The sequence below is a fragment of the Micromonospora sp. NPDC005172 genome (assembly GCF_040608555.1).
Lineage (GTDB): Bacteria > Actinomycetota > Actinomycetes > Mycobacteriales > Micromonosporaceae > Micromonospora.
Map to the genome: position 1 here is coordinate 1 of NZ_JBEXIL010000004.1, position 54,760 is coordinate 54,760.

A 54,760-nucleotide genomic window follows, 5' to 3' on the forward strand; every position below is an offset into this window, starting at 1 on the left:
CCGAAGACACGGGCGTCGTCCGGCGCCTCCGTGTCCGACAGGCGTCGGGTCTGGGGCCGCCTCGGCTGCACCCACTGCCAGGCCAGGTTGCTGTTGGCGTCGCCCAGTTCGGTGCGTACGCGGGGCATCGCGGTGGGCCGGTTGTCCCGGATCCAGGCCACCAGGTGCTCGCGGACGAGGCACCGCAGGTCCCAGAGGCTGCCCGCGTCTGCGGCGCTGACCAGCGCCCGCAGTTTCACCACCCCGCCGGTGGCATCGGTGACCTGCAGGACACAGACCCGGCCGTCCCACAGCTCGGTGCCCTCGACCAGCCGGCGCAGCTCCTCCCGCATGGTCTGCACCGGCACCGCCCAGTCGACGTCGAACTCGGCGGTGCCGAGCACGGCCGCCTCGGTCCGGGTCCAGTTCTGGAACGGCTTGCTGGTGAAGTACGAGGTGGGCAGGATCAGCCGCCGGTCGTCCCAGATCTGGACCACCACGTAGCTGAGGGTCAGCTCCTCGACCCGACCCCACTCCCCCTCGACGACCACCACGTCGTCCAGGCGGACCGCGTCGCTGAAGGCGAGTTGCAGGCCGGCGAAGACGTTGCCGAGCAGGCTCTGGGCGGCCAGCGCGGCCACCACGCCGACGACTCCGGCGGAGGTCAGCACGCCGGCGCCGATGCCCCGCACGCTCGGGAACGTCATCAGCATCACGCCGACGGTCAGGATGACGATCACCGCGATGGTCAGCCGACGCAGCATCACCACCTGGGTACGCACCCGCCGGGCGTGCCGGTTGTTGGGCACGTCGACCCGGAACCGGGCGAGCGCGGTGTCCTCGACGACGATCAGCAGCGCCGCCACCAGCCAGGCTGTGCTGGCGATGACGCAGAGCACCAGCAGGTGCAGCAGTAGCCGCCGCCAGCTCTGGCCGACGGCGTACCCGGTGGTGAAGCGGGCGGCGAACTGCACCGCGAGGACCGTGGCGGCGACCTGGAACGGGCGGTGGGCGTGGTCGGTCAACTCGGTCATCAACAGGGACCGGCGGCCGAACCGTCGGGTGAGCCGGTGGATGACCTCTACCAGGAAGAGGGCGACCGCCGCCGCGGCGAGCGCGGCGACGGTCGTTTCGAGATAGCTCTGCACGAGTGTGGCGCTTCCCTTCGGCCGAGACGCGGGTACTTCGGGCAAAAGCCCAAGAATGCCCGACGTTCTCGGTATCGACCAGCTCAGACCTTGCGGTACCGGGACTGGAGGAAGCAGTAGACGCCGAAGGCGGCGATGCCGAGGGCGACCAGGGTCAGCAGGATCGAGCCGTACGACTGCTCGCGCAGCGTGTGCAGGGCGGCGTCCAGACCGCGGGCCTTCTCCGGGTCGTACTTCACCGCGGCCACGATGACCAGCAGGCCGGCGATGGCGTACGCGACGCCCTTGGCGACGTAGCCGGCGACGCCGAGGCGGCGGGCCAGCGTGCGGGTCTTCGGGCTCATCTCGCCGGTCTTGAGGTGCTTCTCGAACGTCTTGCGGATGCCGTAGATGACCAGGCCGATGCCGATCGCCGCGACCACCAGGCCGGCCAGGCCGACCAGCCAGCGGCCACCGGTGGAGGTCATCAGCTTGCCGCTCAGCGCCTCCTGCTTGTCGGCGCTGTTCGACCCGGCGTCCTTGAACACCTTGAAGGCGGTCCAGGCGAAGTAGAGGTAGACGATGGTCCGGCCGGCCGAGGCCAGCCGCTCCATGACGCGCTCCTTGCCGCGCTCGGCACGGTGCCCGACCGCCGCTTCGAGGCCCTGCCAGATCGCCATGGCGAGCAGGCCGACCGCGACGGCGATGACGAGGAACTTACCGAGGGGCTGTGCGGAGAGGGTACGCAGCGCGCCGGACTGGTCGCCGTCGTCGGACGACGTGCCGAACGCGATCTGCAACGCCAACCAGGCGAAGAGGAGGTGGACGATGCCGTAGCCGATGAAGCCGGCCCGGGCGAGAAGTTCCAGCCACCGGCTGTCCGCCGTTCGGGAGGCGGTGGCTTCGGCGCTACGGGTGAGTGACATGGCGTCACAATCTCCGATTACGAAGATTCCCAAACGTCGGCCACCGCCGCCCGCCTGGTCAGTTGCCCGGGTTGCGGGAGACGCGGATCTTGACCTGCTGGTCGGTGACGCTGTCGACGGTGACCGCGAAGCCACCGGCCTCGGTGGCCTGCTGGCCGGTGGTGAGGGTGAGCTGCTCGCCGGCGACCTCGACGGTCACCTGGTCGCCCTCGGCGCCGACCAGCTTGGCCTCGACGCCCAGGATGGTGGCGCTCGCCTCGACACCCCGCTCGAAGGTGACCGTGCAGGCGTCCAGCCCGCAGTCGGTGGAGGCGCCCTGGGAGCTGCAACCGGCGAGCACGGCGAGGCCGAGCGCCACGGCGGCGGCGAGGCCGGCGGCGCGACGGACGGGGGGCAGGGGGATGGTGGCGGGTCGGTTCGTCACCCCGCCAAGGGTACGAGACGTTTGCGACGCCGAGGCGGGGGGCGAGCGCGGCGGGCACCCGGGCTAGGGTCCGGGCATGGCCTTCGACATCGCCCGTACCCGGGCCGCCTATCCCGCCCTGACCGAGGGCTTCGTCCACTTCGACGGGGCCGGGGGCACCCAGACCGCGGCCGGCGTGATCGACGCGGTCGCCGACGCCATGCGCGCGGCTGTCGGCAACCGCAGCGCCGCCTTCACGCCGGGCCGTCGCTCGCTGGAGATGGTCGCCGCGGCCCGTCAGGCGGTCGCCGACCTGCTCGGGGCCGAGCCGGACGGTGTGGTGCTCGGTCCGAGCGCGACCGCGTTGACGTACACCCTGGCCCGTACCCTCGGCGCGACCTGGCGGCCCGGGGACGAGGTGGTGGTGTCCCGGCTCGACCACGACGCCAACGTGCGCCCGTGGGTGCAGGCCGCCGAGGCGGCCGGCGCGACGGTGCGCTGGGCCGAGTTCGACAGGCACACCGGCGACCTGCCCAGCGGCCAGTACGCCGATCTGGTCGGCGAGCGGACCCGGCTGGTCGCGGTGACCGCCGGCAGCAACGCCGTCGGCACCGTGCCGGACGTGCCGGCGATCGCCAAGATCGCGCACTCGGTCGGGGCGCTGGTCTGCGTCGACGGGGTGCACTCGGTGCCGCACGGGCCGACCGACCTGGCGTCCCTCGGCGCCGACGTGCTGGTCACCAGCGCCTACAAGTGGTCCGGGCCGCACCTGGCCGCGATGGTCGCCGACCCGTCCCGGTGGGGAGCGCTGCGCCCGGCGAAGCTGGTGCCGTCCTCCGACGCGGTGCCGGACCGTTTCGAGTACGGCACCCCGAGCTTCCCGCTGCTGGCCGGAGTGACCGCCGCGGTGGATCACCTCGCCGCTCTGGACCCGGACGCGACAGGTGACCGCCGGGCGCGACTGCGGGCCGGACTCGCCGCGGCGCAGGCGCACGAGGAGGCGCTGCTGGACCGGCTGCTCGCCGGTCTCGCCGAGCGTCCCGCCGTCACGGTCTACGGCTCACCGGCCCGGCGCTGCCCGACGGTCTCGTTCCGGGTCGCCGGGCTGACGCCGATTGCGACCCAGCAGGCGCTGGGTGACGCCGGCTTCTGTCTCTCGGCCGGCGACTACTACGCCTACGAGTACTTCCAGACGATGGGTCTGCGCGACAGCGGCGGGGCGGTGCGGGCCAGCATCTACCACTACAACACGGCAGACGAGGTGGACCGGTTGCTCGCCGAACTCGACGTGGTGGCCGCCGGAGCAGGGACAATGGCCCGGTGAGCACCCTCGTCGAGGACAATCCCGCCAAGAACCGCTTCGAGATCCTGGTCGACGACGCGTTCGCCGGCTTCACCGCGTACGTGCCGCGGGGGAGGGACGTGCTGGTCTTCACGCACACCCAGGTGGACCCGGGTTTCCAGGGCAAGGGCGTCGGGGGCGCGCTGATCCGCGCCACCCTCGACCAGGTGCGGGCCCGGGGCGGCCGGGTGGTGCCGCAGTGCCCGTTCGTGGCGGCCTTCATCGACAAGCACCCCGAGTACGCCGACCTGGTCGCCGAGCAGCCGTAACCCGGGCGGTCGGTGTCAGCGGGTCCGGCCGGTCAGCACCTCGGCGGCGGCCTGCCCGCTGGCCCGGGTGGCACCGTGGGTGGCCAGGTGCACCGCCCCGACGACCAGCTCGGGCACGCCCATCTCGACCACGACCGCGTCCGGCCGGGTGACGAGCGCCCGCCGCACGGCCGCGCGCATCCAGTCGTGCCGGTGCAGGTCACGGACCACCAGCACCAGTGGGCGGTCCCCGGCGGCGGTGCCCGGGTCGGCGGGCACCTCGGGCTCGGCGTGACGGACGGTCGTCGTGCCGGGCAGCAGTCCGCCCAGCGGTTCCGCGAGGCCCCACGGGGTTTCCGCGCCGATGGCGATGTTGCGGGGCGGCTCGAACTCGACGACGTACGCGGCGCGGGTCAGCGGCAACGCGACAGGCGCGTCCGGTCCGGTGGTGACCCGTACGGCCCGGCGGGCGGCGACCAGCCCGACGTCGGTGGCCCGGTGGGTGCGGCTCGCGCGGGCGGCGCGGGCGGCAACCGTCCAGGCGGCGAGCTGGCCGACCCGCTTGGCGGCCTCGGCGAGGCGTTCCTCGGGCAGCTCGCCGGAGACGACGGCGGCCACGATGGCGTCGCGCAGTTCCCGGGCGGCCTCCTCGTCGGCCCGCTCGCCACCGACGCAGATCGCGTCGGCGCCGGCGGCGAGCGCTCGCACGGCAGCCCCGGCGAAGCCGTACCGGTCGGCGACCGCGCGCATCTCCACCGCGTCGGTCACCACCACGCCGGAGAAGCCCAACTCGTCCCGGAGCAGCCCGCCCAGGATGCGCTGACTCAGGGTGGCCGGCAGCTCCGCGTCGAGCGCGGGCACCAGCAGGTGACCGGTCATGACCGCCTGTGCGCCGGCCGCCACGGCGGCGCGGAAGGGAGCCAGCTCACAGGCGTCCAGGCGGGCCCGGTCGGCGGTGATGCGCGGCAGGTCGTGGTGGGAGTCGACGCGGGTGTCGCCGTGCCCGGGGAAGTGCTTGGCGCAGGCGGCCACGCCGGCGCCCTGCAGGCCACGGATCCAGGCGGCGGTGTGCCGCGCGACCAGGGCCGGGTCGGCCCCGAACGAGCGGACGCCGATCACCGGGTTGGCCGGGTTGGAGTTGACGTCGGCGTCCGGCGCGTAGTCGAGGGTCACGCCGGCCGCCGCCAGCTCGACGCCGAGGTCGAGGGCGACCGCCTCGGTCAGCTCCGGGTCGTCGACCGCCCCGAGGGCGAAGTTGCCCGGCCGGGAGCTGCCCCGGGCCGACTCGATCCGGGTGACGTCGCCGGCCTCCTCGTCGATCGCCACGATGACGTCCGGCCGCTCGGCGCGCAGCGTCGCGGTCAGCGCCGCCACCTGGGCGGTGTCCACGACGTTGCGGGCGAACAGCACCACCGAGCCGAGCCCCTCGCCGAGCCAGCGGCACACCCAGGGCGGCGGCGTGGTGCCGACGAACCCGGGTTGCAGGACGGCGGCGGCAAGCGTCGGAAGGTGCTCGGCGGGCGCGGTCACGCCGCCGCCTCGCAACGCTCGACGTCGATCGCCGGCGTGTTGACGCCGACCCGCTGGTTGCGCTCGCTCATGCGGCCCCCGTACCCCATCTCTCGCGCGCCCTCGGCGCACCGCCATCGGCAGGCGGTGCTGCCATGGTCACACCGAGCGATTCAATAGTCAATAAACCTTACAGTTGCCCGGTGGCACCGTTCCCGGGGAGAGTGCGGGGATGGACACCGCCCTGCTGGCCGACGCCACGAGCCCGGCCGACATCCCCGGCGTACGCCTGCTCGGCCTGGTGGTGGGCGCCCTGCTGCTGCTCGCCGCGATCCGGGCCATGTTCGGCCGACGCTGACCGATCGGGCCCCGGCCGATCGGTGTGGCCGACCGCGACCGGGGTACGGCTTCCTCCATCAGCAGGTCCGCGCGCCGAAGGGGAAGCGATGAAGATCGGATACTTTCTGTCCAGTGAGGAGTACACGCCGGCCGAGTTGCTGGCGCAGGCCCGCGGCGCCGAGGCGGCCGGCTTCGAGGCCCTCTGGATCTCCGACCACTACCACCCGTGGGTCGACGCGCAGGGGCAGAGCCCCTTCGTCTGGTCGATGATCGGTGCGCTCAGCCAGGTCTGCTCCCTCCCGGTGACCACGGCGGTGACCTGCCCGACCGTGCGGATCCACCCGGCGGTGATCGCCCAGGCGGCGGCGACCAGCGCGGTGCTGCACGGCGGCCGGTTCGTGCTCGGCGTCGGCACCGGCGAGGCGCTCAACGAGCACATCTTCGGCGACGCCTGGCCGTCCGCCGACGTCCGCCTGGAGATGCTCGACGAGGCCGTCGAGGTCATGCGCGAGCTGTGGCGGGGTGACTTCGTCAACCACCACGGCAAGCACTACACCGTGGAGCACGCCCGGATCTACACGCTGCCCGAGACGCCGCCGTCGATCTACGTCTCCGGGTTCGGGCCCAAGGCCATCGACCTGGCGGCCCGCATCGGCGACGGCTACGTGAGCACCATGCCCGACGGCGAGATGGTCCGCCGCTTCCGGGAGAACGGCGGCGGCGACAAGCCGTGCCAGGGCGGCTTCAAGGCGGCGTACGCGGCCAGCGAGGACGAGGGCGCGCGGCTCGCGTACGAGCGCTGGCCCAACGCCGGGGTGCCGGGCGAGCTGTCCCAGGTGCTGCCCTCGCCGCGCCACTTCGAGCAGGCCTCCGAGCTGGTCACGCAGGACATGGTGCGGGAGGCGTTCGTCTGCGGCAACAGCGCCGACGCGCACCTCGACATGATCGACCAGTACGCCAAGGCCGGCTTCGACGAGGTGTACGTGGCCAACACCGGCCCGCACTTCCAGGGCCTCTTCGACCTCTACCAGCGCGAGGTCCTGCCCCGCCTGAAATGAACCGGAGCACGCCGGGCCCATGATCGTGCGAATGTGTTTCGGTGGTCATGGGCCCGGGTACCTCCGGCCCTCGATGAAACTGTCCACGCACTCGATGACGTTGCGCCGTGCAGCGAAGAGCCTCTTCGGCTGGAAAGCTCTGCGGCCCAACCAGCTCGCCGCCATGCGCGCGGTGATGAAGCGACACGACGCGCTGGTGGTCCTGCCCACCGGTGCCGGCAAGTCGGCGATCTACCAGATCCCGGCCAGCCTCATCCCCGGCCCGACCGTGGTGATCTCCCCGCTGCTGGCTCTCCAGCAGGACCAGATCGCGGCCCTCAACGAGCGCCAACGCCCGGAGCTGCGGGCCGTACGGATCAGCTCGAACGAGTCGGCAGCCCAGCAGGCCGAGGCGATCGCCGAGATCCAGGCCGGCCGGGCCGAGTTCCTCTTCATCACCCCGGAGCAGTTGAGCAACCCGGACCGGATGGCCGAGGTCGCCGCGTTGAAGCCGGCGCTGGTGGCGATCGACGAGGCGCACTGCATCTCCGCCTGGGGGCACGACTTCCGGCCCGACTACCTGGCGCTGGGCCACCTCATCGAGGGCATCGGTCGACCTCCGGTGGTCGCGCTGACCGCCACCGCCTCCCCGCCGGTCCGCGACGACATCATCGCCCGGTTGCGACTGCGCGACCCCGAAGTGGTGGTCTCCGGGCTGGACCGGCCCAACCTCTTCCTGGAGGTGGCGCACTGCCCCACCGAGGACTACCGGTGGCGGCGGCTGATCGCGCTGCTGCGCGACGAGGAACGACCGGGAATCATCTACGTGCCGACCCGGCGCTCGGCCGAGGAGCTGGCCGAGCGGTTGACCACTGCGGGATTCCCGGCGCAGTACTACCACGGTGGGATGCCGAACGGCGCGCGCAACGAACTGCACGAGGCGTTCCTCGCCGACGAGGTGCCCATCATGGTGGCCACCTCGGCGTTCGGGATGGGCATCGACAAGCCGAACATCGCGTGGGTGGTGCACACGGCGCTGCCCGACTCGCCGGACAGCTACTTCCAGGAGATCGGCCGGGCCGGACGGGACGGGCAACCGGCCCGGGTGCTGCTGCTCTGGCGGGCCGAGGACGTGGGCCTGCAACGGTTCTTCAGCGGTGGCCTGCCGGACGAGAACGAGCTGCGGGAGCTGGCCGCGCTGCTGCGCCGCAAGCCGGCCACGAAGACCGAGCTGCGGGAGGTCACCGGCCTGGGGCCGCGCAAGCTGGGCCAGTACCTGTCGCTGTTGGAGCAGGTGGGCGCCGCCGAACCCCGCGCCCGCCAGCGTATCGGCGCTTCCCGCTACTCCCCCGCACCGGTCGACGCGGCAGCGGCGGCCCTGGCGGAGGCGGAGCGCCAGCAGACGGTGACCCGTTCGCGTACCGACATGATGCGCGCCTTCGCCGAGACCACCGCCTGTCGGGGGCAGACCCTGCTGGCCTACTTCGGCGAGCAGATGACCGAGGTCTGCGCCCACTGCGACAACTGCCACCGGGGCACCAGCGTCGCCGACCAGGGCGCCGTCGGGCCGTTCCCGGTGCACAGCCAGGTGCGGCACGGCGAGTGGGGGCGGGGCCTCGTGCTCAGCTACGAGGACGACAAGATGACGGTCCTCTTCGACGAGGTCGGCTACAAGACGCTGTCGGTACGCGTGGTGTCCGAGCAGGGCCTGCTGACCCTGGACTAGCCTGACCCGGGCACCGGCACGGGGCCCGGTGGATCGACCAGACAGAGTATCGATTGACCACACAGAGCAGGGCGGAAGGGGCGTTGCCGTGATCGAGCAGCCGGCGTACACCGGTTTCGGTTTCTCCGACGGGGAGTGGGGGCTGCTGGTCGGCCTGCCGCAGTCGGTGCTGACCGCGGCGAGCGCCGCCGAGTCCGACGGCACCCGCCGGACCATGGCGGAGAACGCGGCCGGGTTGGAGACCATCGGCGCGGGCCGGGAGTCGGCCAGCCCGCTGGTCGCCGCCGTGGCCGGCGAGATCGTGACCCAGGTCGGCGACCCCGAGGCCGGCGAGGAGCTGCCGGTCATCGCGCCCGCCGACCCGCAGGCGTACATCGACGACGTGCTGGTGCGGGCCGGTGAGGCGTCCGCGTTGCTGGCTGCCCGCGTCGACGAGGGCGAGGCCGGGGCGTACAAGCACTGGCTCGTGAAGATCGCGGACCAGGTGGTCGGCGCGGCGTCCAGCGGCGGTCTGCTGGGCATCGGCGGCGAGTCGATCAGCGACTCGGAGCGGCGGTTCCGCGACCGGCTCGCCCACGTGCTCAACGACTGACGGAAGCGACGTCCGGCGACGGCATGCCGGTCGGCTCGGCGGCGAGTGCCGCGGGGTCGGCCGGTCGGACGCCGCGCAGCGTCAGCAGCGCGGTCGCCGCGCCCAGGACCATCGCCACCATGGCGGCGACCGCGGCGAGGTGCAGCCCGTCGGTGAAGGCGAACCGGGCGGCGTGCAGTACGGCGTCGCCCACCTGTTCCGGCAGTCCCCGCGTCACGGCGAGCGCGCCGCCCAGCGTCTCGCCGGCCGCGTCGCGGGCATCGCTCGGCAACCCGGCCGGCAGTTCGTCGAGGACACCGCGGCGGTAGATCGCCGCGCCCACGCTGCCCAGGATGGCCATTCCCAGCGCGCCGCCCAGCTCGCTGCTGGACTCGGTCAACGCGGAGGCGACACCGGCCTGCTCCGGCGGCGCCGCGCCGAGCACCAGCTCGGTGACGAGCGACATCACCATCACGAGGCCGCCCGCGTACACGCTGGCGCCGAGCAGCAGCAGCCAGAGCGGCGTCTCGGGCGTGACGCGGGTCAGCACCGCGAAGCCGAGCACGGCGATCACGAAGCCCGCGGCGATCAGGTACGCCCGCTCGACGCGCTGGGCGAGCGCGGCGGCCGCCGGGGCGACGCCGCCCACCGCCAGCGACGGTACGAGGCTCCACAGTGCCGCCCGCAGCGGGCTCAGCCCGAGAACCAACTGCAGATGTTGGGTGGTGAAGATGGCGAACCCGACGAGGGCGAACATCGCGAGCAGGTTGACCGCGAGCGACCCAGCGAAGCCGTGGCGGCAGAACAGCGCCAGGTCGATCATCGGGTACGCCCGGGTCCGCTGCCGGTGCAGGAAGAGCGCCCCGACGAGCAGCCCGGCGACGACGGCCAGCACCCGCGTCGCGCTGACGCCGTCGCGGGCCATCTCCTTGATGCCGTAGATCATCGGCAACAGGGTGCCGAGCGACAGCGCCGCGCTGACCAGGTCGAACCGCCCGCGCGCCGGGTTGCGGAACTCGGGCACCAGGACCGGGGCGAGCAGGAGCAGCAGCAGCATCGCCGGGATGTTGATCAGGAAGATGGAGCCCCACCAGAAGTGCTCCAGCAGCACGCCACTGAGCACCGGGCCGATGGCGATGCCGCCGGTGAGCGTGGCGGTCCAGATGCCGATCGCGGTGCCCCGCTGCTTGGCGTCGTGGAACATGTTGCGCACCAGGGCGAGCGTGGACGGCATCAGGGTGGCCCCGCCGACGCCGAGGACGGCGCGCGCGGCGATCAGGGTCTCGGCGCTGTGGGCGTACGCGGCCAGCAGAGAGGCCGCCCCGAACGCGGTCGCGCCGAGCAGCAGGAGCCGACGGCGGCCGATCCGGTCACCCAGGGCACCCATGGTGATCAGCAGCCCGGCCAGCACGAAGCCGTAGATGTCGAAGATCCAGAGTTGCTGGGTGGCGCTGGGCCGCAGCTCCTCGCTGATGAACGGGACGGCGAAGTAGAGCACCGACACGTCCATCGACACCAGGAGCAGCGGCAGCATCAGCACCGCGAATCCGATCCATTCCCGCCGGCCCGCGCGGGGTGCCGGTGCGGTCGTCACTGTCATGGAGACTCCTTCTGCGTATGTCGTACGCTTTAATGCGTAGACCATACGCAGAACTAGGATGGCGGGGCAAGGAGGAAATGTGGCGAAGACGAAAGACGACAGCGGCCCGGCGCTTCCGCCGGCCATCGAGAGCGCCTGGGGGCTGCGGGAGCGGCCACCCAAGGGCCCCCGGCCGGGCCTCACCGTGCCCGCCATCGTCGACGCGGCCGTCCGGGTCGCCGACGCCGACGGCCTGGCGGCCGTGTCGATGAGCCGGGTGGCCAAGGAGTTGGGCGCGGCCACCATGGCTCTCTACCGACACGTCGGCTCCAAGGACGACCTGCTGACGCTGATGGTGGACGCCGGCTACGGCCCCTCACCCGGCCCGGCGGCGCCGGAGGACGACTGGCGCGCCAACCTGACCCGCTGGGCCTGGGCCGAACACGATGTCCTGCGACAGCGCCCCTGGCTGCTACACGTACCGATCGCCGGGCCGCCGATCACACCCCAGCAACTCGGCTGGATGGAGGACGGGTTGGGCTGCCTCGATGGCACTCCCCTGCCCGAGAGCGAGAAGATGTCGATCCTCCTGCTGGTCACCGGGTACGTCCGCAACGAGGCGATGCTCGTCAACCAGCTCGCCGAGGGCAGCCGGGCCGCTGGCGTCGAGCCGGGCGAGCTGATGCCGGCGTACGGCGCGATGCTGGCGCGTCTGATCGACCCGGTCCGCTTCCCGGCGCTGACCCGGGTGCTCGGCGCCGGCGTCCTCGACCAGGACGACCCTCCGGACGACGAGTTCACGTTCGGTCTGGACCGGATCCTCGACGGCGTCGAGGCCCTGATCGCCCGCCGGACGGCGTGAGGGGGCGCGGATGCTAGCCAGGAACACCATCGACACCACCGTCCTGCCGCCCGCTGAGCGGTTCGGGATGTGGCTGGACCTGGTGGCGCGCACGTCCGTGCCGTTGCGGATGGAGTCCCCGTACGCCGACGACTTCGCCGCCCAGGCCGAGTTCATCGACCTCGGCGCGATCCAACTGGTCAGGTACCAGTACCCCTCACTCGATGCCACCCGCAAGCTGATCCGACAGTCGGACCCGGAGCTGTACATACTCGCCTTCACCACCAGCGGGGTCGGCACGTCCAGCCAGGACGGTCGGCGCAGCGACATCCTGGCCGGCGAGTTCACCTTCTACGACGCCTCGCGCCCGCACGACGTCTGCCACCACGCGAGCGAGCCGGGACGGACCCAGGCCACCTCGATCACGACGGTGATCCCGCACTCCGCGCTTCCGTTGCCGCCGAAGCGGATGGCCGCGCTCTACGGCGGCCGGATGTCCGGTAGCGAAGGGCTCGGGGCGCTGCTGGCGCAGTTCCTGATCCAGGTGACCGGGCACCCCGAGCAGTACCAGGCCGCCGATGCCAGCCGGCTCGGCGCGGTGGGGCTCGACCTGGCCACCACCCTGCTCGGCCGCAACCTGGTCGCCGAGGACGCCGTGCCGACCGAGGTCCGCCGCCGGGCGCTGGTCACCCAGGTGCAGGCGTACGTCCACCGCCACCTGGGCGACCCCACGCTCGGCCCGCAGATCGTCGCGGACGCCCACCACATCTCGCTGCGGACGCTGCACCGCCTGTTCGAGGCCGAGAACACCACGGTCGCGACGTACATCCGCGACCTTCGACTCGCCCGGTGCCGGCGGGACCTCACCGACCCGACACTGCGCACCCAGCCCGTGCAGGTCATCGCCGCACGGTGGGGGTTCGGCGACAAGGCCCACTTCAGTCGGGTGTTCAAGGCCGCGTACGGGGTGAGCCCGCAGGCGTTTCGCGACGGCGAGCCAGGTGCGGCGCAGGACGTCAACCGCTTGGCATCCGAAGTCAACTCCTCTTCGGCAGACTGACGGTCGACGCGGCAGAGGCGGCGCCCGCGCACCCGGGCCCGCATCGGTCGCGAACGGGGGCCGTGGCGAGGCGCCCGCCGCAGTACGCGGCGGGCGGCCGCCCGGTGCCGCCCCCGGCCGAGGCTCCGGCCCCGTCGCTTCCCCCCCAGGATCGTCGGCGGGGCCGGTCAGGCCTTCTCGAGCAGCTCCAACACGACCCGCTCGACCTCCTCGCGGGGGGCGTCCGCGTCGATCGGCACCACGACCCCGTCCTGGTAGAGATCGACGACCCGCGGGTCCACGTAGGACGTCCGCGCCACCGTTGGTGTGTTGCCCAGCAGCTCCGCCACCGCGCGCATCACCCCCGCCACCGCCCTGCGCCGAGCGGTGACCGAGCGGGCCGGGTCGGCGGCGGCCAGCTCGGCCGCCGCGAGCACGGTGGCGTGCCAGGTGCGGAAGTCCTTGGCGGTCATCTCGCCGCCACTGGCGTCGCGCAGGTAGCCGTTGACCTCGTCGCTGCGCACGTCCCGCCACTGGAGGCCGTCCCAGTAGCCGAACAGCCGGTCCGCCGTGCGGCGACGACGGCGCAGGTTGACCAGCACCTCACACAGCTGCGGGTCCTCGATCCGGCGTACCTGCTCGATGCCGCCCTTCGCGGGGAACTCGAAGACCACGCAGCCGCCCCGGGTCCGCGCGTGCTCCGGGCGCAGGGTGGACACCCCGAACGTCGGGTCGTCGCCGGCCGCGTACTGGTCGCTGCCGACCCGGAACATCCCCATGTCGAGCAGGCGGGCCACGGTGGCCAGCACCCGGTCACGAGACAGCCCCCGGCTGCCCAGGTCCTGCCCCACCCGCTCACGCAGCACCGGCAGCCGTCGGGCCACCTCCAGCATGTGGTCGAACTTCGCCGCGTCCTGCTTCTCCCGCCACACCGGGTGGTACAGGTACTGCCTGCGCCCGGCCGCGTCGATACCGATCGCCTGGATGTGGCCGTTCGAGTGCGGCGCGATCCACACGTCCTGCCAGGCAGGAGGGATCACGAGGTCGTTCAACCGCGCCCGGGTGGCCGGATCACGCACGACGGCACCATTCGGGTCGACGAAGGTCCAGCCCTTACCGCGCCGGCGTCGCCCGTAACCGGGCCGACCCGGATCGCTACGCCGCAACCGCACCGGAGACCCGCACCACCCTCTCCACCTCGTCCACGGCGGCCAGTACCTCGTCGAGAGGCAGAGCCGTCAGTGTCGGGTGGCTTCCTACCCCGTCCCACCTGGGCCAATCCCCCTCGCCAACCCAGAGGGCCCGGTGTTGGGGCCGGTCCGGTGGAGGCCCCCACGCCGCCGGGGGCACCGGCCCGAAGAGCACCACCGACGCGGTCCCGTACGCGGTGGCCAGGTGCGCCACACCGGTGTCACCGCTGACCACCAGCCGGGCGTCGGCGACCAGCGCGGCCAACGCGCCGAGGTCGGTCCGGCCCGCCAGTACGGCTGCCGGCGGCAGACCGGCCGCCTCGGCCACCCGTCCGGCCAGCGCGCGTTCGTCGGCCGAGCCGGTGACCAGCACCCGGTGCCCCCGCTCGCGCAGCGCCCGGGCCAGCGCCGCGAACCGGTCGGCGGGCCACCGCTTGGCGGGAACGTTGCTGCCCGGATGCAGCAGGGTCGCGCCGACCGGCAGGCCAACCGGCTCGGGTCGGCGCAGCCCCAGGTCGCGGCGGTCGGTGGGGATGTCGTACCAGGACAGCAGCCGACACCAGCGGTCCACCTCGTGCTCGTCGTCGGCCCAGCGCGGGCCGTCGTCGAACCCGGCGGCGGCGTTGGCGAAGGCGAGGAGCCGCCCGGGACGGGCGGCGGCCAGCAGCCGGTGTGACTCCGGCCCGCGCCCGTGCAGGTTCACCGCGACCTCCGGGGCGCGGCCCGGCCGGACCGGCGCGTCCAGCCCGGCGGTGTCCACCAGCCGGTCGACCCCACCGACCAGGTCGACGAGCGGGGCCAGGCCGGCCGGCGCGGCGAGCGCCAGCTCCCGATCGGGGTACGCCGCCCGCAGCGCCCGCAGCGCGGGCACCGCGGTGACCAGGTCGCCGACGCCGAGGGCGCGCAGCACGAGGATCACGGGTACGACGTCTCCTGCTCGGCGCACACGACCATCTCGCGGACGGCGCAGCCGGGCGGCTGCTGGAGCGCGAACATGACCGCCGCGGCCGTGTCGACGGGGTCGTTGAGGATGGCGTCCGGTCCCGGCTTGTACTGCGGGTCACGTTCGTCGAAGAAGGCGGTGCGCATCCCGCCCGGGATGAGCAGGGTGACGCCGACCTGACCGGCGAGTTCGGCGGCCAGCGCACGGGTGAACCCGACGACGCCGAACTTCGCCGCGCAGTACGCGGTGGCGTCGCCGACCGCCTTGACGCCCAGAGTGGAGGCGACCGTGACGATGCGCCCCGCGGAGGCTTGCAGGAACGGCAGCGCGGCCCGGATCACCGCGGCCGTGGCCAACAGGTCCACGGTGACGATCCGGTCCCAGGTCTCCCCCGGCACGTCGGCGAGGCGACCCGGCACGTCCATGCCGGCGGCCGTGACCACCGCGTCCAGGCCACCGGCCTGCTCGGCGAGGTGCCGGGTGGCCGCCTCGGCGGCGCGGGTGTCGGCGAGATCGCACTCGGTCCAGTCCACGCCGTCGGCCGGCGGCTGCCGGTCGAGCACGAGCGGGCGGCCACCGGAGGCGGCCACCGCCGCGACCACCGCCGCGCCGAGTCCGCTGGCGCCGCCGGTGACCAGGACGGCGGGTCCGGCGTCGGGTCGCGTGGCGGTCATCGGGTCCGCTCCGGCATCGACGTGACCTCGGTGGTGACGCCTACCGGTGGCGGCTCACCGCCCGCGCCGACGGCCTGCCCGGCGGCGGAACGCGCGATGAGGTCGCTGGTGGAGCGACCGTCCAGGTACGGCACCACCACCGTGTTCCCGCCCCACCGGCGCAGCACCTCCGCCTCGGGCAGCGTGGCCGCGTCGCCGACACCGCTCGCGTAGTCGCCGCCCTTGACCCAGACGTCGGGGCGTACCCAGGACAGCACCGCCTCGGGCGTCGGCTCGTCGAAGACGAGGACGGCGTCGACGCAGCTCAGGGCCGCCAGCAGCCGGGCGCGGTCGCCCTCGGGCAGCACCGGCCGCTGTGGCCCCTTCAACCCGGCGACGCTGTCGTCGGAGTTCACGCAGACGATCAGGCAGTCGCCGAGCTGCCGGGCGGCCTGCAACGTCGCCACGTGCCCGGCGTGCAGCAGGTCGAAGCAACCTCCGGTGGCCACCACCGTGCCGCCGGCGCCCCGTACCTCGGCGAGGAGCGCGGCGACCGCCGCCACACCCACCCGCTCGCCGCCGAGCTGGCTCGTGCCCCAGCGCGAGCCGCGCGGGCCTGCCTCGGCACGCGCGCCGACCGCCCGTTCGGGGGCCGGCAAGGCCGTGGCCACTCCCCCACCCGCCACGTACGCGGACGCCTCGGCGACCGCCGCCTGCACCGCCTCGGAGACGAGCGCGCCCTGTGCCAGTGCGAGACCGGCGGCCGCGGCGAACCGGTCACCCGCCCCACAGGTGTCGCCCTCGGCGCTGCCCGCGGTGGGCACCACCAGCGGCGTCGATCCGGCGTGGCAGAGCAACGCGCCGTCCCCGCCCAGCGTCACCGCAACCGCACCCGCCCGCCACCGTCGACGCAGCCCCTGCGCGCCCTGGGATGCGGTGGCGAGCCGGGACGCGCCGGGCACCGTCGGGACCAGCTCGCGTACCTCCGACTCGTTCGGGGTGACGAGGTGCACGCCGGGCACCGCCGCCGGCCCGCGCGGGTGCGGGTCCCAGACGACCGGCGCACGGGTGGCGGCCAGCGCGGCGCGCAGCGCGGGCTGCCGGGCCACCCCCCGGCCGTAGTCGCTGACCAGCACCGCCGACGCGGCGGCGAGCACCCGCAGCACCTCGTCCGAGGGCTGGCCCGGTTCACCGGAGGCACCGCCCCGGTCGTGGCGCAGCAGCACCCGGCCCCGGGCCCGCAGTCGGATCTTCTCCGGCGTCGCGCCGGAGAGAGCCAGCGGATACACCCGCACGCCGGCGGCGGCGAGCAGCGCGCTGAGCCGCGCGCCCCCGGCGTCGTCGGCGAGCGCGGTGACCAGCACCACGTCGGCCCCCTGCGACGCCGCGAAGACCGCCGCCAGGCCGGCCCCACCGGGCCGGTCGACGGCCGAGGTCTCGTCGAGCACCGGCACCGGGGAGTCCGGGCAGAGGCGGTTCACCAACCCCTCCACGTCCCGGTCGAGCAGAGTGTCCCCGACGACCACCACGGGTCCCCTCACGCTTTCCTCCTCATCCTCACGCGTCGATCTGCTGTGCGGCCGGGCCGTCGAGCACCACCTCGACCCCGGTGCGTACCGGCTCGGACGCGAGCCGACCGGCCGTCGCGGGCTCGGCGGCGGCCAGCGCCACGGGCAGTTCCTTCTCGAGGTACTCGCAGATCAGATGACTGGTGACGAGATGCAGCTCCTGGACGACCTGCGTGTCGGCCGACGACACGGTGAGCGCCTCGTCGCAGGCGTCCGCGAGGGGGTTGGGCGCGGGTCCGGTGAGCGCCCAGGTGGTCAGGCCGGCGTCGTGCGCGGCGTGCGCGGCGGTGATCAGGTTGTCGCTGGCGCCGCTGGTGCTGAGCAGCAGCAGCACGTCGCCGGGTCGGCCGTGGGCCCGCACCTGACGGGCGTAGACGTCGGCGTAGCCGTAGTCGTTGGCGATGGCCGTCACGGCGCTGGTCTCGGCGTGCAGGGCGATCGCCGACAGCGGTTGGCGGTCGTCGTGCAGCTTGCCCACCAGCTCGGCCGTGAGGTGCTGGGCCTCGGCGGCGCTGCCGCCGTTGCCGGCGACCAGCAGCCGTCCGCCGCCGGCCAGCCGGTGCGCCAGGAGAGCGCCCCAACGCGCCAACTGCGGCTCACACCGGCGGTACGGGCCCAGTGCCGCGGCGAGGTTGGTCAGGTGCTCCTCGAGCGGGCTGACCGCCGGCATCAGGCCACCACCCGGGTCGGCCGGCGTACGGCGGCGACCTCGTTGTAGACCTCGGTGAGGCGTTCGGCGGTGACCTGCCACGAGTAGCGCGACCGGGCCCGCTCGCGGGCCGCCGTGGCGTACCGGAAGCGGCGGATGCGGTCGTCGAGCAGCCCTCGGATCGCGGCGGCGAGGGCGTTGGGGTCGCGGGCCGGCACGAGGTCACCTGTCGTGCCGTCGACGACGGTGTCGCGGATACCGCCCACGGCGGTGCCGACGACCGGCACGCCGCACGCCATCGCCTCCAGCGGGGTCAACCCGAACGGCTCGTACCAGGGGGCGGCGACCAGCAGGTCGGCCGAGCGGTACCAGCGGCCCATCTCCTCGCGGGGTACCGCGCCGACCAGGTGCACCCGGTCGGCGACCCCGCACGACTCGGCGAGAGCCCGCAGCCGCCGGGCGTACGGGTCGGTCTCCAGCAGCCCTTCGGGTGGCCCGCCCACCACGACACAATCGGCGTCGGGAACCAGCGCCATCGCGCGGACGACCGTCTGGAAGCCCTTGCGCTCGACCAGCCGGCCCACGGTGAGGATGCGGGCGCGACCCGGCTCCCGGTCGGCGACCGGCCCCAGCGGGGCGAACGACGAGAGGTTGACGCCGGAAGGCACGACAGTCATCCGGGACCGGGGCACCCCCATCCGGACCAGCTCGCCGACCTCGTCGCGGCACTGGGCGACCACCCGGTCCACCGAGCGGCCCAGCTCCCGCTCGTAGGCGATGCGCCGGGCCGGGCTGGTGTCCTGCACGCCCTGGTAGCGGCGTTTCACCGTGCCCAGCGCGTGGTACGTCTGGACCACCGGCACGCCGGTCTGTCGACCGGCGGTCAACGCGGCCAGGCCACTCATCCAGAAGTGCGCGTGGATCACCTCGGGCGTCCAGTCCCCACCCCGCCACCGCTCGACGAGCCACCGGCTGAACTCGCGCATGTGCGGCAGCAGCGCGTCCTTCGCCACCGGCTCGGCCGGACCGGCCGGCACGTGCACCACGTCGTACCCGTCCGGGGCCCGAACGGTCACCGGCAGGTCGAGGGCGTCCCGGCGGGTGTACACCCGTACCTCGTGCCCGGCGGCGACGAGCGCGGCGGACAGCTCGGCCACGTGGGTGTTCTGGCCGCCGGCGTCCTCGCCTCCGAGGATGGCGAGCGGGCTGGCGTGCTCCGAGATCATCGCGATCCGCATACTTCCTCCTCCAGCAGCCGGTCCCAGTCAGCGAGGAAACGGTCGAGGCCGTATCTGTCGCGCGCGGCGGCCTGGGCTGCCACGCCGGCCTGACGCGCGGCCGCCGGCTCGGCGATGAACCGGCGGGCGGCGTCGAGCAGGACGTCCATCCGGGTGGCGAGGGCGCCCGCCTCCGGAGGCACGGCGGTGACCGCCTCGGTGGTGGCGAGCGCGACGACCGGCATGCCGATCGCCATCGCCTCGATGAGGCTGAGCCCGAGGCTGGTCCAGCGGCACAGGTGCAGGTACGCCCGCCGACGGGCCAGTTCGGCGTGCATCCGCTCCTGGGGCACGTCGTCGTGGCTGGTGAGCCGGTCGGCGGGCAGTCCGAGGTGGTCGGCGAGGCCCGCGACGCCCATGCCGAACACGTCCAGGGGCGCGATCGCGGCGAACTCGGGCAGCAGGTCCGTGCCGGTGACCCGTCCCCGCCGCACCGGCTCGTTGATCACGACGGCGAGCCGGTCCAGTTCACCCGTGTACGACAAGGCCGGCGCGACGATGCCGTGGTCGATGACCCTGGTACGGGTCGCGCCGGTGTCCCAGAAGATCTGGTTGAACCCGGTGACGTGGGCGACGAGCAGGTCACCGCGGTCGGCCATCGGGTGTCGGGTGTTCGGGACGTCGCCCTTGGGAGTGTTGTGCTCGACGTAGATGGCGGGCACGTCGCGCCCGGGACGCCGTCCCAGCCACTGCTCGGCCAGGTCGATCTCCTCCGGGCGTTGCAGCACGACCAGATCGACGTCGGTGCCGGGCAGGTCGTCGGGGGCCACCTCGACGGCGCTGTCCGGCCACGGATAGGTGCGGGCGCGGCCGAGGCCGTACGGACCCCGGTCGGGTGTGGTGGGAATCAGGTAGCGGTGACTGCCGTGCACGAAGGACGTGGTCCAGGAGCCGTGCACGTGCCAGAGCAGGATGTTCATCGGATGCCACCGCCGCTGGCTGTCAGCGTCCGTACCGCCTCGACCACCTCGGCCGGGTCGACGCCGCTCAGGCACGGGTGCCCCGGGATCGGGCAGGCCGCCGCCCGGGTGTCGCGGCAGGGCGCGTTCGCGTCGCCGAGCCGGACCGTGGGCACCCGGTAGGGCCCCCACTGCCCGAAGGGGACGGTCGGCGCGAACAGGCTCACGACCGGCACACCGGCCGCGGCGGCCAGGTGCGCGGGTCCGGTGTTCCCGACCACCACGGCGGCGGCGTCGGCGACGAGCGCGGCCAGTCCGGCCAGGTCGGTCGTACCGCCCAGGTCGGTGCCGCCCGCCGCCGCGACCCGGGCGGTGACCGTGCGCTCGTCGGGTCCGCCGGTGACCAGCACCCGGTGCCCGGCCGCCGTCAACGCGGCGGCGATCCGCGCCGCCAGCTCGGTCGGACAGGCCCGGCTCGACGCGGCCGAGCCGGGATGCAGCACCACGTAGCCGGGGTCACCGACGGCGGCGGGGCGGGGCGCCACGGCGTCGTCGCGGAGCCGCAGCACGGGTTCGTCGCCGGCGGGCAACCGGTAGCCGGCCGCGGCGGCGAGGGAGAGCGCGCGCTCGGGTTCGGGAACGCCCACCGGCACCCGGTGGCGGATGTCCACAAGCGCGCCCGGGTAGTCGTCGCTGATCGCGGCGATCCGGGTGATCCCGGCCATGCGCAGCAGCAGCGCCAGCGGCAGCGCGGACTGGTGGAACGAGGTGAACACCACCGCCTCGTCCGCGCCGACGGCCCAGAGGCGGGCGGTCAGGCGGCGCATGGCGTCGGGGTCGACCGGTGCGGGAGCGGGATCGATCCACGGCAGCGGGTGTTCGATGATCTCGTCGACGCCGGGCAACAGCTCGGCGGCGGCACGTCCACGGGGGCCGCAGAGCAGCACCACCCGCTGCGCGCCGGCCGCGACCGCGCGGATCGCGGGCCCGGTGACGAGCACGTCCCCGGCCGAGTCGGAGCGCACCACCAGCGCCGTACCCACCTTGTCGGCGGTCCGCGCGGGCCGCACGGCCCGCTGACGGCGCAGGATCTCGTCCACCGCGGACGGGAGGTCGGTCGCCACCCAGCCGGCGGCGGCGATCTCCTCCGGCCGCGTCACGGGGGTGGGCACCAGCACCCCGGCCGCGCCGGCGGCCAGCGCCGCGCCCACGTCACGGCCGATGTCACCCACCAGCACGCAGCGCGACGCACTCGTGCCCAGCTCCCGGGCGGCAGCGTGCACCAGACCGGGCGCCGGCTTACGGCAGTCGCAGCCGTCGGCGTCGTCGTGCGGGCAGACCAGCCAGGCGTCGAAGCCGCCCAGCAGCTCCTCGACGCGGGCGTGCACCGCCCGCATCTGCTCCTCGTCGAAGTAGCCCCGGGCCAGGCCCGACTGGTTGGTCACCACCGCCAGGCGCAGGCCGGCAGCCCGCAACCGGTCCAGCGCCGCCCGCGCCCCCGGCAGCGGGCGTACCTTCTCCGGGTCGCCGTTGTACGGCACGTCCTCGATCAGGGTGCCGTCGCGGTCGAGCAGGACCGCGTCGTACAGGACGCCTGCGTCGGATCCGCGACCACCCCGGCCAGCACCGGCGTACACCCGGGCTGACCTGCGCTGATACGGATCCTCCTGGTCCTGTCGCACAGCCGGCGGGTTCCCGGCGCCCGAAGGAGTAAACGTCGTCGTCAGCGCCGTGGGCCAACGCCGCCGGCGGTGCCCCGGGTCGCCTTACCCACCGCCTCGGAGAAGCTAACCCGCCGGTCCGTTAGCCGCCGTCGCGGCGCGGGTATGGGAGTCCAGTGGCGATAGTGGAGAAAGTGATCGACGCTCCCCCGCAGCAGGTGTTCGACGTCCTGGCCGACGGGTGGACGTACAGCGACTGGGTGGTCGGGACGGCGCACGTGCGCGACGTGGACGACGCCTGGCCGCGCGTGGGCAGCCAGTTGCACCACCGGGCCGGGCCGTGGCCGTTCTCGTTGCAGGACGCCTCGACCGTGCTGGTCTGCGAGCCGCCGCACCGGCTGGTGCTGCGCGCCGGTCTGTGGCCGGCCGGCGAGGCGATCGTGGCGTTCACCCTGGAGGCCGTCGACGAGGGCGCCACCCGCGTCCGTATCGGTGAGGACTTCGCGGCCGGCCCGCTGCGCTGGGTCCGGAACAAGGCCAACGACCTCGTGCTGCACCTGCGGAACCGGGAGACGCTGGCTCGCCTCTCCGACATCGCCACACGACAGAGGGGTCCGAGGTGACGCGGACGGTGGTGGCCCGCCGCCTGCGCTGAGCGCGTCGCCACCTGCGGGCGGTCCGACCGACGGGGAGCCTTTTCAATCCGGGTCGGGCAACTGGCTACCCTCTGGGGTAGCCGTGTCCGCAAACCGAGGATGTCCGACATGATCGAGCCCGTCCAGCTGCCGTCGCCGTGGCGAGACGCACACCTGACAGTCGTCGTACCCACCTACAACGAGGCGGGCAACCTGCCGGCGCTGGTCGAGCGGCTGCTCGCGCTGCCGCTGCCGGGACTGCGCATCCTCGTCGCCGACGACAACTCCCCCGACGGCACCGGGGAGGTGGCCGACAAGCTGGCCATCGAGTACCCGGAGCGGATCGAGGTGATGCACCGGGCCGGCAAGGAGGGCCTGGGCCGGGCGTACGTCGACGGCATGACCCGGGCGATCGAGGGCGGGGCCGAGTTCGTGGCCCAGATGGACGCCGACCTGTCGCACCCGCCGGAGGCGCTGCCGGGGATGCTGGGCGCGCTGCTCTCCACCCAGGCCGGCGTGGTGATCGGTTCCCGGTACGTGCCGGGTGGCGAGCTGGACGAGAACTGGCCGCTGTACCGCCGGGCGCTCAGCGGCTGGGCGAACCTCTACGTGCACACGCTGCTGCGGGTGCGCATCCGTGACCTGACCGCCGGCTTCAAGATCTGGCGGGCGGACGCGCTGAAGGACATCGGCCTGCACCGGGTGCAGTCCAACGGCTACAGCTTCCAGGTGGAGATGCACTACCTGGCCACCAAGCTCGGGCACACGATCCTGGAGGTGCCGATCCGCTTCGAGGAGCGGCGTGACGGCGTCTCCAAGATGACCACCGCGACCAAGGTCGAGAGCGCGCTGATGCCGTTCCGCCTGCGCAGCAAGCACCGCAACATCACGTCCTGACGGCTCTTCCCAGCATTGATCAAGAGGTTCGCGTCAGATTCCGGCTCGCCGGTGACGCGAACCTCTTGGTCACCGCGTCAGGTCGGGGGGTAGACCGCTCGATGGGCGGTGGAGATCGCCGCCGCGTAGGCGCGCCCGGTCAGGGCGCGGTCGCGGGCCAGGGCCGCGCGGGCCGCGTTGGCGCCCGGCGCGCCGTGCACCCCACCGCCCGGGTGCGCCGAGGAACTGGCCAGGAAGAGCCGGTCCACCGGGGTGTCCGCCCGGCCCAGGCCGGGAATCGGGCGCAGGAACAACTGTTGGTACGCGGCGGCGGTGCCTCCACCCAACGCGCCACCGACCAGGCTCGGGTCGCCCTTCTCCAGGTCGGCGGGCCCGGCCACGTGCCGACCCACGATGAGCTGCCGAAAGCCCGGGGCCGCCGCTTCGAGCACGTCCTCCATGCGCTGCACGTGCCCGGCGATGTCCTCGGTTCGCCAGTTCTGCCGGAACGGCAGGTGGGTGTACGACCAGAGCGACTCGGTGCCCGGCGGTGAGTGGCTGGGGTCTGCCACGGACATCTGCCCGACCAGCAGGAACGGGTCGCGGGGCAGTTCGCCGCGGGCCAGCTCGCCGGCATAGCGGGTCAGCCCGTCGAGGTCCGCGCCGAGGTGCACCGTCCCCGCACCGGCGACCGCCCGGTTGGTCCACGGGACCGGGGCGGAGAGCGCCCAGTCGACCTTCAGCGTCGAGCCGTCCCACCGGAAGTGCGCCAGGTCCTCGACCAGCCGCGACGGCAGGGCCGCCGCACCGACGAGGTCGAGGTAGAGCGCCGGCGCCGGCACGTCGGCGAGGACGGCCCGCCGGGCCCGCCACAGCGTGCCGCCCTCGGTGCGTACGCCCACCGCCCGGCCGCGCGCGGTGAGCACCCGGTCGACCCGCGCGCCGTACAGGATGCGACCACCGCGTTCGGCGAGACGGTCCACCAGCGCGTCGGTGATCCGCCGTGCGCCGCCGTCGGGCACCGGCCAGCCGACCTGTTGGCCGAGCATGGCCAGCAGCCAGCCGTACACGCCGGAGCCGGCCTCCTCGGGGGACAGGTCGGTGTGCAGGGCGCACCCGGCGAGCAGCGCCGGCCCACCCGCCCCGTCGAACAGCTCGTCGCCCAGCTTGCGTACGGGCACCACGAGTCGGCGGGCGAGCCGCAGCGCTCCGGCGACCCGCAGCCGGCGTAGCAGGCCCAGCCCGCCGCGTACCGGCGGGAACGGAGTGGTGATCGTGGTCAGCATCGGCTCGGCCACGTCGAGCCAGTCGGTGTACGCGTTCAGCCAGCGCTTTCCGTCGCCGGGGGCGAACTGCTCCAACGAGGCGGCCGTGGCGTCCGGGTCCCGGTTGATCACCGCGGCCCGGCCGTCGGGCAACAGGTGTGCCAGCACGTCCGGCGCGTGCCGCCAGGACAGTCCGTAGCGGCCCAGGTCGAGACCGTCGAGCACCGGCGAGGCGTACCCGAGGGGGTAGAACGAGCTGTAGAGGTCGCTCAGATAGCCCGGCGCGGTCACCTCGGCCGACTGGACCGCGCCGCCGGGCACGGCGGTCGCCTCCAGCACGACCACGTCCCACCCGGCGTCGGCCAGGAGGTTCGCCGCGACCAGGCCGTTGTGTCCGGCGCCGACGACGACGGCGTCCGCGCTCTCCGCGCCGGTGGTAGTCACCCGATCCGCCTACCCGGCGCGGAACCGGGCGAAACGCGTTTGTCTCGCCGGGGCTCGGGCATCCAGCGCCGCATGTACACGGTTGCGCAGCTGGTGGGCGGGGTGTGGGGCGCGGGCGGGGCCGGCGGCGAGCTGGTCGTGCACGATCCGGCGGACGGGGAACCGGTGACCTCGGCGCCCATCGCCACGGCCGACGAGGTCGGTAAGGCGGCCCAGGCCGCGCGGGAGGCGGCCGACGAGTGGGCGGCGACCGCGCCGGCCGAGCGGGCGGCCGCGCTGCACCGGGCCGCGGACGCGGTCGCGGCGGCCATGGACGAGCTGACCGCGGCGGTGACCGCGGAGATGGGCAAGCCCCTCGCGGACGCCCGCGGCGGCGTCGAGGCGGGCATCGGCACCCTGCGACAGTACGCGGAACTCGCGCCACTGCGCGGCGGGCGGACGCTGCACGGGGCTACCGACGCGGTGGACTTCATGACTCCGCAGCCGCGCGGCGTGGTCGCCGCGATCACCCCCTGGAACGACCCGGTGGCGGTGTCGTGCGGGCTGCTCGGCGCGGCCCTGGTCACCGGCAACGTGGTGCTCTACAAGCCGAGCGAGCGGACGCCGGGGACGGGCTGGCTGTTGGCCCGGGCCCTGGACGAGGCCCTACCGGCCGGCGTGCTGTCCCTGCTCACCGGAGGCCCGGAGGTCGGCGCGGCGCTGGCCGCACAGGACGTGGACGTGGTCGCGCACGTCGGGTCCACCGCCACCGGGCGCAAGATCGCCGCCGCCGCTGCCCGTACCGGCGCGAAGGTGCTGCTGGAGAACGGCGGCAGCGACCCGCTGGTCGTCGACGCGGGTGTCGACCCCGGATGGGCGGCGGAACAGGCCGCGCTCGGCGCGTTCGCCAACGCCGGGCAGATCTGCGTCGCGGTGGAGCGGATCTACGTACACCGCGACGTCGCCGACGACTTCGTGGCGGCGCTGGTGCGGCGGGCCGACGCGCTGCGGGTCGGGCCGGGCCGCGACCCGGGCACCGACCTGGGCCCGCTTGTCGACCGGCGGCACCGCGACCACGTGCACGGGCAGGTGACCGCAGCGGTGGCGGCCGGCGCACGGGTACGCACCGGCGGCGAGCTGCCGGACTCACCGGGGGCCTACTACCCGGCCACCGTGGTCACCGACTGCCGGCACGACATGGCACTGGTACGCGAGGAGACGTTCGGCCCGGTCGCCCCGGTGGTGGTGGTCGACTCCTTCGACGAGGCGCTGACCTGCGCGGCGGACTCCCCGTACGGGCTCGCGGCGACGGTGCTGACCGCGTCGATGAGCCACGCGCAGCGGGCCTGGCGGGAGCTGCCGGTGGGCACCGTGAAGATCAACGCGGTGTTCGGTGGGGCGCCGGGCGGGGCCGCGCACCCGCGTCGGGCCAGCGGTCAGGGCTTCGGCTACGGCCCGGAGCTGCTGGACGAGTTCACGGCCACGAAGGCGGTGCACATCGAGGCGCCCGGCGGCGGGCAGTGGTGAGTAGAACGGCGGCGAGCGGGACGGCGGCGGACAGCACGGGGCGGGCGCAGGGGTGGCGCGTCCGCCCCGTGCCGCGCCACGCGGGGGTCAGTCGCCCCGAGCCTTGCGGGTCGCCCGGTCATTGGCCTTCTCGATGGCCGTGACCAGCTCCGACTTGGTCATGCTCGACCGGCCCGGCACGTCCAGCTTGCGGGCCACCGACATCAGGTGGTCCTTGCTGGCGTTGGCGTCCACCCCACCGGCGGTGGGTGCGCGTCGCTCCGGGCCACCGCCGGCGGCCTGGCTGTCGCTCGGGCCCTTGCGGCCCTTGGGCTCCCAGTGGTCGCCCACCTTCTCGAACTGGTGCTTCACCGCCGCGAAGGCGGTGCGGTGCGACCGCTCGCCCTCGCCGTAGGTCTCCACCGCCGAGTCGTGCGTCTTCTCCCAGGTGCGCTGCGCCTTGTCCGAGGAGCGTCGCAGCGTGCTGGGCATGTCCTCGCGCGCGGGCATGTCGTCCTCCTGAAGTGTCGACAGGGTGACGATGACCGTTCCCGGAGAGCGCGGCGGCAAACCCTAGCGGCGCCGGCGGGGCACCGGACGGGTTTGTCGATTTCCCGCTCCGGGTACCGGCCGCACCAGGCCCGACCGGACGACCGGTCATCCGGTGGCCGGGGCACAGGGAGCGGGCATGACGACCACGGAGCCCGGTACGACGCTCGGCGGTGGACAGGGCACGCGGGTGCCCCGCCGGGTCCGGCAACTGAGCTGGCGGACGTGGCGCGGGGTGCTGGTCCGCAGTGTGCAGAACTTCGTGAACGACAACTGCTCGGACTGGGCCGCCGCCCTCACCTACTACGGGGTGCTGGCTCTCTTTCCGTCCGCCATCGTGGTGGTGGCGCTGGTCGGCCTGGTCTCGTCGGGTGAGCGGACCCTCGACACGGTGGTCGACCTGGCCAACCAGGTGGGCGCCGGATCGGTGGTGGCCGACGAGGACGGCGGCGTGGTCGGGGTGATCCGCTCGGTGGTGCTCCAGCAGAGCAACACCAAGGTGCTGCTGAGCTTCGGTCTGCTCGGTGCGCTGTGGTCCGCGTCGGGTTTCATCGGCGCGTTCACCCGCGCGTCGAACGCCATCTACGGGGTGGACGAGGGCCGGCCCGTCTGGAGGCTGCGGCCGTTGCAGATCGGCCTGGCCGCGGTGACGCTGGTGCTGCTCGCGGTGGTCGCCCTCGCGCTGATCGTCAGCGGCCCGGTCACCGACGCGGTCGGCGACCTGATCAACGCCGGTGGCCTGGCTCGTACGGTGTGGAGCGTCGCGAAGTGGCCGGTGCTCGCCCTGGTGATGATGGTGCTGCTGTCCCTGCTGTTCTGGATCGCCCCGAACGTGCGCCAACCCCGCTTCCGCTGGCTCACCCCCGGTGGCGCGGTGGCCCTGCTCTCCTGGGCGGTGGTGTCCTTCGGTTTCGGCTTCTACGTCGCGAACTTCGCGACCTACAAGACGACCTACGGCAGCCTGGGCGCGGCCATCGCGTTCCTGGTCTGGCTCTACCTCTCGAACAGCGCCCTGATGCTCGGCGTGCAGATCAACGCCGAGGTGCAGCGCGGCCGGCAGTTGCAGGCGGGCGCGGAGGACCCGGACGGTCCGGTGCTGCCACCGCGCAAGGCCGCCGACGACTGACGGCCGGTTGTCCGCCCGGATGTCCGACCCGGGGGCCGGTTCGTGACCGGGTGCCGGTTTACCGGGCGGGGTGCCGGGTAGCGCAGAAGGCATGGAGCGTGGCAACAGCAAGCACGGACCGAGGATCGACGAGCAGATGAGCCAGGAGGTCAGCGGCCTCGTGCAGGGGCCGGGGACCGGTGGCTCTCGGGTCGACGAGTCCCGGGTGCCGGAGCCGGCCGGCGAGGACCAGCCGGAGACCACCACGGCACCGGCCGGCGATCTGCGCACCGGCACCCCGCAGGGGATGAGTTCCACCGACGTCGAGCAGCGCAGCCGGCTCGGCCGGTTCATCTCCATGAGCGCGCTGCCCGGCGACCGACTGGTGCTCATCGCCAGCGCCCGGGAGAACGAGGCGCCCGACGACATCGTGGCGGCGCTGGAACGGCTCCCCGAGGGCACCGAGTACCAGACGGTCTCCGAGGTGTGGGCCGCGCTCGGCAACAAGAACGAGACAACCCGCTGGTAGGGATCACCCCCGATCCGACAGGCAGCGGCCGAAGGAGGACTGACCGATGAGTGGCGTTACCGAACACGTCGACGTTTCCGTTCCCGTACGCACCGCATACGACCAGTGGACGCAGTTCGAGGAGTTCCCGCAGTTCATGGAGGGTGTGCAGGAGGTCCGGCAGCTCTCCGAGACGATGACCCACTGGACGGTGGACATCGCCGGCGTGAAGCGCGAGTTCGACGCCGAGATCACCGAGCAGTTGCCCGACGAGCGGGTCGCGTGGCGCTCCACCGGCGGCACCCAGCAGGCCGGTGTGGTGACCTTCCACCGCCTGGACGAGAGCAAGACCCGGGTCACCCTCCAGCTCGAGTTCGAGCCGCACGGCGTGGTCGAGCAGGCCGGCGACAAGCTCGGCATCGTCGACCGGCGGGCCAAGGGCGACCTGGAGCGGTTCAAGACGTTCATCGAGCGGCGCGGTCAGGAGACCGGCGCCTGGCGTGGCTCGGTGGACCGACCGCAGCCGTGATCCTGAGCACCGACCGAGGATGGCCGCCGGGGTTCCCGGCGGCCATCGTCGTCTCCGGGGTCGGGTACCCGTTTGCGGTCATCGCGCCCGGGTACCGCTGATGTCATGACGGACGACAGGGTGTGGCGGGACGAGGAACGGCTACCGCTGGAGGAACTCGAACGCGCCGTGGCGGGCTCCAGCATCGACGGGCAGGCCGACGACGTGACCGGCAACGACGCCGGCGAGGAGGCCGCCTTCGGGCACGGGCCGGCGGCGACCGACCGCGGTGGCGAGGGAGGGCGGGAGCCGACCGACCCCGAGCGCGCCTACCGTCCGTCGACGACCGGTCGGACCGGCCCGGACAACGGGTAGTCCTCGCCGGGCGTACCGGGCCGGCCGGCGGACCCGGTCGACCGGCGCGCACCCAGCTCGTAGAGCACGATCAGCGCCAGCGAGAGCACCACCAGGGCCGGACCGAGCACCTGCACCGACACCGTGCTGATCAGCACGCCGAGCCCTGCCGGGACGAGCGCCGCGCCCAGGCCGGCCGCGCCGATCTGCAACCCGATGGCCCGGTCCGCGTGCGCCGCCCCGACCCGTTCGGGAGTGGTGAGGGTGAGCAGCGGGAAGACCGGCGCGGCGGCGAACCCGACGACGACCAGGCCGAGTACCGCCAGCACCGCCGAGCCGGGGACCGCGACCAGTGCGGCGCCGACGGCCATGCCGGCCAGGCTCACCCGCAGCACCAAACGGGGGCCGAGCCGTTCGGCGACCACGCCCTGCACCACCCGGCCGACGAAGAGACTCCCCCAGTACGCGGAGACGCAGCCGCCGGCCACCGCGGCGCTCAGGCCGCGCCCCTGGGTGAGCAGCAGGAACGCCCACAGGCCGGCGGACACCTCGATGGCGACGTACAGCGCGAAGGCCAGGGTCCCCGACCAGACGACCGGCAGCCGCAACGTCGTCAGGATCGGCACCCGCACCGGCGGCACAGCCTCGGGTGTCTCCGTTACCGACCCGGAGGCGGGATCACTGCGCCGCCACGCGCGTACCGTCAACGCGAACGCGGAGGCGAGGGCGAGCTGGGCGGCGGCCACGATGCCGTACCCCCACCGCCAGGCCAGCCCCGCGCTCAGCGCCGCCGTCATGATCAGCGGACCGATCGCCACGCCCAGGCCGAAAAAGGCGTGCAGCCAGTTCATGTGTCGCGGGCCGAACGCGCCGGCGGCGTACGCGTTGAGCCCCGAGTCGATAGCGCCGGAACCCAGCCCGAGCAGCAGCGCGCAGCCCACGATCACGGCCAGCCCGGGGCTCAGGGCGTACCCGGTCAGCGCGAGGCTGGCCAGCAGGGTGCTGCCGGCCAGCAGAGCGCCCACGCCGAGGCGGGCCAGGGTGAACCCGGCCAGCACGCTGGAGGTGAGGTAGCCGACGGTGCCCGCGGCGAGCAGCAGCCCGACGGCCTCGGTCGGTACGCCGAAGTCTCCCCGGATCGACGGCCACCCGACACCGAGCAGTCCGTCCGGCAGGCCGAGGCTGACGAACGCGAGGTAGGCCAGCAGGAGCAGCGCGGCGCGGGGTGGGGCGGGCGACGTGGACATGGGTCAGCATCCTGCCGCAGCGCACCCTACCGTTGGCGAGGGCTGCCCGCCCGCCGCGACAAGAAGTGGTGTCCGGATGGTCGAGAAAGCGGACAGCTCAGTCAGAATCGGCCGATCGGGGGACGGCAGACGGGCTCGTTCGCGTAAGAATTTCGGGATGCATCAAGGCTCCGGAATCCTCTCCACGAGTCAGCGCCGTCTCGCCTGGCTCGGCTTCCTGCTCGCCGCGCTGCAGGCGCCCGTGTCGGCCCGGCTCGTCTCCGACGACTCGTGGCTGTTCAGCGTCTGCGTCGCGCTGATGGTGGCGACCGTGATCATCGCCGACGACGCCGCCCGCCGCCGGCCCGCCAACGCCACCGGCGACTAGCCGGTCCCCTCGGCCGGTCGGGCCTCGTGTCCCGGCCGGCCCCGAGTGCGGCGGCGCTCTTTCATCTCCGCCTCGTACAGGTGCCGCCGCCCACCGACCAACTCGTCGCGGGCCTGCTGGTCCAGCTCCCGGAACAGCGCGTGGTAGCCGTCGTCGAAGTCCTCGACGATCTGGAACGTCCACCGGCCGGCGATCACGTTGCGGCCCAGCAGTTCGGTGTCGATCCGCTCGGCGATCCGATGCTGTCCGGCGGCACGGAACTTCTCCACCGCGTCGTCGAGCATCAGGTCGGCGTGCCCGATGAGCTGGTGCAGCGAGTACAGGTGCCCGCGGGCCCGTTCCACGCACTCCAACGCCTCGCTGAGCTTGCCCAGCGCGGCGACCGTCTCGTCGCTGACCCCCGCTGGCCGCCGGTGCTGGTCGTCCGGCCCGTCCGCCCGCTGCGCCATCGGTGCTCCCGTGCTCTGTGCCACCCTGGGTCGTCGGGTGTCTCCTGCCCTGTCTGTGCCGGATCAACCCTCGCGGCCAGCCCCGACTCGTCCGGTGGCACACCCCACAAGCGCCGAGCGGCCGAGGCCGGTCGATGACCTGTCGGTTAGCCTCGGTCACCATGCGTGTGCCGTTCACCCGGGTCGCCTCCCCGACCGCCGTCGAGTCGGCGCGGTCCACCCTGGCCGCCCTCACCGTCTCCGTGGGCACCGCCGGCCTCACCGCCGCCGCGGCGCGCCCCGGGTTGCTGGCGCTGGTCGACCAGCACGCCGCCGCCGTCCGCGACAGCCTGGACGGGGACCGACGGCCGTTGACCGTCGCCACGCTCGCCGGCTACGCCGAGGGGGTACGCACCGCCGCCCTGGAGCACGGGTGGACGCCGCCACGGGGTCCGGTGGACTGGAGCGCGCCGGAGTGGCCGCTCGCCCGACTGGTCGCCGTCTGCGCGCTGGCCCGCTCACTCGACCGTCACTGACACGCGGGAGGGGCGCCCACGCGTAGCGCGGACACCCCTCCCCTCGCACGATCACGCCCCGCTACGGGCGGTACTGCTGGGTTTCGTCGGCCGCACCGGACTGGTACGTGCCACGTCCACCGGCCACCGTCGACTGTTCGTCGACCCGGGGCATGGCCTGGGTCCGGTCGCCGCCGCGGTCGGCCATCTGCCGCTGCATGTCGCCCCGCCCGGCAGCGTTGGCCCGCCGGTGCTCCTGCACCGCCTGGGCCTCTCGGGCGGCCCGGTCCAGCCAGCCGTCCCAGCGGTTCTGCATCGGCTTCACCAGACCACCGCCGACGCCGACGATCAGGATGCCGGCGACCGTGGCGAGGACCGCGATCAGCACCGGAGTGGTGACCGTGGTGGCGATGCCCACCTGGTTCAGCGCGGCGATCACGCCGAGCGCGATGATGAAGATCGCCGTCAGGTCGGCCAGGACCTTGCCGTACGAGAGTCCGCCCAGCGCCCCGGTGACCAGATCGCGGACGGCGTTGGCGATGGCGGCCGCGATCACCACGATGACGATCGCGATGAACGCGCGCGGCAGCCAGGACACCACGCCGCTGATCAGGTCACTGATCGCGTTGGGCCCCCAGACTCCGAAGGCGAACTGCAGGGTGAACAGCAGGACGGCGTAGTACGCCAACCTGGCCAGGATGTCGCTGGCGTCGTACTTCGTTCTCTCGAGTGCCCGTTTGATGCCTCCGCGTTCGACCGCTTCGTCGAAGCGCACCCGTTCCAACACCGCATCCACGATCTTGAGGACCGCTCTGGCGATGAGCCAGCCGACCACGAGGATGACGATGAAGGCCACTGCCTTCGGGATGAAGAGCAGCACCGACCTCCAGGTGTCGGCGATGGCATCGCCGATGTCGGCCTGTCGGACCGCGAGGGTTTTGAGCATGATGTCCCTCCTGTCGCGTGGACTGCGCCGGGCGCATACCCGGCCACCGGTACGGCAGTCCGTGCGGCTCACTGCCATTTTTCCGACAAGTCGATTAACAGGGGCCCTGACCTGCCCTAACAGCCACCGCGCGGGGGCGGCCCGCGACCCGCGCACATGATCGGATGCGGCTGAGCGACGGCCGGCTAGGCTGCGAACATGCCAGGAACGGTCGGGCGAGTCCCCACGCCAGCAATTCCGGTCCCCGGCCTATCCGCCGGGCCCGGTGCGGCAGCCGTGCTCGCCCACGACTGGTCCGCCACCGCGCTCGGCCCGCGCGAGGGGTGGGATTCGGCGATCCGGGCCGTGGTCGAGCTGATCCTCGCCTCGCCGATGCCGATGGCGCTCGCGTACGGCGACGATCTGGTCCTGCTCTACAACGACGGCTACGCCGAGCTGCTGGGGAGCAAGCACCCGAGCGCCCTCGGTCGACCGGCCGCCGAGGTCCACGCCGAGGTCTGGGCGCTGCCCGGCTTCGGTGACGTGATCGAGCGCGCCTACCGGCAGGGTGTGCCGTTCCTGGAGAAGGAGTCGACGCTCCCCCTGAGCGGGGGCAGTTCCGGCGTGGTCGAGCAGGTGGTCTTCACGCGGGGTCACTCGGCCGTACGCGACAGCACCGGGCAGATCGTCGGAATCCTGACGGTGGCCGCCGAAACCACCCACGTCACCGAGCAGTTGCAGAGTCTCAGCGAGGTGGCCGCCGCGCTGGCCGGCACCCTCACCCTCGACGACGTGGCCCGGGTCGCGCTGCGCCACACCATCACCATGTTCGACGCCGACCGGGTCGCGTTCGTGGTCGACGAGGGTGGCGGCGGCTGGCGGATGGTGCGCCGGGTCCGCGGCGAGCTGATGGACGAGGCCGACGAGCGGCTGCCTCCGCTGTGGCGGCGGGCGCCCGCCGACTGGACGGGTCCGGTCGCGCTGACGGCCCGCTCGGGCGAGGCCCTGTTCACCCGCGACGGCCAACCGCTGCGCGAGACCGCCGTGGACCGCCACGACCAGAAGATCCGCTCGATGGCGTCGCTTCCGCTGGGTACGTCGGTCGTGCGGGGCGGGTTGACGGTCGGCTACCAGGTCGCGCACACCTGGTCGGCGGCCGAACGGGCGCTGCTGGCCGCCTCGGCGGAGCTGATCGGCCAGGCCGCCGAGCGGGCTCGGCGGTTCGAGACCCAGCACGGCACCGCCCAGTTGCTGCAACGCAGCATGCTGCCCGAGCACCTGCCCGACCTGCCCCGACTGCGGATCGCGGCCCGCTACGACCCGGGGGTGGACGGCAACGCGGCGGGCGGCGACTTCTACGACGCGTTCCTGCTGCCCAGCGGCGCGCTCGGCGTGGTGCTCGGCGACGTCGCCGGCCACGACGTGCAGGCCGCGGCGCGGATGGGTCAGGTGCGGGCGGCGCTGCGCGCGTTGGCTCTTGCCGATCCGGCGCCGGACGCGGTGCTGGCCGGCCTGGACCGGTTGGTGACCAGCCTCGGCGTGGAGGCCGGCACCCACGAGCTGTTCGTGACGGTGGCGTTCGGGGTCATCGACGCCGAGCGGCAGGAGCTGACCCTGGCCAGCGCCGGTCACCCCGCTCCGTTGATCCGCCGCTGCACGCCGGACGGCCGCTGCAACGCCGACTACGTGGACCTACCGGCCGGTCCCCCGCTGGGGCTGGGCGGGCGGCCGACCACCGTCACCGTCGCGTTCTCGCCCGGCGACACCCTGCTGCTGTTCAGCGACGGGGTGGTGGAGCGGCGGAGGCAGAGCTTGAGCGCCGGAATGGACGCCCTCGGCGACGCCGTGGCCAAGGCCGGCACCAGTGACCCTCGTGCCCTCTGCGCGGTGGCGACCGCGGCGGTGGCCGGCGGCACCGAGGACGACGTGGCGGTGCTGGCGGTCGAGCACGCGCTCAAGCCGAGCCGGTCGGCGGCGATGGAGATGCCGGCGGAGCCGACCGCGCCGAGCCGGGTCCGGCACTGGATGACCGGTCAGCTCACCGAGTGGCAGGTGCCCGAGTCGGTGATCGGGGCGGCGGTGCTGTGCACCAGCGAGCTGACGACCAACGCGTTGCTGCACGCCGGCACGGCCGCCCGGGTGGAGATCGACCTGAGCTCCGAGCGGCTGCTGGTCTCGGTCGCCGATTCCGGCACCCGGGGCACCGTGACCCGGGCGCGTACCGACACGTTGAGCAGTCGCGGGCGCGGGCTGGGCCTGATCGAGGAGCTGAGCGACGCCTGGGGCACCGACCCGTCGGTGCGCGGCTCGACGGTCTGGTTCGAGATCCTCGTCCCGCCGGCCGAGGGGCACTGAATCGCTCCCACGCTCGCGGCCGGAACGAATCAGCCGACCGTCGAACGGGTAGGAGTGCGCCCATGGCCAACGAACAACCCCAAGGGGTGCTCTTCGACGTCGACGGAACCCTGGTCGACACCACCTACCTGCACACGGTGAGCTGGTGGGAGGCGCTGCGCCAGGTCGACCGGCCGGTGCCGATGGCGACGGTGCACCGCTCGATCGGTATGGGCTCGGACAAGCTGCTGGATCACCTGCTCGGTCCCGAGCGGGACCGCGACGACGATCCGAAGCTGCGCGACGCGCACGACACCCTGTACACGGAGTACTGGGAACGGCTGACGCCGCTGCCTCGGGCGGCGGACCTGCTGCGTGCCTGCGCCGAGCAGGGGTTGCGGGTGGTGCTCGCCACCTCTGCCGCCGAGCACGAGGTCGGCGCGCTGCTACGGGCCCTGAAGGCGGACGACGTGGTGGACACCGTCACCTCCTCGGCGGACGCGCAGGAGAGCAAGCCGGCGCCGGACATCCTCGAGGCGGCGTTGGAGCAGTCGGGGCTCTCCGCCGAGCGGGTCGTCTTCGTCGGCGACTCGGTCTGGGACGTCGCCGCGGCCGGCAAGCTGGACATCCCGTGCGTCGGCTTGACCTGCGGCGGCACCAGCCGCGGCGAACTCGCCGGCGCTGGCGCGGTGGCCGTGTACGACGACCCGGCCGCGCTGCTGGCCGAGCTGGCGAATTCCCCCCTCACCCGGCCGAGGTGACGGTCACTCCGGTTCGCCGGGGCGTACACGCATAGCCGCGAGTCTTCCGGGGCATGGTCTGTGGCCACCTGCCCGCACCGCGCGGGTGCGGCGAGAGGGTGGTGTTCGTGGAGCCGGTAGATGTGGCGTTCGCGCTGGTGGGTCTGGGCGCGCTGCTCGCGGGCATCCTGCCCCGGGTGTTGGAGCGCCGCCCGCTGTCCATGCCGATCGCGTTCCTCGCCCTCGGCATGCTGGTCTTCCTCCTGCCGGTCGGGCTGCCGACACCGGACCCGCTGGCGCACCCGGAGCTGACCACCCACCTCACCGAGATCGGCGTGATCGTCGCCCTGATGGGCGCGGGGTTGAAGATCGACCGGCCGTTGAGCTGGACCCGGTGGTCCTCCACCTGGCGACTGCTGGCCATCGCGATGCCGCTGTGCATCGCGGCGGTGGCGCTGCTCGGCTGGTGGTGGGCCGGCCTGGTGCCGGCCGCGGCGCTGCTGCTGGCCGGCGCGCTGGCGCCGACCGACCCGGTGCTGGCCGCCGATGTGCAGGTCGGCGAACCGACCGATGTGGAGGACTCGGAGGACGAGGTCCGCTTCGCCCTGACCTCGGAGGCGGGCCTCAACGACGGGCTGGCGTTCCCGTTCGTCTACGCGGCCATCGCCATCGCCTCGACCAGCCTCGCCCCGCGCGAGTGGGTGGTCGAGTGGTTCACCGTCGACGTGCTCTGGAAGGTCGGCGTCGGTGTGGGTGGCGGCCTGCTCATCGGCTGGCTGCTCGGCAAGCTGTTCTTCCGGGCGCCCAGCGAGTTGCGGCTGGCCCGGCACGCCGAGGGTTTCCTGGCCCTGGCGGCCACGTTCCTCGCGTACGGGCTGGTGGAGGTGGCCGGCGGGTACGGCTTCCTGGCGGTGTTCGTGGCCGCGCGGGCCATCCGGGCCGCCGAGCGGACCCACGAGTTCCACTCGGTGCTGCACGATTTCGCCGAGCAGGTCGAGCGGCTGCTCACCCTGGTGCTGCTGCTGCTGCTCGGCGGCGCGATCGTGGGCGGCCTGCTCACCCCGCTGACCTGGCCGGCGGCGACTGTCGGGCTGGCGCTGGTCTTCCTGATCCGGCCGGCCGTCGGCTGGTTGTCGCTGCGCGGCGCGCCGGGTCGGCCGGCGGAGCACTGGGTGATCTCGCTGTTCGGCATCCGGGGCGTGGGCTCGTTCTACTACCTGGCGTACGCCACCACGAAGGCGGACTTCCCGCAGGCGGAGCTGCTGTGGGCCACCGTCGGGCTGGTGGTGCTCGTGTCCGTGGTGGTGCACGGCGTGGCGGCGACCCCGGTGATGCAGTTGCTGGACCGCGAGGGCGAGCGGACCGAGGACCCGTCCGAGCGGGAGTCGGCGCAGCCGGTCGCCGCCGCCGGGCACAACTGAGCGCCGCCGGCCGGTCAGCCGAGGCGGGCGGCGAGCGCGCGACCGAGGTCCCGGCCGGAGCGCCAGGCGCTCTGCACGCGGGGCTTGCCGAACGCGTCGCCGGCCAGGCCGATCCCGTCGGCGTCGAGGTGGTGGGTGTGGTCGGTGCGCCCGCCGGTCGGCGTGGCGTACGTCCAGCGGTGCACGTGCAGGTGGGCGGCCTCCTCGGGCAGACCGAGCAGGTCCCGCACGGCCTGCTCGATCGCGGGCCCGGCACCGCTGGGCTGGGCCAGGTGGCCGGCGGCGAACTCCGGCACGGTGTGCGCGACCAGCACCGGCGCGTCGTCGCCCCGCCGGTCGCCGTCGTCGCAGACGAGACTGAGCACCGGGTGGTCGTTGACGAACGCGCCGTGGAAGGTCGGCCAGTGCCGGGACCCGAAGCGCAGCACGGCGGAGAGCGTCGGCGACCAGGTCTGCGCCTGTACGACCCGGGTGGCGTCGGCGAGGGCCGGGTCGAGCAGCAGGGCCGCCTGCGGTCCCGGCATGGCCAGCGCGACCGCCTCGCATGGCTGGCCGTCGACAGTCGGGCCGGGTTCCACGGTGAGCACCAACCGGTCGACGGTCACCGGCACGGTGCCGGCCAGGTGTTCGACGAGAGACCGCAGGCCACGTGGAGCGGCGTAGCGCAGCGGACCGGGCACGTCGTGACGTCCGCTGGTGTCGTACGCCCAGAAGGTGTCGGTCCACTCCCGGACCAGCCCGGCGGCACGCCAGTCGTCGACCACGGCGGCGAAGTCCGGGTCGCTGACGGTGAAGTACGCGGCGCCGGTGTCGGCGGGGCGGCCGTCGAAGCGTTTGCTGGCCATCCGGCCGCCGCTGACGTGCCCGCGTTCGCGTACCTGCACCGGCACCCCGGCGCGCGTCAGCTCCACCGCGCACGCCACCCCGGCGATGCCCGCCCCGACCACCACCACGCCCAACCGGTCCACGTCCATCCGATGATCGTAGGTGTCGTCCGAGGGGCATGAACCGGCGGTGATCGGGGTACTGGCACACCTGTTCGAAGAAAGGGTGATGAGGATGACGGACAGCAGCAACGACCAGGCCGACCCACGCGGCGCGATCAAGGACCCGGACGAGTGGGTCACCGGCGACGAGCCGCCGACGGCGGCCCAGGAGTCCTACCTGGCCACGCTGGCCCGGGAGGCGGACGCGACGCTGCCGGACGACCTGACCAAGGCCGAGGCCTCCAAGCGGATCGACGAGCTCCAGGCCGAGACGGGTCGCGGCCAGTAGGCCCGGCGGTCAGCGACGCGGCAGGGTGTGCAGCCGTACGCGCGTGAGGCCGCCCCGGGTCGTCTCGGCCTCCAGGTAGGTGGCGTGCGGCTGGGATCGGCGGTCGGTGGGCGACCCGGGGTTCAGCAGGCGCAGTCCGCCGGGAGCGACGGAGTCCCAGGGGATGTGCGAGTGCCCGAAGACCAGCACGTCGACGTCGGGGAAACGGGCCGCGCACCGCTGTTCCCGGCCGGTGCGCGGGCCCGTCTCGTGCACCACGGCGACCCGTAGCCCGTCGAGGTCGACGCGGGCCACCTCGGGCAGCCTGGCGCGCAGCGCCGGACCGTCGTTGTTGCCGTACACGCCGACGAGCCGCCGCGACCGTGCGCTCATCGCGTCGAGCAGCGCCTCGTCGACCCAGTCGCCGGCGTGCAGCACGACGTCCGCCGCCTCGATCGCCGTCCACAACTGCTCCGGGAGGTCCCGGGCCCGCTTGGGCAGATGCGTGTCCGCCGTGAGCACCAGCCTCATGCCGGCATCATCCTCCGAGCGGGCGTCGTCCGCCCGCGCAGGTGGGCGGCGTGCTCAGCGCGACGCCGGCATGAAGTAGCCGGGTGGAGTGCCGAGGCCGCGCAGCTCCGGGTTCTGCTCGAGGTCACTGAGCACACCGACAGCGTTGATCAGACCGATGTGCGAGAAGGCCTGGGGGAAGTTGCCCAGCTGCTCCCCGGTCCGCGGGTCGATCTGTTCGGCGAACAGTCCCAGGTCGTTGAGCCGTGCGAGCAGCGTGTCGAACAACTCGCGGGCCCGGTCCCGCTCACCGGCCAGCGCCAGGCAGCACACCAGCCAGAACGAGCAGATCAGGAACCCCGCCGGGTCGCCGTCCCAGCGTCGCAGCAGGCCGTCGTGCGACAGCTCGGCCTCCACCGCCCGGATCGTCGACAGCATCCGCTCATCGTCGGCCGGCACGAACCCCACCAGCGGCAGCACCAGCACCGACGCGTCCAGGTCGTCGGACTCGAAACTCCCGGTGTACGCACCGACCCGCTCGCTCCACCCTCGTTCCAGCACCTCCGCGCGGACCTCGTCGCGGGCGGCCGCCCAGCGGGCCACGTCCTGCGGCTCACCCAGCCGTGTGCCGAAGCGGACCGCCCGGTCCAGCGCCGCCCAGCAGTGCACCTTCGAGGACACGTGGTGGCGTTCGATCCCGCGCTCCTCCCACATCCCCGCGTCCGGCAGCGCCCAGTCGTGAACCGCCTTGTCGGCGAGAGAGCGCAGCAGGTGGTAGACGTCGGGCGCCATCGGATCCAGCCGGTCGCGCATCAGCCAGGCCGCGTCCATCGCCTCGCCGAAGATGTCGGTCTGCCGCTGCCGCCACGCGTCGTTGCCGATCATCACCGGCGGGCTGTCACGATAGCCGGCGAGCTGGTCGAGGCGGTGCTCGGTGAGGTCCCGCTCCCCCAGCACCCCGTACATGATCGGTACCGGCTCCTCGTCGATGCGGCCCATGGCCCGCCCCAGCCAGGTGAACTGGCGCTGCACCTCGTCGGCGCACGCCGTCCGCCACAGCGCCCGCAGGGTCAGGCTGAAGTCGCGCACCCAGACGTACCGGTAGTCGTAGTTCCGCTCCCCGCCGAGCTCCTCCGGCAGCGAGGTGGTCACCGCGGCCACCACCGCGCCGCTGGGCCGGTACGTCATGCCCTGCACCACCAGCGCGCTGCGCCGCACGTGCTCGGCGTAGATCCCGTTGTACGCGTGCTTGCGGACCCAGGAGCGCCATCCCTCGGCCGTGTCGGCGATGGTCTGGTCGGCCTCGGGCACCTGGGGTCGGGCCGAGTCGTAGGTCGGGGCGTACCCGAGGGTGAAGTTGTGGATCGTGCCGGCGCGGGCGGTGAACGTCGCGGCGGCCTCGCCGTCGCCGCAGGTCAGCTTCACGCTCGCGACCAGGGTGAGTCGGCTGGCCCCGCCGACGGCTTCCAGGGCGCCGTCCCGCTCGACCAGGAACGGCGTGGTGCGGCCGTACTCGAATCGGGGTCGGTAGTGCACGCGCATCGGCACCTCGCCGGAGAGGCCCCGCACGCTGCGGACCAGCACCTGCGGCGAGCGATGACCGATGTCGTGCTCGCGCGCGCCCGGTTCGAGGGCGAGCGCGTCGGTCAACTCCACCTCGCCCTGGGGGGTGCGGAATACGGTTCGCAGCACCAGGGTGTCGTCGAGGTAGCGGCGTTCGACGGTGAAGTCGTCGGTTTCCGGCCGGATCGACCAGTGCCCGGCGTCGTCGCCGAGCAGGCGCGCGAACACCGACGGCGCGTCGAACCGATCCGGGCACCACCAGTTCACCGACCCCGAACGGTCCACCAGCGCCGCGGAACGGCCGTCGGCGAGGAAACCGTGGTCGCTGATCGTTGCGGTCTGCACCCGCCTGGCTACCCAGGCCGTCGGCGCGCATGCCTCGCCCTGGACGTGGCACCCATCGGCGAGCCGGGCGTTACCCCTCGGCACTGGTGGGAACCCCGTCGGCTGACGAGGGAGGATGCTCATGACCTCAGCTTCGGGGCCGGCCGCCGCGTGGCAGCCCGGCGCAACCAGTGGCGATGTGCTTCCGTCCGGGCCGGCAGGCCGCCCATCCACGCCGGGCGCGGACGGGCACGGGCCGGAGGGTGGCCCACCCACTGTGACGATCGGCTCGTATCCGGACTATCCGTCCGCGCAGAAGGTGGTCGACTATCTGGCGGACAACCGCTTCCCGGTGGAGCACTCCGCCATCGTCGGCACGAACCTGACGCTGGTGGAGACCGTGCTCGGACGGATGACGACCGGCCGTGCGGCCCTGCTCGGCGTCGGCACCGGCGCCTGGTTCGGACTCTTCATCGGTCTGCTGTTCGGCATCTTCACCGTCGGGAACTGGCTGGCCGTGATCCTGGTCGGCCTGGTCATCGGCGCGATCTGGGGCGCGGTGTTCGGCGCGGTCGCGCACGCCATGACCGGCGGGCAGCGCGACTTCACCTCAGCCAGTTCGCTCCGCGCGGGCCAGTACGCGGTAACTGTCGACGCACAGCTCGCCGACCAGGCGAGGCAGCTCCTGGGCCGCATGCAGATGCCCGGCTCCCGCCCACCAAACACCCACTAACCCCCACCCCGCCCACGCCATCCCACCCCACGCCCACGCCCGCGCCCCGCCCCGCCCCGCCCCGCCGATCTTGCAGTTTCTGCTGCGACAAAGGTGAGCGGGGCGGGCATTTCGACGACCGAAAGTGCAAGATCGGCGGACGTGGGGCAGGGCCTGCTGCTCGCTGGTCAGTGGTACGACAGCTCGCCCGCCCGCAGCGGGACGTCGACCCGGTTCTCCGGTGGGGCGAGGGGGCAGGCCCAGCGGTCGTCGTACGCGCAGCTCGGGTTGTAGAGGTAGTTCGCGTCCAGTCGGACCCGGTCATCGGGCAGCAGTTCGACACCCCGGCCGAAGGTCCCCTTGACCGTGTCGGTGAGGTACCGACCCCCGCCGTACGTCTCCGGCCCGCAGGTGCTGTCGCGCAGCGGCACGAACAGTCCGCCGCCGTACGCCTCGATCCACCAGAGGGTGAGCGGCCCCCACGGCGTCTCGGCCACCGCCACCCGCCGGTAGTTCACGACCCCGTCGGGGCCGCCGGTGTCGATGCTCAACTCGCCGCTGGCCGGCCGAAGGGGCGCCTCGACGACGGCCTCCGGGTTGGGCGGGAAGTACCGCACGCCACGGAAGTCGGCCCGCTCGTCCGCCGGGATCGGGCTCTGCGGGTGGGTGGCGAACAGGTCGTCGCGGCCGGCGCGGAAGCCCGCCAGGTCGACGTCGGACAGGTACAGCCGGGCCACCCGCTCGCGCCAGTCGGCCAACTCCAGGTCGGTCAGCATGCCGGGGACTCCTTGTCGAGGGACAGCTCGCCGGACTTCAGGGGCCCGCCGCACGCCTGGCAGCGGACCTCGGCGACGAACACCTCGCCGCACACGTCGTGGATGAAGTCGATCGTGGGCACCTCCGCATCGCTGTAGGTGTCGCCCCAGCGCTTGAGCACGAGGATCACCTGACCGAGGTCACGGCCCTTCTGGGTGAGTTCGTACCCCGCGACCTTTCCGTCCTGGGATGTGCGGGCCTGGAGGATGCCGCTCTCGGCCAGCTTCCGCAGCCGGGCGGCGAGGACGTCCCGGGGTGCGCCGACCGCTCGCAGGATCTCGGTGTACCGCGACGCGCCGAAGGCGAGCGCCCGCACGATGTGCAGCGACCACCTGTCGTTGACGGCATCGAGCGCCACCGCGAGCGTGTCCCGCGCCGGTTTGGAATTCAAACCGGGGGTGCTACGGTTCATCTGGTTGGACATTCAAACCACACTACCCGAGGAAGCACCCATGACGTCGCCATCCGATCCACCCACCGAGCGGGAAACGCCCGTCGTCACCCAGCGTCGAGCCTGGCTGTCGCTGGTGATCACCGGGCTGATCATCGGTACGGCGTTCATCGCCGTCTACGTCGGGCTGCAACGTGATCCCGCACCGAGCCGCCTTCCGATCGCGGTGGTCGGCGAGCAACTCGCCGCGACCGCCACCGGCGGGTTCGGCGATGCCGTCGCCGTCACACCGGTCACCAGCGTCGACAGCGGTGCCGCCCTGGTCCACGACGGCGACGCCGTCGCGGTCCTCAGTGCGGCCTCCCCCGACAGCCTGCGGCTCGACTACGCCGGCGCGAGCGGCTTCAGCGAGAGCGGCGCCGCGCGGCAACTCGTCGCCGGTCTCGGCAGGCACGCGGGCATGACCGTCCAGGAGAACGACATCGTGCCGCTGGCCAGCTACGACAGCCGCGGACTCTCCGCCTTCTACGTGGTCTTCGGGGTTACCCTCGCGTCGTTCGTCCTCGCGCAGGGGCTCACCGCGGCCACCGCGAAGGTTCGCCTGCGCCACCGGCTCTACGCGATGGGCGGGTTCGCGGTCGTGATCGGCGTGGTCGCGGCCACGGTCGCCGGACCGGTGTACGGCTCACTCACGGCGCCGTTCCCCCTGCTCGCCCTGTCGCTCATCCTGCTGTCGGCCGCCAGCGCCTTCACGACGAAGGCCCTCGGCGCCTGGCTCGGCCCGATCGGTATCGCGCTCGCCGTGCTCACCCTCACCACCATCGGCAACGCGACGAGCGGTGCGACGATCGGCGTCGACCTGCTGCCGGGCTGGGCGCAGGCGATCTCGGCGAAGCTCCCGCCGGGCGCGGCAGTTCGCGCGGTCAACAACTTCGGCTACTTCGGCGGATCGCACACGCTGGTACCGCTCACGGTGCTCGCCACCTGGTTCCTGGCGGGGCTCGGGTTCGTCCTGCTCCGACAGCGGACCGCACAGCGACGCCCGCTCACCACCGAGGCCGGCCGATGATCTGACCTGCGGCGGGGAGCCGTGGCGGGTGACGGCCGGGCGAGCATGGCACCACATGCCCGCCCGGCCGTCACCGCTGCGGCCAGTTGCTGAGGAGGGCGTCGAGGGCGTCGAGGGTACGGGCCCAGGAGTCGTCCGTGGGGTGTGGCGTGTGCCGGAACCCGCCGGTCCGCTCCAGGCTCACGAAGCCGTGGAACGTGCTGTGCATCATCCGGATGGCGTCGGTCTGGTCCGGTTCGGCGAGCCGGTAACCGCGCAGGATGGCCCGGGTCATCTCCGAGTGCCGGATACCCGCACTCGCGGCGGCGGTCTCGGGGTCGAGGTCGATCTGCATGGCGGCGTACCGGCCCGGATGCCGCGTCGCGTAGTCCCGGTACGCGTTGGCGAAGGCGACCAGCGCGTCCTTGCCGGCCCGGCCCGCGAGCGCGTCGGAGACCTCGTCGGCCAGCTCGGCGAGCGCCAGCAGGGCAATCCGGACCCGCAGGTCGTGGGCGTTCTTGATGTGGAAGTACAGGCTCGCGTCCTTGACACCGAAGTGCCGCGCGAGGGCGGCGACCGTCACGTTCTCGACGCCCACCTCGTCGGCGAGGTCGGCCGCCGCCAGGGTCAGTCGCTCAGCCGTCACTCCGGCACGTGCCACGCGGCACACCTCACAATCTAGCCTTGTTAATCGTTTGCCTAGGAGAGCTAGGCTACTACCTATGCTAGCCATCACCGAACGCGCCATCCGGGCTTCCTTCGTCAACTGCACCCAGGGCGAGGCGAAGCGGTTGGCCGTACCGAACGATCTGGCGACGTACCCCTGGGACGATCTTGACTTCCTCGGCTGGCGCGACCCCGCCGCGCCGCAGCGGGCGTACCTGATCGCCGAGACCGACGACGGCCCGGTCGGGGTCGCCCTGCGGGTGGCGCCACCGCAGACCGGACGCACCAAACGCAGCATGTGCTCCCTCTGCCTGACCACCCACACCGGCGACGGCGTCTCGCTGATGACCGCGCGCAAGGCCGGCCGCGAGGGCCGGCAGGGCAACTCCGTCGGCGCGTACGTCTGCTCCGACCTGGCCTGCTCGCTCTACCTGCGGGGCCGGAAGCACGCCGGGCCACGGATGCACGAGACGCTGTCCGTGCAGGAGAAGATCGAGCGCACCAGGACCACCCTGGCGGCCTTCCTCCGCAGGGTCACCGACTGACGGTCGGGATGGCCGCTAGCGGTCGGTGGCGAGGCGGGCGTGCAGGTGCTCGTCGTAGCGGCGGCCGTCGCCGTACCGGTACGACTCGCGCAGCGTCCCCTCGGCGGGATAACCGGCCCGGTCGGCGACCCGGCAGGACGCCGGGTTTGCGACGGCGTGGCACAGCTCGATCCGGTGCAGCCGGAGGGTGTCGAACGCCCACGCGGTGAGCCGGACGACGGCCCTCGTCGCCACCTGGCGTCCGCGCGCCGCCGGCATCGTCCAGTAGCCGATCGAGGCGTCGCCGTGGCGGATGTGGTGCAGCGACACCGAGCCGAGCAGCTTGCCGTCATCGGCGGCGGCCACCGCCAGCGAGGCGTGGTCGCCGGCCGACCAGTCGGCGCGACGACGCACCCAGAGCAGGGCGACCTCGTCGTCGATCGGCCCGTCACCCTGCGGGTTCCACTGGGCGATGGCCGGATCGCGCAGGGCGTCGAGCACGGCTGGGGCGTCCGTTTCCCGCCAGGGGCGCAGCAGCAGGTCGTCGGCGGCGAGCTCCACGTGTTCCACGAGGCCGGAGTCTGGCACACGCCACGTCGGTCCCGCCGCCGCATTACTCGGAGGCGTCCTTCAAAGCTGTACGACATGGGCCGACACGCGGGCACAGGTGACGTAGACAACGCTGAACCACACTAGTTAAATTTTTAACTAGTGCTATTGTCGTGGTCGTGACAGAGAGCCTGGACAGCACCCGAGCGGCCGCCTGGCGCGCCTACATCGAGGCCAGCCAGCGACTGTTCACGCAGATGGAAGACGACCTGCGCGCCGACAGCGACCTGAGCTTCGCCGACTACCACGTGCTGGTCCTGCTCTCCGAAGCGCCGGGGCAACGACTGCGGATGGGCGAGCTGGCCGGCCGGCTGGTCTTCTCCCCCAGCCGACTCACGTACCAGATCTCCTCGATGCAGCGGCGCGGCCTGGTCAGCAAGGAGGCCTGCCCGGACGACCGGCGCGGCAGCGAAGCAGTGCTCACCGCCGCCGGGCTGCTCACGCTGACGGAGGCCGCACCACACCATCTGGCGTCGGTGCGTACCCACCTGATGGACGACCTCGACGACGCCGAGGTCGCCTGCCTCACCCGGGTCTTCGACCGGCTCGGCCGCCGCCTGCGGGCGGCCCGGACCACGTCGAGCACCCACGCCACACGTTAAGGAGCCCTCTGATGCCCGCGATCACCGTTGACAACGTCCTCGTCCTGCCCCGCGTACCCAAGCTCAACAAGGCCACCACGTTCCGCAAGGTCCGCAAGGTGACCACCGCGCCCAGCGGCTTCGAGGGCGAGGGCTTCCCGGTCCGCCGGGCCTTCGCCGGGGTGTCGTCGACCGACCTGGACCCGTTCATCCACCTGGACCAGATGGGCGAGGTCGACTACGCCCCGGGTGAGCCGAAGGGCACCCCGTGGCACCCGCACCGCGGCTTCGAGACCGTCACGTACATCATCGACGGCGTCTTCGACCACCAGGACTCGCAGGGCGGCGGCGGCACCATCACCGACGGCGACACCCAGTGGATGACGGCCGGCAGTGGGCTGCTGCACATCGAGGCGCCGCCGGAGCACCTGGTGACGAGCGGCGGCCTCTTCCACGGCACGCAGCTCTGGGTCAACCTGCCGCGCAAGGCCAAGATGAACCCGCCCCAGTACCAGGACATCCGGGGCCGGGAGTCCGCGCTGCTGACCACCGAGGACGGTGGCGCGCTCGTCCGGGTCATCGCCGGTGAGATCGCCGGGCACAAGGGCCCGGGCTCCACGTTCACGCCGATCACCATCAGCCACGTCACCGTCCAGCCCGGCGCGCAGGTCGACCTGCCCTGGAACCCCAACTTCAACGCACTGGTGTACGTCCTCGGCGGGCGCGGCACCGTCGGCGTCGAGCGTCGACCGGTCCACACCGGCCAGCTCGCCGTGCACGGCCCGGGTGGCGCGCTGCGCTTCGGCGCGAGCCCCACGCAGGACAGCAACACCCCAGCGCTGGACCTCTACATCATGGGCGGTCAGCCCATCCGGGAGCCGGTGGCGCAGTACGGCCCGTTCGTGATGAACACCCGCGACGAGCTGTTGCAGGCGTTCGAGGATTTCAAGTCCGGCCGACTCGGCGTCATCCCCACCAAGCGGGTCCCGCACACCAACGGCAAGCGTCGGCGTCCCTGACCTGATCACGCAGAAGGCCCCCGGATCGCTCCGGGGGCCTTTCGCGTAGGGCCGGTCAGACCGTCTCGTGGGCCTTCGTCATGTCGACGAACGCCCGCCAGGCCGCCGGTGCAAAGGCCAGCGCGGGGCCGGCCTGGTCCTTCGAGTCGCGAACGCCAACGACGCCGGGCAGGTTGTCGGCAACCTCGACACAGTCGCCACCATTGGCACTGCTGCGACTGCTCTTGCGCCAGATAGCGCCGGTCAGCTCCATGTGCCGGCCACTTCCCTTATCAGTTTGATCGACTGCTCATGAGACAGTGCCATGCCGCGCACGTTCTCCCATGCTGCCATCAGAGCCACCAGTTCCTCAGGCTCGGACGCCACCTGACCATGAAGCTCCCACTCTCGCCCATGCCGGGGCGCGTCCCTCCGCGCGCTCCCGCGCCGCCGATCTTGCACTTTCTGCTCGTTCATAAGCACACAAATCAGCTCATCCCGGCAACCGGAAGTGCAAGATCGACGCGGAACGGTGCAGTGCTGTACCGCCGCCGCCTCACGAGACCGCAAGAACCCCCGTGACGCCCACCGCCGGCTCGCGGTACTCGTTCACGGGGTTCGTCGTTTCGCGGGGCATGGTGTGGCCTCCTCGGCTGTGTCGCGTGCTCGTGTGGCGTCATCCAGGTCACCGGTCGGGATCGCCCCGGTCGAGGGGTGGACGCGAGACGCCGGCATCAAGCCCGAGCCCGACGATGCCTCGACCTTTCAGCTCTGATTCCGCAGGGCGGCTACCTCAGCCGAGGCCGTAGGCCGCCAGGGCGGCGTCGAGCATGCATTCCTGCTCATCCGCCGGGTAGGCAGCGGGATCCGCGGCGGCGAGAGCTGCGACTCCCTCGGTCATGGCGATCAACCCCAGGGCGACCGTGCCGACCCGGTCGGCCGGCCAGTCCGGGGCAGCCGCGGCAACCAGCCGCTCGGCCCGTTGCCGCCAGTCTCGGTTGTTGCGGCGGTGCATGCCGATCAGTTCGTCGTCCGCCACCGCCGCAGCCAGGAAGCCCAACCAGACGATGCTCCAATTGGTCGACTCCGGATCGGTCGCCATGCCCTGGCGGAGGACCGCGCGCAGCGCCGCCCGCGGCGAGGGAGCCGCGGCTTCGAGTGCCTCGACCCGCTCCCGGGTGGTCTCGTGCAGCAGTTGCCGGGCGTGCAGCAGCAACGCTCGACGGTTCGGAAAGCGGTGCATAACCAGGCCGGTCGTGCACCCGGCCGCCCCGGCGACCGCGCGCACTGTCAGCTTCTCGAGGCCCTGCTGGGCGAGCACGTCCCAAACCGCGCGCGACAGTGCCTCACCCTGGGCCGCCCGGTCTGCGGACAGTGACACGACCTTCACCTCTTCATCGGCGCCGTAACGAATGTTACCGTAACGCTTGTTACGGAGTTTTGGTGAGGAGCGGCATGACCTGGATCATCACGCAGCGGCCGTGGACCGACCCGGCGGGCGAGGCGTTACGTGTGGCGCAGAGAGCCGAACTCAACCTTCGCTACGGTACCGACGACCATGAGCCCGGCCCGCCGCCGACGGCCGAGAACATCGACCTGTTCCTTGTCGCGGTCGACGAAGTCACCGGCCAACCACTCGGCTGCGGCGCGCTGCGCCGCCTCGACCCGGTCAGCGCGGAGGTGAAGCGGATGTACGTGGCACCGGAAAGCCGCGGCTCCGGGGTGGCGACCGGCCTGCTCCGAGCTCTGGAGCAGGCCGCGCACGAGCGCGGTTGGACGACCATCCGGCTGGAGACCGGCTCGGCCCAGCCGGACGCGATGCGCTTCTACGAGCGCGAGGGCTACCGCGAGATTCCGCTGTTCGGCGCGTACTTGGGCTCCGACAACTCGGTCTGTTACGAACGCGTCTTAGCTGACAGAGCACCCCGGCCGCAGCCCACGGCATCCCGCTGAACTCAGAGGGGCGGTTCGGGCAGCGTGGTCGGCCAACGCCGTCGACCTGCTCGTCGAGCACGCACAGGAACGCGAAGACGTCGACAAACGGCGGCGGCTCGCCGACAGCGGCACCCGCGTCGCCGATCTTGCACTTTTTGTGGTGTCGTAAGCACCCAAACCCGCCCAAATAGGCGACCGAAAGTGCAAGATCGACGCTATGCGGTCCTTACGGTTACGAGACCGCGAAGATCCCGGCGACGCCCAGAATCACCATCAGCAACACCGCTACCAGCGCCCCCCGTTCGCTCTCCACCGCCGGCTCGCGGTACTCGTTCACGGAGTTCGTTGTTTCGCGGGGCATGGTGTGGCCTCCTCGGCTGTGTCGCGTGCTTGCGTGGGCGTCATCCAGGTCACCGGTAGCTGGGCCTGGCATGCGGACCCGCGTCGGGGGTCCTACCGTGAGGACGTTGTCGACCTCCCGGGAGGGCTGGACGTGCCGTTACAGGACTGGTTCCTCACCGCGCAGGAACGGGCCAACCCGGTCTCTGGGTTACCCGTCTGGACCAGGGGAAACCTCGCCGAGCCGTTGATTCACGGCGCGGCGTACTTCGACCGGCTGGTCGAGGAGGTGGAGGCGTTGAGCGCCGGCGACCACCTCTTCTTCACCGACTGGCGGGGCGACCCGGACCAGCGACTCCGCCCGGACGGCCCCACGGTGGCGCAGCTCTTCGCCCAGGCCGCCCAGCGCGGCGTGGTCGTCAAGGGCCTGATCTGGCGCTCACACCTCGACGTGCTGGCCTACAGCGAGGCGGAGAACCGCAACCTGAGCGAGACGGTCTCCGCAGCCGGCGGCGAGGTGCTGCTCGACCAGCGGGTACGCCGCGGCGGCTCGCACCACCAGAAGCTGGTGGTGCTGCGGCACGTCGACGCCCCGGAGCGGGACATCGCCTTCGCCGGCGGGATCGACCTGTGCCACAGCCGCCGCGACGACGCCGCGCACGAGGGTGACCCCCAGCCGGTGCAGATGTCGTCCCGGTACGGCCCGAACCCGCCCTGGCACGACGTGCAGCTCGCAGTGCGCGGGCCGGTGGTCGGCGCGTTGGACACCGTGTTCCGGGAGCGCTGGACGGACCCGATGCCGCTGGACTCGGAGAACCCGATGGCGTACGCGCGGGACCGGCTGCGCGGCGCGGACCTGCGGCCGGACCCGCTGCCCGAGCAGCCCGCCGACCCGCCCGAGTGCGGGCCGCACCAGATCCAGGTGCTGCGTACCTATCCCGCCGTGCGCCCGCGCTACTCGTTCGCCCCGGACGGCGAGCGGACCGTGGCCAGGGGCTACACCAAGGCGGTACGTCGGGCGCGCCGCCTCATCTACCTGGAGGACCAGTACCTCTGGTCGACCGAGGTGGCGAACCTGTTCGCCCAGGCGCTGCGGGAGAACCCGGAACTGCACCTGGTCGCCGTGGTGCCCCGGCACCCGGACGTGGACGGCCGGCTGGCCCTGCCACCCAACATGGTCGGCCGCGAGCAGGCGTTGTCGCTGTGCGAGCGCGCAGCGCCGGACCGGGTGCACGTGTTCGACGTGGAGAACCACACCGGCACCCCGGTCTACGTACACGCGAAGGTCTGCGTGGTCGACGACGTCTGGGCCAGCGTCGGCAGCGACAACTTCAACCGCCGTTCCTGGACCCACGACAGTGAGCTGTCCTGCGCCGTACTCGACGACACGCGCGACGAGCGGACGCCCACCGACCCGGCGGGTCTCGGCGACGGGGCCCGCGCCTACGCCCGGGACCTGCGGCTGCGGCTCTGGCGCGAGCACCTGGACCGTGATCCGGACGGCGCGGACGACGCCGACCTGCTCGACCCGGCCGACGCGGTCGCGGCCATCACGGCCGCGGCCGACGAACTGCAACGGTGGTACGACGACGGCCAGGTCGGCGACCGTCCGCCCGGCCGGCTGCGCCCGCACCGCCCCGAGCGGCTGCCCTGGTTCACGCGTGCCTGGGCGCTGCCGGTGTACCGGCTGGTCTACGACCCCGACGGCAGGCCGCTGCGCGCGAGGCTGGCCGGCACCTGGTGAACCGGCCGGGCCGGCTCGGGCAGCCCGGCCGCGCCCGGGTGCACGGTCAGCCCACCCGGGTACGCGAACGAGGAGCGCGGTGAGAAGTAGCCGAACCCGATGATCAGCGGGTTGGCGGGACGCAGCGCGTACATCGGGTGTCCCGGTTGCAGGAACTCCACCGACTCGATCTCGAACGGGGTGACCGGCTCCGCCACGTACGGGTAGACGGAGCTGAGCAGTTGACCGTCGCGGCGGGTGAAGTAGCGGTGGTGCCCGCTGCTGATCACGTGACCGGTCTGGCCCACCCGGCACCGGGCCCGGATCAGCGGCGCTCCGTCCGCCTCGGTCTCGGAGTGCAGCGCCTCCCCGTCCAGCTGGATCGTGGTGCGCCCGGCGAGCACGGGAGCGCCGCGCGCGGTGGCGTAGTCACGGACGACACGGCTGGACGCCACGTAGTGGGTCCACCAGCCGCCGGGGCTGAGCCCGCCGGGGGCGTCCACCCCGGCCAGTGAGACACCGAGGTACGTCAACGAGTACGCGCCGAAGCCCGAGGTCTGCGTCTCGTCCTCGACGACGTACTGGTTGAGGAACACCTGTCGGTCGGCACGGGGACGCAGCCCGGTGGGGACCAGGGCGGCGACCGCGTCGGGGTCCGCTGGCAACCAGCTGAAGTAGAGGGTGTGACTGTTCACGACGAGCTGGGGAGCGGTTGGATCGAGCATGGTGCCTCCGAACCGGGTGTCTACTAGGCGACGCTACGGCCGGTCCCGCCGACGGGACAACGACGGATAGTCGACACAGCTGCCCGGTTGTCGGATTTCATGTTGACCGCTCGGTCGAGGGTGGCGCCCCGACCGGTCGGGTCGATCTGGCGGACCGGGTGCCGCAGGATCACCCAAAAAATGGGTATGAGACTTCGTTGTCTGCGCGCTCGCGGCCGGTTATGGGCGTTTTGTAGCTCGACACACCTTAAGTACATCAACCTTTCGGCTAGCTTTCCGCGAGCCGATCAGGCTAAGGTGACTCCCGAACGGCCCAACTGAAGCTAAACCAAAGCGCCACTTATTTTTGTCCGCGGACGAGGTGCAGGGAGGACCACCATGACCGCGTCAACGATCACCGAGCAGGCGAGCACCACGACAGCCGAGCAGACCAGCACCACCAAGCTGGACCCGCGGGCGCTCAGCGACAGCGCCGCCGACCTGCTCAACGCGATGGCCGCACTGCCCGCCAACCACCCGTCGCGCGCCGCCCTGCGCGACCGCGCGATCGAGGCCTGGCTGCCGCTGGCCAACCACCTCGCCCACCGTTACAGCGGGCGGGGCGAGCCGACCGACGACCTGGCGCAGACCGCCGCCGTCGGCCTGATCAAGGCCATCGACAAGTTCGACCCGACCCGCGGTGTCGACTTCGCCGGCTACGCGATCCCCACCATCATCGGTGAGCTCAAGCGGCACTTCCGCGACCGCACCTGGGACATCCGGGTACCGCGTCGCCTCCAGGAGCTGCGGCTGGCCATCTCCGATGCCAACAGCTCGCTGCTGCAGACCCTCGGCCGCTCGCCGACGGTCGCCGACATCGCCGCCCACCTCAAGCTCACCGAGGAAGAGGTCCTGGAGGGCCTGGAAGGCGCCCGCGCGTACAACGCGGTGTCGCTGTCCACCCCGACCGGCGACGGCGACCGGGCCACCGAGCTGGGCGACATGCTCGGCGGCGAGGACAACGAGTTCGAGCTGGCCGAGCTGCGGGTCGCTCTCGGCCCGGCGCTCGCGACGCTCGACGAGCGCGAGCAGAAGATCCTCACCCTGCGGTTCTACGGCAACCTGACCCAGTCGCAGATCGCCGACCAGATCGGTGTCTCGCAGATGCACGTCTCCCGCCTGCTGGCTCGGGCGCTGACCAAGCTGCGTGGCCAGCTCGACGGCACCTACTAGGGACTTCACGATCGAGAGTCGGGTCAGCGTTGCCCCGGTCCTCGATCGTGTGAACACCGGCCGGGTCGCTTCCCTTCGGGGCGGCGGCCCGGCCGTTCGCGTCGGAGCCGCCCGCCGCAGCCGCCCCGAGCCAGGCCGCCAAAGCGGCCCGAAGCCAGGCTGGCGAAGCGCCCCCCGAGTCAGCCCGCCGAAGCGGCCCGGGGCGGGCCGGCACGCTGAGCCTGCCGGGGGACGGTGCGAGACTGGGCCGTGCTCTCCGACGTGACAGTGGACCTGCCGGTCCGTCCGACGCTGCCGGCGCTGCTCACCGCGCTCGACGCGGCCGGCGCCGCGGTCCTGGTCGCCCCTCCGGGCACCGGCAAGACCACCCTCGCGCCGCTGGCGGTCGCCGACCGGATCGACGGCCGGGTGGTGATCGCCGAACCCCGCCGGGTGGCGGCACGCGCCGCAGCCCGGCGGATGGCCGACCTGCTCGGCGAGCGGGTCGGCGACCGGGTCGGCTACGCCGTACGCGGTGAGCGGCGGGTCGGCCCGTCCACCCGGATCGAGGTGGTCACCACCGGCCTGCTGGTCCGTCGGCTGCACCACGACCCCGAGCTGCCCGGCACCGGTGCGGTGCTCCTCGACGAGTGCCACGAGCGGCAGCTCGACGCCGACCTGGCGTTGGCCTTCGCGGTGGAGGCCCGGGCCACGCTCCGGCCCGACCTGTGGCTGCTGGCGATGTCCGCCACGCCGGACACCGACCGGTTCGCCGCGCTGCTCGGCGGGACCACTCCGGCCCCCGTGGTCCGGGCCGAGTCGGCGCTGCACCCGGTGGAGCGGATCTGGACGCCGCCGGCCCGACCCGCCGCGCCGGCCGGGGCCGGTCCGGTGGACCGCGCCCTGCTCGATCACGTGGCGACGACCGTTCGACGGGCGCTGCGCGAGCGCGACGGCGACGTGCTGGTCTTCCTGCCCGGGGCCGGCGAGATCGCCGCCGTCGCCGGGCGACTCGCCGACCTGCGCGACACCGTCTCGCTGCTGCCTCTGCACGGCCGCCAGCGTGGGGCCGAACAGGACGCGGCCCTGCGCCCCCGCAGCGCTGACGACCGGCGTCGCGTGGTGCTGTCCACCGCGCTCGCCGAGACCAGCCTCACCGTGCCGGGCGTGCGGACGGTGGTGGACGCCGGGCTGTCCCGGGTGCCCCGCATCGACCTGGCCCGAGGGCTGGGCGCGCTGGTCACCGTGCCGGTCTCCCGGGCCGCCGCCACCCAGCGGGCCGGCCGGGCCGGCCGCGAGGCACCGGGGTACGTCTACCGCTGCTGGTCCGAGGCGACCCACGAGCGGTTGCCCGCCCGGCCGGAGCCGGAGATCGCCACCGCCGACCTGACCGGGTTCGCGTTGGAGCTGGCCGCCTGGGGCAGCCCGGACGGCGTCGGTCTGGCGCTGCCCGACGCGCCGCCGGCCGCCGCGATGGCGGTGGCCCGGGACACCCTCGAAACGCTGGGCGCTGTCGACGAGACGGGCCGGATCACCGGACGGGGTCGCGCGATCGCCTCCGCCGGGGCTCACCCGCGACTGGCCCGGGCGCTGCTCGACGCCGCCGATCGGGTCGGCGTCGACCGCGCGGCCGAGGTGG

59 protein-coding genes (1 of these 59 cut by a window edge) are annotated in these 54,760 nt (G+C 72.8%); 30 read left to right on the plus strand and 29 right to left on the minus strand.

Going from position 1 to position 54,760, the window contains the following annotated elements; translation table 11 throughout:
• The 3 genes from ABZV06_RS03915 to ABZV06_RS03925 all read right to left on the minus strand — a co-directional run.
• The coding region (locus ABZV06_RS03915; protein ID WP_355618425.1) for a mechanosensitive ion channel domain-containing protein at positions 1 to 1,127 on the minus strand (1,127 nt) is incomplete at its 3' end.
• A gap of 83 nt (positions 1,128 to 1,210) precedes the next feature.
• Entirely contained in the window at positions 1,211 to 2,032 is an 822-nt protein-coding gene (locus tag ABZV06_RS03920; RefSeq protein WP_355237669.1) for a DUF1206 domain-containing protein, read from the minus strand.
• Positions 2,033 to 2,090: 58 nt separating this feature from the next.
• Positions 2,091 to 2,456 (minus strand): hypothetical protein, encoded by a 366-nt coding sequence (locus ABZV06_RS03925; protein WP_355618428.1) that lies wholly within the window; start codon positions 2,454 to 2,456, stop codon positions 2,091 to 2,093.
• A gap of 76 nt (positions 2,457 to 2,532) precedes the next feature.
• Between ABZV06_RS03925 and ABZV06_RS03930 the strand changes: the two genes are divergently transcribed.
• Together ABZV06_RS03930 and ABZV06_RS03935 are read left to right on the plus strand one after the other, a co-directional pair.
• Positions 2,533 to 3,759: a cysteine desulfurase-like protein gene (locus tag ABZV06_RS03930; protein WP_355618431.1), complete on the plus strand. Its 1,227-nt coding sequence runs from the start codon at positions 2,533 to 2,535 to the stop codon at positions 3,757 to 3,759.
• Complete coding sequence (locus ABZV06_RS03935) at positions 3,756 to 4,046, plus strand: GNAT family N-acetyltransferase (protein WP_355618434.1); 291 nt, start codon at positions 3,756 to 3,758, stop codon at positions 4,044 to 4,046. The genes ABZV06_RS03930 and ABZV06_RS03935 overlap by 4 nt, the downstream gene beginning before the upstream one ends.
• A gap of 15 nt (positions 4,047 to 4,061) precedes the next feature.
• On the opposite strand, the gene ABZV06_RS03940 is transcribed toward ABZV06_RS03935, so the two are convergent.
• A complete protein-coding gene (locus ABZV06_RS03940) occupies positions 4,062 to 5,555 on the minus strand; it encodes a glycoside hydrolase family 3 N-terminal domain-containing protein (RefSeq protein WP_355237682.1) in 1,494 nt (497 codons plus the stop codon).
• A 211-nt stretch (positions 5,556 to 5,766) separates the two neighbouring features.
• Between ABZV06_RS03940 and ABZV06_RS03945 the strand changes: the two genes are divergently transcribed.
• From ABZV06_RS03945 to ABZV06_RS03960, 4 genes are all read left to right on the plus strand, one after another.
• On the plus strand, positions 5,767 to 5,892 hold the full coding sequence (locus ABZV06_RS03945) for a hypothetical protein (protein WP_355237685.1): 126 nt from the start codon (positions 5,767 to 5,769) through the stop codon (positions 5,890 to 5,892).
• 88 nt (positions 5,893 to 5,980) lie between these two features.
• The gene (locus tag ABZV06_RS03950; RefSeq protein WP_355237688.1) at positions 5,981 to 6,931 is read left to right on the plus strand and encodes a TIGR03557 family F420-dependent LLM class oxidoreductase; all 951 of its coding nucleotides are present in this window, start codon (positions 5,981 to 5,983) and stop codon (positions 6,929 to 6,931) included.
• A 73-nt stretch (positions 6,932 to 7,004) separates the two neighbouring features.
• Positions 7,005 to 8,636 (plus strand): RecQ family ATP-dependent DNA helicase, encoded by a 1,632-nt coding sequence (locus tag ABZV06_RS03955; protein WP_355237690.1) that lies wholly within the window; start codon positions 7,005 to 7,007, stop codon positions 8,634 to 8,636.
• A gap of 88 nt (positions 8,637 to 8,724) precedes the next feature.
• A complete protein-coding gene (locus ABZV06_RS03960) occupies positions 8,725 to 9,228 on the plus strand; it encodes a hypothetical protein (protein WP_355237693.1) in 504 nt (167 codons plus the stop codon).
• Here ABZV06_RS03960 and ABZV06_RS03965 read toward each other — a convergent pair.
• The gene (locus ABZV06_RS03965; RefSeq protein ID WP_355618437.1) at positions 9,218 to 10,807 is read right to left on the minus strand and encodes an MFS transporter; all 1,590 of its coding nucleotides are present in this window, start codon (positions 10,805 to 10,807) and stop codon (positions 9,218 to 9,220) included. The two genes, ABZV06_RS03960 and ABZV06_RS03965, sit on opposite strands and share 11 nt — an antisense overlap.
• Before the next feature lie 79 nt (positions 10,808 to 10,886).
• On the opposite strand from ABZV06_RS03965, the gene ABZV06_RS03970 reads away from it, so the two are divergent.
• Positions 10,887 to 11,648: a TetR/AcrR family transcriptional regulator gene (locus tag ABZV06_RS03970; RefSeq protein WP_355237699.1), complete on the plus strand. Its 762-nt coding sequence runs from the start codon at positions 10,887 to 10,889 to the stop codon at positions 11,646 to 11,648.
• 10 nt (positions 11,649 to 11,658) lie between these two features.
• Complete coding sequence (locus ABZV06_RS03975; RefSeq protein ID WP_355618440.1) at positions 11,659 to 12,687, plus strand: helix-turn-helix domain-containing protein; 1,029 nt, start codon at positions 11,659 to 11,661, stop codon at positions 12,685 to 12,687.
• Positions 12,688 to 12,854: 167 nt separating this feature from the next.
• On the opposite strand, the gene ABZV06_RS03980 is transcribed toward ABZV06_RS03975, so the two are convergent.
• Genes ABZV06_RS03980 through ABZV06_RS04015 form a run of 8 tightly spaced genes read right to left on the minus strand, consistent with a single transcriptional unit; the run spans position 12,855 to position 21,527 of the window.
• Positions 12,855 to 13,838 (minus strand): DNA topoisomerase IB, encoded by a 984-nt coding sequence (locus ABZV06_RS03980; protein ID WP_355237706.1) that lies wholly within the window; start codon positions 13,836 to 13,838, stop codon positions 12,855 to 12,857.
• Positions 13,822 to 14,775, minus strand: coding sequence for a glycosyltransferase family 9 protein (locus tag ABZV06_RS03985; RefSeq protein WP_355238268.1), 954 nt, complete (start codon positions 14,773 to 14,775; stop codon positions 13,822 to 13,824). The genes ABZV06_RS03980 and ABZV06_RS03985 overlap by 17 nt, the downstream gene beginning before the upstream one ends.
• Positions 14,772 to 15,473: an SDR family oxidoreductase gene (locus ABZV06_RS03990; protein ID WP_355237709.1), complete on the minus strand. Its 702-nt coding sequence runs from the start codon at positions 15,471 to 15,473 to the stop codon at positions 14,772 to 14,774. The genes ABZV06_RS03985 and ABZV06_RS03990 overlap by 4 nt, the downstream gene beginning before the upstream one ends.
• On the minus strand, positions 15,470 to 16,978 hold the full coding sequence (locus ABZV06_RS03995; RefSeq protein ID WP_355238271.1) for a PfkB family carbohydrate kinase: 1,509 nt from the start codon (positions 16,976 to 16,978) through the stop codon (positions 15,470 to 15,472). The genes ABZV06_RS03990 and ABZV06_RS03995 overlap by 4 nt, the downstream gene beginning before the upstream one ends.
• Before the next feature lie 31 nt (positions 16,979 to 17,009).
• Entirely contained in the window at positions 17,010 to 17,693 is a 684-nt protein-coding gene (locus ABZV06_RS04000) for an SIS domain-containing protein (protein ID WP_355618698.1), read from the minus strand.
• Positions 17,690 to 18,907: a glycosyltransferase gene (locus ABZV06_RS04005; protein WP_355237712.1), complete on the minus strand. Its 1,218-nt coding sequence runs from the start codon at positions 18,905 to 18,907 to the stop codon at positions 17,690 to 17,692. The genes ABZV06_RS04000 and ABZV06_RS04005 overlap by 4 nt, the downstream gene beginning before the upstream one ends.
• Positions 18,892 to 19,866, minus strand: coding sequence for a glycosyltransferase (locus tag ABZV06_RS04010; RefSeq protein ID WP_355618443.1), 975 nt, complete (start codon positions 19,864 to 19,866; stop codon positions 18,892 to 18,894). Before ABZV06_RS04010 ends, ABZV06_RS04005 begins: the two co-directional genes overlap by 16 nt.
• Positions 19,863 to 21,527, minus strand: a complete 1,665-nt coding sequence (locus ABZV06_RS04015; RefSeq protein ID WP_355618446.1) for an HAD-IIIA family hydrolase — start codon at positions 21,525 to 21,527, stop codon at positions 19,863 to 19,865. Before ABZV06_RS04015 ends, ABZV06_RS04010 begins: the two co-directional genes overlap by 4 nt.
• 155 nt (positions 21,528 to 21,682) lie before the next feature.
• Between ABZV06_RS04015 and ABZV06_RS04020 the strand changes: the two genes are divergently transcribed.
• Together ABZV06_RS04020 and ABZV06_RS04025 are read left to right on the plus strand one after the other, a co-directional pair.
• Positions 21,683 to 22,129: an SRPBCC family protein gene (locus ABZV06_RS04020; protein WP_355618449.1), complete on the plus strand. Its 447-nt coding sequence runs from the start codon at positions 21,683 to 21,685 to the stop codon at positions 22,127 to 22,129.
• Between the two features lie 141 nt (positions 22,130 to 22,270).
• Complete coding sequence (locus tag ABZV06_RS04025; RefSeq protein ID WP_355237724.1) at positions 22,271 to 23,038, plus strand: polyprenol monophosphomannose synthase; 768 nt, start codon at positions 22,271 to 22,273, stop codon at positions 23,036 to 23,038.
• A 77-nt stretch (positions 23,039 to 23,115) separates the two neighbouring features.
• On the opposite strand, the gene ABZV06_RS04030 is transcribed toward ABZV06_RS04025, so the two are convergent.
• Positions 23,116 to 24,726, minus strand: a complete 1,611-nt coding sequence (locus ABZV06_RS04030; protein ID WP_355618452.1) for an NAD(P)/FAD-dependent oxidoreductase — start codon at positions 24,724 to 24,726, stop codon at positions 23,116 to 23,118.
• A gap of 72 nt (positions 24,727 to 24,798) precedes the next feature.
• Here ABZV06_RS04030 and ABZV06_RS04035 point away from each other — a divergent pair, with 72 nt between their 5' ends.
• Positions 24,799 to 26,232: an aldehyde dehydrogenase family protein gene (locus ABZV06_RS04035; RefSeq protein ID WP_355618455.1), complete on the plus strand. Its 1,434-nt coding sequence runs from the start codon at positions 24,799 to 24,801 to the stop codon at positions 26,230 to 26,232.
• Between the two features lie 87 nt (positions 26,233 to 26,319).
• Here ABZV06_RS04035 and ABZV06_RS04040 read toward each other — a convergent pair whose 3' ends face one another.
• Positions 26,320 to 26,721: a ChaB family protein gene (locus ABZV06_RS04040; RefSeq protein WP_355237733.1), complete on the minus strand. Its 402-nt coding sequence runs from the start codon at positions 26,719 to 26,721 to the stop codon at positions 26,320 to 26,322.
• A gap of 178 nt (positions 26,722 to 26,899) precedes the next feature.
• On the opposite strand from ABZV06_RS04040, the gene ABZV06_RS04045 reads away from it, so the two are divergent.
• The 4 genes from ABZV06_RS04045 to ABZV06_RS04060 all read left to right on the plus strand — a co-directional run bounded on the left by ABZV06_RS04045 (position 26,900) and on the right by ABZV06_RS04060 (position 29,256).
• Entirely contained in the window at positions 26,900 to 27,886 is a 987-nt protein-coding gene (locus ABZV06_RS04045; RefSeq protein WP_355237736.1) for a YihY/virulence factor BrkB family protein, read from the plus strand.
• A gap of 91 nt (positions 27,887 to 27,977) precedes the next feature.
• Entirely contained in the window at positions 27,978 to 28,394 is a 417-nt protein-coding gene (locus ABZV06_RS04050; protein ID WP_354860120.1) for a DUF2795 domain-containing protein, read from the plus strand.
• 46 nt (positions 28,395 to 28,440) lie between these two features.
• The gene (locus ABZV06_RS04055) at positions 28,441 to 28,902 is read left to right on the plus strand and encodes an SRPBCC family protein (protein ID WP_355237739.1); all 462 of its coding nucleotides are present in this window, start codon (positions 28,441 to 28,443) and stop codon (positions 28,900 to 28,902) included.
• Positions 28,903 to 29,007: 105 nt separating this feature from the next.
• Positions 29,008 to 29,256 (plus strand): hypothetical protein, encoded by a 249-nt coding sequence (locus ABZV06_RS04060; protein ID WP_355237742.1) that lies wholly within the window; start codon positions 29,008 to 29,010, stop codon positions 29,254 to 29,256.
• Here ABZV06_RS04060 and ABZV06_RS04065 read toward each other — a convergent pair.
• Positions 29,211 to 30,482, minus strand: coding sequence for an MFS transporter (locus tag ABZV06_RS04065; protein ID WP_355618458.1), 1,272 nt, complete (start codon positions 30,480 to 30,482; stop codon positions 29,211 to 29,213). The two genes, ABZV06_RS04060 and ABZV06_RS04065, sit on opposite strands and share 46 nt — an antisense overlap.
• A 157-nt stretch (positions 30,483 to 30,639) precedes the next feature.
• On the opposite strand from ABZV06_RS04065, the gene ABZV06_RS04070 reads away from it, so the two are divergent.
• Entirely contained in the window at positions 30,640 to 30,849 is a 210-nt protein-coding gene (locus tag ABZV06_RS04070) for a hypothetical protein (RefSeq protein WP_355237748.1), read from the plus strand.
• Here the strand turns inward: ABZV06_RS04070 and ABZV06_RS04075 are convergent.
• On the minus strand, positions 30,846 to 31,298 hold the full coding sequence (locus ABZV06_RS04075; RefSeq protein WP_355237752.1) for a hypothetical protein: 453 nt from the start codon (positions 31,296 to 31,298) through the stop codon (positions 30,846 to 30,848). The genes ABZV06_RS04070 and ABZV06_RS04075 overlap by 4 nt on opposite strands.
• Positions 31,299 to 31,459: 161 nt before the next feature.
• Here ABZV06_RS04075 and ABZV06_RS04080 point away from each other — a divergent pair, with 161 nt between their 5' ends.
• On the plus strand, positions 31,460 to 31,813 hold the full coding sequence (locus tag ABZV06_RS04080) for a DUF6401 family natural product biosynthesis protein (protein WP_355618461.1): 354 nt from the start codon (positions 31,460 to 31,462) through the stop codon (positions 31,811 to 31,813).
• Positions 31,814 to 31,874: 61 nt separating this feature from the next.
• On the opposite strand, the gene ABZV06_RS04085 is transcribed toward ABZV06_RS04080, so the two are convergent.
• A complete protein-coding gene (locus ABZV06_RS04085; protein ID WP_355237757.1) occupies positions 31,875 to 32,738 on the minus strand; it encodes a hypothetical protein in 864 nt (287 codons plus the stop codon).
• 198 nt (positions 32,739 to 32,936) lie between these two features.
• Here ABZV06_RS04085 and ABZV06_RS04090 point away from each other — a divergent pair, with 198 nt between their 5' ends.
• From ABZV06_RS04090 to ABZV06_RS04100, 3 genes are all read left to right on the plus strand, one after another.
• Complete coding sequence (locus ABZV06_RS04090; protein ID WP_355618464.1) at positions 32,937 to 35,072, plus strand: SpoIIE family protein phosphatase; 2,136 nt, start codon at positions 32,937 to 32,939, stop codon at positions 35,070 to 35,072.
• Between the two features lie 62 nt (positions 35,073 to 35,134).
• Complete coding sequence (locus ABZV06_RS04095; protein ID WP_355618467.1) at positions 35,135 to 35,812, plus strand: HAD family hydrolase; 678 nt, start codon at positions 35,135 to 35,137, stop codon at positions 35,810 to 35,812.
• 107 nt (positions 35,813 to 35,919) lie between these two features.
• Positions 35,920 to 37,212 (plus strand): cation:proton antiporter, encoded by a 1,293-nt coding sequence (locus ABZV06_RS04100; RefSeq protein ID WP_355618469.1) that lies wholly within the window; start codon positions 35,920 to 35,922, stop codon positions 37,210 to 37,212.
• A gap of 14 nt (positions 37,213 to 37,226) precedes the next feature.
• Here the strand turns inward: ABZV06_RS04100 and ABZV06_RS04105 are convergent, their stop codons facing one another.
• The gene (locus tag ABZV06_RS04105; protein WP_355238277.1) at positions 37,227 to 38,165 is read right to left on the minus strand and encodes an FAD-dependent oxidoreductase; all 939 of its coding nucleotides are present in this window, start codon (positions 38,163 to 38,165) and stop codon (positions 37,227 to 37,229) included.
• Positions 38,166 to 38,271: 106 nt separating this feature from the next.
• Between ABZV06_RS04105 and ABZV06_RS04110 the strand changes: the two genes are divergently transcribed.
• Positions 38,272 to 38,487 carry a DUF3072 domain-containing protein gene (locus ABZV06_RS04110; protein ID WP_355237769.1) on the plus strand — a complete coding sequence of 72 codons (216 nt, stop codon included), beginning with the start codon at positions 38,272 to 38,274 and terminating at the stop codon, positions 38,485 to 38,487.
• A 9-nt stretch (positions 38,488 to 38,496) separates the two neighbouring features.
• On the opposite strand, the gene ABZV06_RS04115 is transcribed toward ABZV06_RS04110, so the two are convergent.
• The gene (locus ABZV06_RS04115) at positions 38,497 to 38,997 is read right to left on the minus strand and encodes a metallophosphoesterase (RefSeq protein WP_355618472.1); all 501 of its coding nucleotides are present in this window, start codon (positions 38,995 to 38,997) and stop codon (positions 38,497 to 38,499) included.
• 54 nt (positions 38,998 to 39,051) lie between these two features.
• Entirely contained in the window at positions 39,052 to 40,884 is a 1,833-nt protein-coding gene (locus tag ABZV06_RS04120; RefSeq protein WP_355237775.1) for a glycoside hydrolase family 15 protein, read from the minus strand.
• A gap of 121 nt (positions 40,885 to 41,005) precedes the next feature.
• Between ABZV06_RS04120 and ABZV06_RS04125 the strand changes: the two genes are divergently transcribed.
• On the plus strand, positions 41,006 to 41,596 hold the full coding sequence (locus ABZV06_RS04125) for a general stress protein (RefSeq protein WP_355618475.1): 591 nt from the start codon (positions 41,006 to 41,008) through the stop codon (positions 41,594 to 41,596).
• Positions 41,597 to 41,763: 167 nt separating this feature from the next.
• Here the strand turns inward: ABZV06_RS04125 and ABZV06_RS04130 are convergent, their stop codons facing one another.
• Both ABZV06_RS04130 and ABZV06_RS04135 read right to left on the minus strand, forming a co-directional pair.
• Entirely contained in the window at positions 41,764 to 42,348 is a 585-nt protein-coding gene (locus ABZV06_RS04130) for a DUF1684 domain-containing protein (RefSeq protein ID WP_355238279.1), read from the minus strand.
• A complete protein-coding gene (locus ABZV06_RS04135; RefSeq protein ID WP_355618477.1) occupies positions 42,345 to 42,782 on the minus strand; it encodes a helix-turn-helix domain-containing protein in 438 nt (145 codons plus the stop codon). Before ABZV06_RS04135 ends, ABZV06_RS04130 begins: the two co-directional genes overlap by 4 nt.
• 61 nt (positions 42,783 to 42,843) lie before the next feature.
• Between ABZV06_RS04135 and ABZV06_RS04140 the strand changes: the two genes are divergently transcribed.
• Positions 42,844 to 43,851: a hypothetical protein gene (locus ABZV06_RS04140; RefSeq protein WP_355618480.1), complete on the plus strand. Its 1,008-nt coding sequence runs from the start codon at positions 42,844 to 42,846 to the stop codon at positions 43,849 to 43,851.
• Between the two features lie 70 nt (positions 43,852 to 43,921).
• On the opposite strand, the gene ABZV06_RS04145 is transcribed toward ABZV06_RS04140, so the two are convergent.
• Positions 43,922 to 44,491, minus strand: a complete 570-nt coding sequence (locus tag ABZV06_RS04145) for a WHG domain-containing protein (protein ID WP_355618483.1) — start codon at positions 44,489 to 44,491, stop codon at positions 43,922 to 43,924.
• 61 nt (positions 44,492 to 44,552) lie between these two features.
• Here ABZV06_RS04145 and ABZV06_RS04150 point away from each other — a divergent pair, with 61 nt between their 5' ends.
• Positions 44,553 to 45,041 carry an FBP domain-containing protein gene (locus tag ABZV06_RS04150; protein ID WP_355237790.1) on the plus strand — a complete coding sequence of 163 codons (489 nt, stop codon included), beginning with the start codon at positions 44,553 to 44,555 and terminating at the stop codon, positions 45,039 to 45,041.
• A gap of 15 nt (positions 45,042 to 45,056) precedes the next feature.
• On the opposite strand, the gene ABZV06_RS04155 is transcribed toward ABZV06_RS04150, so the two are convergent.
• Complete coding sequence (locus ABZV06_RS04155) at positions 45,057 to 45,590, minus strand: GNAT family protein (RefSeq protein WP_355618486.1); 534 nt, start codon at positions 45,588 to 45,590, stop codon at positions 45,057 to 45,059.
• Positions 45,591 to 45,748: 158 nt separating this feature from the next.
• On the opposite strand from ABZV06_RS04155, the gene ABZV06_RS04160 reads away from it, so the two are divergent.
• Together ABZV06_RS04160 and ABZV06_RS04165 are read left to right on the plus strand one after the other, a co-directional pair.
• Positions 45,749 to 46,231 (plus strand): MarR family transcriptional regulator, encoded by a 483-nt coding sequence (locus tag ABZV06_RS04160; RefSeq protein WP_355237795.1) that lies wholly within the window; start codon positions 45,749 to 45,751, stop codon positions 46,229 to 46,231.
• Positions 46,232 to 46,242: 11 nt separating this feature from the next.
• On the plus strand, positions 46,243 to 47,229 hold the full coding sequence (locus ABZV06_RS04165) for a pirin family protein (protein WP_355237798.1): 987 nt from the start codon (positions 46,243 to 46,245) through the stop codon (positions 47,227 to 47,229).
• 55 nt (positions 47,230 to 47,284) lie between these two features.
• On the opposite strand, the gene ABZV06_RS04170 is transcribed toward ABZV06_RS04165, so the two are convergent.
• Positions 47,285 to 47,482: a DUF397 domain-containing protein gene (locus ABZV06_RS04170; protein ID WP_355618488.1), complete on the minus strand. Its 198-nt coding sequence runs from the start codon at positions 47,480 to 47,482 to the stop codon at positions 47,285 to 47,287.
• Between the two features lie 519 nt (positions 47,483 to 48,001).
• On the minus strand, positions 48,002 to 48,589 hold the full coding sequence (locus ABZV06_RS04175) for a TetR/AcrR family transcriptional regulator (RefSeq protein ID WP_355618491.1): 588 nt from the start codon (positions 48,587 to 48,589) through the stop codon (positions 48,002 to 48,004).
• A gap of 74 nt (positions 48,590 to 48,663) precedes the next feature.
• Here ABZV06_RS04175 and ABZV06_RS04180 point away from each other — a divergent pair, with 74 nt between their 5' ends.
• Positions 48,664 to 49,161, plus strand: coding sequence for a GNAT family N-acetyltransferase (locus ABZV06_RS04180; protein ID WP_355618494.1), 498 nt, complete (start codon positions 48,664 to 48,666; stop codon positions 49,159 to 49,161).
• 214 nt (positions 49,162 to 49,375) lie between these two features.
• Here ABZV06_RS04180 and ABZV06_RS04185 read toward each other — a convergent pair whose 3' ends face one another.
• A complete protein-coding gene (locus ABZV06_RS04185) occupies positions 49,376 to 49,504 on the minus strand; it encodes a hypothetical protein (RefSeq protein WP_355237810.1) in 129 nt (42 codons plus the stop codon).
• A 132-nt stretch (positions 49,505 to 49,636) separates the two neighbouring features.
• Between ABZV06_RS04185 and ABZV06_RS04190 the strand changes: the two genes are divergently transcribed.
• Positions 49,637 to 51,226, plus strand: a complete 1,590-nt coding sequence (locus tag ABZV06_RS04190) for a phospholipase D-like domain-containing protein (RefSeq protein WP_355618701.1) — start codon at positions 49,637 to 49,639, stop codon at positions 51,224 to 51,226.
• On the opposite strand, the gene ABZV06_RS04195 is transcribed toward ABZV06_RS04190, so the two are convergent.
• Positions 51,175 to 51,930 carry a hypothetical protein gene (locus ABZV06_RS04195; protein ID WP_355237813.1) on the minus strand — a complete coding sequence of 252 codons (756 nt, stop codon included), beginning with the start codon at positions 51,928 to 51,930 and terminating at the stop codon, positions 51,175 to 51,177. The two genes, ABZV06_RS04190 and ABZV06_RS04195, sit on opposite strands and share 52 nt — an antisense overlap.
• Positions 51,931 to 52,308: 378 nt before the next feature.
• Here ABZV06_RS04195 and ABZV06_RS04200 point away from each other — a divergent pair, with 378 nt between their 5' ends.
• Entirely contained in the window at positions 52,309 to 53,142 is an 834-nt protein-coding gene (locus tag ABZV06_RS04200; protein WP_355618497.1) for a SigB/SigF/SigG family RNA polymerase sigma factor, read from the plus strand.
• A 249-nt stretch (positions 53,143 to 53,391) separates the two neighbouring features.
• Positions 53,392 to 54,760, plus strand: the 5' portion of a protein-coding gene (hrpB, locus tag ABZV06_RS04205) for an ATP-dependent helicase HrpB (protein ID WP_355618704.1). The gene runs 1,238 nt beyond the window's last position; 1,369 of the gene's 2,607 nt are visible here — the first part of the coding sequence; it begins with the start codon at positions 53,392 to 53,394; its stop codon lies beyond the right edge, outside the window.

Bases quoted from the DNA above. Each gene is read 5' to 3' on its own strand.
- ABZV06_RS03920 (WP_355237669.1), bottom strand. From the start codon at position 2,032: ATGTCACTCACCCGTAGCGCCGAAGCCACCGCCTCCCGAACGGCGGAC.
- ABZV06_RS03930 (WP_355618431.1), top strand. From the start codon at position 2,533: ATGGCCTTCGACATCGCCCGTACCCGGGCCGCCTATCCCGCCCTGACC.
- ABZV06_RS03945 (WP_355237685.1), top strand. From the start codon at position 5,767: ATGGACACCGCCCTGCTGGCCGACGCCACGAGCCCGGCCGACATCCCC.
- ABZV06_RS03950 (WP_355237688.1), top strand. From the start codon at position 5,981: ATGAAGATCGGATACTTTCTGTCCAGTGAGGAGTACACGCCGGCCGAG.
- ABZV06_RS03955 (WP_355237690.1), top strand. From the start codon at position 7,005: ATGAAACTGTCCACGCACTCGATGACGTTGCGCCGTGCAGCGAAGAGC.
- ABZV06_RS03965 (WP_355618437.1), bottom strand. From the start codon at position 10,807: ATGACAGTGACGACCGCACCGGCACCCCGCGCGGGCCGGCGGGAATGG.
- ABZV06_RS03975 (WP_355618440.1), top strand. From the start codon at position 11,659: ATGCTAGCCAGGAACACCATCGACACCACCGTCCTGCCGCCCGCTGAG.
- ABZV06_RS03990 (WP_355237709.1), bottom strand. From the start codon at position 15,473: ATGACCGCCACGCGACCCGACGCCGGACCCGCCGTCCTGGTCACCGGC.
- ABZV06_RS04005 (WP_355237712.1), bottom strand. From the start codon at position 18,907: ATGCGGATCGCGATGATCTCGGAGCACGCCAGCCCGCTCGCCATCCTC.
- ABZV06_RS04010 (WP_355618443.1), bottom strand. From the start codon at position 19,866: ATGAACATCCTGCTCTGGCACGTGCACGGCTCCTGGACCACGTCCTTC.
- ABZV06_RS04025 (WP_355237724.1), top strand. From the start codon at position 22,271: ATGATCGAGCCCGTCCAGCTGCCGTCGCCGTGGCGAGACGCACACCTG.
- ABZV06_RS04035 (WP_355618455.1), top strand. From the start codon at position 24,799: ATGTACACGGTTGCGCAGCTGGTGGGCGGGGTGTGGGGCGCGGGCGGG.
- ABZV06_RS04040 (WP_355237733.1), bottom strand. From the start codon at position 26,721: ATGCCCGCGCGCGAGGACATGCCCAGCACGCTGCGACGCTCCTCGGAC.
- ABZV06_RS04045 (WP_355237736.1), top strand. From the start codon at position 26,900: ATGACGACCACGGAGCCCGGTACGACGCTCGGCGGTGGACAGGGCACG.
- ABZV06_RS04050 (WP_354860120.1), top strand. From the start codon at position 27,978: ATGGAGCGTGGCAACAGCAAGCACGGACCGAGGATCGACGAGCAGATG.
- ABZV06_RS04055 (WP_355237739.1), top strand. From the start codon at position 28,441: ATGAGTGGCGTTACCGAACACGTCGACGTTTCCGTTCCCGTACGCACC.
- ABZV06_RS04060 (WP_355237742.1), top strand. From the start codon at position 29,008: ATGACGGACGACAGGGTGTGGCGGGACGAGGAACGGCTACCGCTGGAG.
- ABZV06_RS04065 (WP_355618458.1), bottom strand. From the start codon at position 30,482: ATGTCCACGTCGCCCGCCCCACCCCGCGCCGCGCTGCTCCTGCTGGCC.
- ABZV06_RS04070 (WP_355237748.1), top strand. From the start codon at position 30,640: ATGCATCAAGGCTCCGGAATCCTCTCCACGAGTCAGCGCCGTCTCGCC.
- ABZV06_RS04075 (WP_355237752.1), bottom strand. From the start codon at position 31,298: ATGGCGCAGCGGGCGGACGGGCCGGACGACCAGCACCGGCGGCCAGCG.
- ABZV06_RS04080 (WP_355618461.1), top strand. From the start codon at position 31,460: ATGCGTGTGCCGTTCACCCGGGTCGCCTCCCCGACCGCCGTCGAGTCG.
- ABZV06_RS04085 (WP_355237757.1), bottom strand. From the start codon at position 32,738: ATGCTCAAAACCCTCGCGGTCCGACAGGCCGACATCGGCGATGCCATC.
- ABZV06_RS04090 (WP_355618464.1), top strand. From the start codon at position 32,937: ATGCCAGGAACGGTCGGGCGAGTCCCCACGCCAGCAATTCCGGTCCCC.
- ABZV06_RS04095 (WP_355618467.1), top strand. From the start codon at position 35,135: ATGGCCAACGAACAACCCCAAGGGGTGCTCTTCGACGTCGACGGAACC.
- ABZV06_RS04110 (WP_355237769.1), top strand. From the start codon at position 38,272: ATGACGGACAGCAGCAACGACCAGGCCGACCCACGCGGCGCGATCAAG.
- ABZV06_RS04115 (WP_355618472.1), bottom strand. From the start codon at position 38,997: ATGAGGCTGGTGCTCACGGCGGACACGCATCTGCCCAAGCGGGCCCGG.
- ABZV06_RS04125 (WP_355618475.1), top strand. From the start codon at position 41,006: ATGACCTCAGCTTCGGGGCCGGCCGCCGCGTGGCAGCCCGGCGCAACC.
- ABZV06_RS04140 (WP_355618480.1), top strand. From the start codon at position 42,844: ATGACGTCGCCATCCGATCCACCCACCGAGCGGGAAACGCCCGTCGTC.
- ABZV06_RS04150 (WP_355237790.1), top strand. From the start codon at position 44,553: ATGCTAGCCATCACCGAACGCGCCATCCGGGCTTCCTTCGTCAACTGC.
- ABZV06_RS04165 (WP_355237798.1), top strand. From the start codon at position 46,243: ATGCCCGCGATCACCGTTGACAACGTCCTCGTCCTGCCCCGCGTACCC.
- ABZV06_RS04170 (WP_355618488.1), bottom strand. From the start codon at position 47,482: ATGGAGCTGACCGGCGCTATCTGGCGCAAGAGCAGTCGCAGCAGTGCC.
- ABZV06_RS04180 (WP_355618494.1), top strand. From the start codon at position 48,664: ATGACCTGGATCATCACGCAGCGGCCGTGGACCGACCCGGCGGGCGAG.
- ABZV06_RS04185 (WP_355237810.1), bottom strand. From the start codon at position 49,504: ATGCCCCGCGAAACAACGAACTCCGTGAACGAGTACCGCGAGCCGGCG.
- ABZV06_RS04195 (WP_355237813.1), bottom strand. From the start codon at position 51,930: ATGCTCGATCCAACCGCTCCCCAGCTCGTCGTGAACAGTCACACCCTC.
- ABZV06_RS04200 (WP_355618497.1), top strand. From the start codon at position 52,309: ATGACCGCGTCAACGATCACCGAGCAGGCGAGCACCACGACAGCCGAG.